Origin of the sequence: Legionella resiliens, from assembly GCF_021344005.1 — a bacterium.
Lineage (GTDB): Bacteria > Pseudomonadota > Gammaproteobacteria > Legionellales > Legionellaceae > Legionella > Legionella resiliens.
This window is the reverse complement of sequence record NZ_JAJTND010000004.1, coordinates 1,383,281-1,440,951: the sequence shown is the minus strand read 5'-3', so window position 1 is coordinate 1,440,951 and position 57,671 is coordinate 1,383,281. Positions and strand designations below refer to the sequence as shown.

The following is a 57,671-nucleotide window of genomic DNA, read 5'->3' as shown; positions in this document are numbered from 1 at the left end:
AAGTATTAAGTTTTGATAGCGAAAGAAATCGTGTTTCTTTAGGTATGAAACAATTAGGTAACGATCCTTGGGTTGATCTAGTAGAGCGTTATCCTATAGGCAAAAAATTACAAGGCAAAGTAACGAACATTACAGATTATGGTTGCTTTGTTGAAATAGAAGAGGGCGTAGAAGGCTTAGTTCACATGTCAGAAATGGATTGGACCAATAAAAACGTACATCCAAGTAAAGTAGTATCTCTAGGGGATGTGGTTGATGTGATGGTTCTTGAAATTGACGAAGAAAGACGCCGTATTTCTTTGGGAATGAAGCAATGCGTTGGTAACCCATGGCAACAATTTGCTGCAAGCCACTCTAAAGGTCAAAAAGTAAGCGGTAAGATTCGTTCAATTACCGATTTTGGAATATTTATCGGCTTGGATGGAGATATTGATGGCTTAGTTCATTTGTCTGATATTTCCTGGACTGTTCCTGGTGAAGAGGCTGTAAAACAGTTCAAGAAAGGTCAAGAGATGGAAGCTGTTATTCTTGCTATAGATCCTGAGCGTGAGCGCATTTCTTTGGGTATTAAACAGCTTGAAGGTGATAATTTTGCAAGTTTTGTTGATGAGTACACCAAAGGCGCTATCGTAAAAGGTACTGTTGTGGCCGTAGATCCTAAAACCGTTACTGTAGCATTGGCAGATGACATTACTGGCACTATTCGTGTGAGTGAACTATCAGATGAACGTGTTGATGATGCTACTACTCTTGTCAAAGAAGGCGACGAGATTGAAGCAAAAATTATGAACGTTGATCGTAAAAATCGCTCAATTACTCTTTCAGTAAAAGCGAAAGATGCTCAAGATGAAGCAGATGCGATTAAGAAATATTCCAGAACGGAAGGTGCTTCAACAACCTTAGGTGATTTGCTGAAAGAAAAAATGGCAAGCAAAGAGAGTGATTAATCTCTTTATTGCCAATTAGTTAAGAAAGCGTAGATCCTTCTACGCTTTTTTTTGTTTGCATATTTTAATAGCCTGAGTGACGCGAAGTATAACTTAGGTTATTGTTATATGTGTCCTGGAAAAGCCCGGGACAGCTTCGCTCTACCTGGGTAACAAAAAAGGAAGAATTTATGCGCATATTAATGCTGGTTATTTATATATTTTTGATCATTATTGGCGTTAGTTTTGCAGCTTTAAATGCTACTTCGGTGGACGTTAATTTGTATTTTAAAGTAATATCAATGCCTATCTCTGTTCTTATGACAATTATGCTGGGCATCGGTATTTTAATCGGTTTTATACTTTTTATCTGGCGATATTGGCGTTTAAAAGCGGAATGTCACAAAATTAAAAATCAATTAAAATTAACAGAAAAAGAAATTAAAAACTTACGATCAATTCCATTGCAAGATCAGCATTAGTTTTTTTATTATTATAAACTTGACGTGCACAGAGGAGGGGTAATAATGATAGATTTATGGCCATTACTATTGCCTGCTGCTGCTTGGTCTGGTTGGTGGATGGCTAATCGTAGTAAACCCAAGGAAGATCCAACTTTTTATAATCGCTTATCCCGTGAGTATGTTGTCGGATTAAATTATCTCCTAAATGAACAACCAGATAAGGCTGTTGATATTTTTATTAAATTATTAGAAGTTGACAGCGATACTGTTGAAACCCATCTTGCGTTAGGGAGTTTATTCAGACGTCGTGGCGAAGTAGATAGAGCCATTCGGATACATCAGAATTTAATCGCAAGACCTCAGCTAAGCATTTTGCAAAGAAAAGAATCTTTAATGGCCCTAGGCCAGGATTATATGAGCGCTGGTTTATTTGATCGTGCAGAACGGATTTTTTTAGAGGTTGTAGAACTAGGAGGCTCTAAAGAAACGAGCAGTTTGCATGGCTTATTAGCGATTTATCAACAAGAAAAAGCGTGGGAAAAGGCTTTAGATGTAGTAAAAAAACTGGAGATTTCTACAGGGACAAGTTTTCATAATCAAGCGGCGCATTACTATTGTGAAATGGCCAATCAGGCATTAAAAACAAATGCAATTGATAAGGCGGCTTATTGTATTAAACAGGCAATATCCGTGGACAATCAATCAGTTCGAGCAAGTTTAATGAATGCAAGCCTTGAAATGAAAGAAGGGCGCTTCAAACAAGCAATCCGCTCATTAAAACGCATACCTCAACAAGATGCTGATTTTTTAACAGAAATTATCGAACCTTTAGTTATATGTCATAAAGAATTAAATACAATGGATGAATGTGTCAAGTATCTGGAAGAGACCTTGGAGAATAATCCCAGAGCTTCAGTAATTTTTGTGATCGCAGAATATTTGAGGCAACAAAAAAATATGGATGCAGCTATAGATTTCGTAGCTGATAATTTGAGTAAACATCCATCAATTCGGGGTTTAAATCAATTAATCTATTGGCATCTTGAATCTGCTCACGGAAAAGTGCGTGACAAGTTACAAATGCTTTATGATATAACAAGTAAATTTTTAGACAATAAGCCAGTCTATCGATGTATTCATTGTGGTTTTGGTGGAAAACATCTTCATTGGCATTGCCCCGGCTGTAAAAACTGGGGAAGAATGAAACCTGTCCATGGCTTGGAAGGATATTAACTAATTTTTAAGAGATTATGATGCAATTTATCGATTTAAAAAAACAATATTCAATAATAGAAAACGAAATTTTAACCGGTATTAAAAACGTTTTGAATCATGGTCAATACATTATGGGGCCTGAAATTACGCAACTTGAAAAGCAATTGGCTGATTTTATAGGGGTTAAACATGCCATTGTTAATTCAAGTGGTACTGATGCCTTATTAATGGCATTAATGGCTTTGGAAATTCAGCCTGGAGATGAGGTAATAACCACTCCTTTTAGTTTTTTTGCTACCACAGAAGTGATTAGTCTTTGTCAAGCCAAGCCTGTTTTTGTAGATATTGATCCACTTACTTATAATATGGATCCTAACCAGTTAGAAGCTGCCATTACCAGTAAAACCAAGGCAATAATGCCAGTTGGATTATATGGTCAATGTGCTGATCATGATGAAATTAATTCCATTGCCGCTCGCTATGGTATCCCTGTAATTGAAGATGCAGCACAAAGTTTTGGAGCAACTTATAAAGGTAAGTATTCTTGCGCTTTATCAACGATTGGATGCACCAGCTTTTTTCCCTCTAAACCTTTAGGTGGTTACGGGGATTCAGGAGCCTGTTTTACTAATGATGATGCGTTAGCTCAAAAACTTATTGAAATAAGAATCCATGGGCAAAATGCACGTTATTGCCATAATCGTATAGGGATAAATGGACGAATGGATACAATTCAAGCAGCTGTTTTAATTGAAAAGTTGAAACTTTTTCCAGATGAAATCATCATGCGTCAACGAGTTGCTAAGTCTTATGACCAAATGCTTTCCTCTTTAGTGAAAACACCGTTTGTTCATAGTTATAACACCAGTGTTTATGCACAATATACTATTGAGGTAAATAGTCGCGATGCGTTCCAAAAAGCGATGCAAGAATCCGGGATTCCAACAGCTGTTCATTATCCAGTACCATTACATCAGCAAATAGCAATGGCCTATTTAGGGTACAAGGTGGGTGATTTCCCACATGCAGAGCATGCCAGCAGCCGAGTGATTAGCTTACCCATGCATCCTTATCTGCAAGAAGCAGAACAAATGAGAATTGTCACTGCAGTAAAAAGTGCTCTAAAAGTTCATGAGGAAGAGGCCGTAGCATAAATGACGTCTAAATTAATTGTTGCATTGGATTTTGATAATGAGCACGACGCTTTAAATCTGGTTGAAAAACTTGATCCGAAAAGCTGTGGATTAAAAGTAGGCAGTGAGCTTTTTACGCTGCTTGGAACCAATTTTGTGAAACAACTGATCAAAAGACAATTTAATGTGTTTTTGGATTTAAAATTTCATGATATTCCTAATACAGTTGCAAAAGCGTGTAAAGCAGGAGCTGATCTAGGCGTTTGGATGATGAACGTTCACGCTTCAGGTGGCATGAGTATGATGCAGGCCGCAAGAAAAGCAATTGATTCTTATGGCGTGAATAGACCGATATTAATTGCAGTAACTGTTTTAACCAGTTTTAACCAAAATGAACTTACTGCTATTGGAGTGACTGCACCGGTAATAGACCAGGTGAAAAAATTGGCAATTTTGACCAAAGAATCAGGTTTGGACGGTGTAGTCAGTTCCGCTCAAGAAGTGAAAATAATAAAAAGTGCTTGTAACGACCAATTTATCACGGTTACTCCGGGTATTAGACTCGCGAGTAATTCAAATGATGATCAATCAAGAGTTATGAGTCCCAGACAAGCTATTGAAGAAGGCAGCGATTTTCTGGTAGTAGGGCGTCCAATCACTCAAGCGATTAACCCAGAACTCGTTGTAGATGAAATTTTAAGTAGTATACAGAATATTTAATTTCCTCATAAGTCAGCACTGAGTCTTCAAAAAATTAGAAAATATAGATGAGATGAATGCTGGCTTAACAGCCTGAAGCGAGTGGGTTGGGACGTTCGACCCAATAAATTCAACTCACATAACTCATTGCATTGATGATTTTAAAATCTCATTCTTACGTCCAATTTATCGACATCTCAACTTAATATAGTGAGCATATTTAAATTGTTGGGTCAAAATGACCCAACCTACTACGTCCCGCGGCTTGTCCGAATGATGCAGTAGGAAGTGCATTATTCATTGAATAATGGCTTATATATCAAAGTTTCCAATCAAAAGTCGAATAAAAGAGTCAAAGTCAATGAAGAGCTGGATTGTTTTGGCTCTATTTAATTTCTGATAAATTTGTGTTAATTATATTTGTGATGGTTAAAAATAATAAAACAAAGAGCATCGTCATCGTGTAATTGGAACAAGTGGCATGGAGGGAAGTAAGAATCGAGTGAAGTAAAGCAAGATCAATTGAGCAATATATCAACTGGGAGTGATTAAATTATTGCTGAATGTTAATGGATTATCATAACTTAAGGATAAGTCATGACACCACAACACGTAATAAGTCAGTTGCTTGCATCTGACGCACACCAATATCCTCAAAATCTGGAATTATTAAAAAAGATCATTATTACGGCCTATTTAGGACGCTTGCAAATTAATGGTTTACCACCTGATAATAAAATTGCTTTTGGCAACTATCTATTTGATAACGAACAAATAATGTTCGATTTTACCCGTGTAAGTGATGAAAAAAGAGCACTGTTTAAGCAATGGTTTTTGGATCCACATCAAAAAGATAAAACCAAGGCATTTTTAAGTGGCGTTACTGTAAACGAATATCGAGGTTTTACAGCCGAGGTCGCCTTAACCTGGTGGGGGAGAATAGTCAGTTGGTTTCAGGGGCTATATCAAGAACATTGGAGAATAACTGATTTAGATTTATCTCTTAAAAATATATCTCATTATCAATTGACTGGTATTCAAATGTGTCATGGTAATCATGGTACATTAATTGGTTTTAATCAGTTTCTAGTTCCGGGAATAGGAACAAAATATAATGATCCTAATGATTCACAGCAAGAGCCTTTAGGGAATACCAAACGAGTTTTTATTACTGATAAATTGGTCGATAAGCTCATTGCGCTTAATATAAAAAATATCAAATTTGAATCGGTATGCAAAAGTCCTCATCCACAATCTATAGAGGTATCTGATCCTCAGGAACGTCTGGATAAAATGCATGATTATCGAAAAATGCAGCGTTTTATGTCACTGAAACCATGGTATGTTCGAATTTGGAGTTGGTTTTTCCCTTGGATAAATGATGAAAAAGTCAAAAGTAAATCAATTAAAGAAAAACAAGTAGTATCGCTCTATGAATCAAAAAAAATTGAGATTTTCCGATTTTTAAAATCACATGAGATTCTGGTTAGGGAAAGAAAACCCAATATTGAAAATATAGTGTTTTGTGGTGGTGGTGCAAAAATTTTTGCACATGTTGGGGTCTGGAAAGCGTTAAATGAAGCCAAAATTTACCCTGATAAATTTGCTGGAAGTTCAGCAGGTGCGATTATGGCTTTATTGTGTTACCTGGGTTACTCTGCATCTGAAATTGAAGAACTATTCAAACATTTCAAGAATGAACATTTGGTTCATTTTGATATCAATATCAATGGATTTTCTGAAGCAGACTCATTAAAGACCGCCCTTGATTATGCAATTGCTTATAAATTGAACCAAATTGTTACCGAATATCAAATTCCGTACCCACAAGGGAAAATTACTTTTGCTACATTGGAAGCAATTCGTCAAAAATGTCCCGGTTGTGGAATTGGCAAAGAGTTAGTGGTTACAGCGACAAATAAACGTCAAGGTACAACTCGATATTTTTCCCTTTTACACTCACCAAATTTTGAAGTAAGTGAAGCAGTTAAAACATCTGCAAGCTTCCCAATAGTCTATAGATCAACGCTTATTGACGGGGAGGAACATAATGATGGTGGTATATTAAATAATTTTCCTACTGAGCCTTTTTCTGATGATCATTCAACCCTACTTGAATCAGAATATGGTAATAACTTAAAAGTGTTAGCAGTCAAGTTTGATGACGGGCCAGAACGAAAGGCCATAGATCGGGTCATGGATAGGGTTTATAGAGAGAATGTTGTATTAAATTGGATTTATAGATTGCTGACTGGGGTTAGTGATCCAGCGAGCGGCTGGGAGAAAGATCGCTTGAAATTGAGGAAATATGCCTGTCAATCCATCGTGATCAATGTCGACAATGTACCAAGCTCATCATTCACAGTAGGAGAAGAAACAAGAAAACAAATGATCGATGCAGGTTTTGAGGAGACAAATAATTATTTGAACATGCGTTATCGAAAAAATGATTCCGAAGAATATGAAAATGAAGAATTTATGTATACGACTTTTAGTTCTTTGGGTGAATTGCTCTCTTATTGTTGCTATCGAGGTGATAAACACTGGTTTGAAATAGTATATCGACTTATTGAGGAATCTACTGCACCTAATCGAACGGAGTTAATGCAACAAGCTGAAGAGCTGCGGAGCCTTTATTTCAGTACAACTGCTACCTCACAAAAAAGTCCTAAACAAGATGAGAGTCCTTTAACTTTTTTTGGCAATGAAATAATGTCAAATACTTCATCTTCATCCATCGGAAGTGATAATCATAAGATTTTACTTGCTGTTTACCCTGTATTTTTAAAATTATCACAAGACTTTCTCAAAGACGCCACAGATAAAAAAATCTTTGACTTTGCACGTCATTCCTTTTCGTTGAAAGCACCTTTTGCATGTTTGAATCATTTTGCAAAAATTCACAATGAAACGCATGTAATTTTTCATATTGCAATTAATTTATTAAAAGAACTGAAACTAAACCCCACTGAGCAAGTTTATGAAGCATTTACTCAATTGCTTGAGTTGCTTAATAGCGGTAATAAAAACATATATAAAGACGAGTATTTTGCACGTTGGAATTTATCTTTTGCACAAAGTTTACGCGTATTAGGTTTCTTGCATAAGGACTCTAAAGTTCATTCTCGATTGCTTCGTTCTTTGAGCCGTGGAAGTGAACCTATGCAAATAGTTATTGATGGAGTTTTTTCTGAAGACAATTATGATAATTTAGAGTCCGATGAGTCATTTTCTTTTAGCATTTAAGTCCATGGTTTTTTCATAAAATTATGATATTGTATTTCGTAACTCGCAAACAGGCAGTAATAGGAAATCAGTTTTTTATATGAAAGTAAAAGGGTTTACGCTGCTTGAACTAATGATAACTATGTTCTTATTTTTAAGTTTATCAATAGTAGGAATTGGTTCATACACTTATTTTATGAAAAAAAATGAACAGAAAACATTCATTGATGAACTGCGAACTGCAATACAGTATGCCAAGATGCAGGCCATTATCCTTGGCAATTCTGTATATCTTGCTCCTCTAGATGTTTCATCCAGTTGGTCAAATGGTATGGTTTTGAATTTTTTAAATAAAAAAACAAATAAAATTGAACTGATTTATCAATGGCAATGGAGTCATCCTCATTGGGATTTGAATTGGGTAGGAGTAAGCACAACAAATAAGATTGTATTCTCAACTCATCCAGGTCAGGCAATTAGTAATGGGCATTTTATTTTAATTAATAAAGATACCCGTGAGCAGGTAGTTATCATATTAAATCGACTTGGTAGAATAAGAATTAGCAATAACTTGTCCCTGATGCGTTAATTTTGTAAGATCCTGCTGAAATATATTTTGTAATAGTACTAAAATCTATGCCTATTAATACCCATTCTATTTTTACAATAAGTGCGCAAAGCTCTGAACAACTTTCAAAATGGCTCAATTATCAAGATTCATTAACTGATAAACTGCAGCAAATTAAAGGTGATGCGCAAGTTGAACTGATTTCTCAATATTGGAGGAATACAGACTGGTGGGATAATAACTTTCTGCAAATTCAAGATAAGCTGGTCTTTCAACGTGAAATCATTATGAAAAGCCACAATGTGGCTTATTGGTATGCTCGAAGCATTATTCCTAAAAAATGTTATGATCTCGATCCAACTTTTTTTGGACGTTTGGAAAATGAATCAATAAAAAATTTAATCTTTAAAGAAGATAGGGTGCATCGTGTTCAGTCAATCAATTACCCAATTGATCAGCAATGCTTGGAATATTATTGGGTAAAAAGGAACTTGGATTCTATCGATGACGTACTTTGGGTGCGGCTTGCAGAATTTTTATTTCAGCAAAAGGAGGCATTTTATTTAGCTGAAATTATGTTACCTGAACTTGAGAGTATTAACTCATGAAATGGAATGCATATTGGCGGTTAATGCGTTTTGATAAGCCTGTGGGAATTTTATTGCTTTGGTTTCCAACAGCATGGGCTTTATGGTTAGCGAATAAAGGAGTACCACCACTTAGACTTTTTATCCTTTTTTTATGTGGTACTGTATTCATGCGAGCTGCAGGCTGTGTAATCAATGATATTGCAGATCGAAATATCGATAAACATGTCGCACGTACTAAATTAAGGCCATTAACCTCTGGCGAAGTGAGTTTGCCCGAAGCCTTCTTTTTATTAATAGTTTTGCTTTTCGCTGCATTATTTATACTACTTCAGTTACCGCGAAATTGTTTTTATTTCGGATTGATCGCATTATTCATTTCTTTTTTATATCCTTTTTGCAAACGTTTTCTAGATGCTCCCCAACTGATTTTGGGTTTAGCATTCTCCATGGGAATTCCCATGGCTTATGTTGCCTCAGATCTTCCCTTGAATGGTGAGTTTTTCTTATTATTTTTAATCAATTTTTCCTGGATTCTTGTTTATGATACGATGTATGCTATGGCTGATAAAGCAGACGACTTGCGAATTGGCGTGAAATCTACTGCAATTTATTTTGCCAGTTACGATCGAATGATTATTGGTTTATTGCAAGGATTATTTCATGGTTTGTGGCTGTGCTTGGCATTAGAAAATCAAATAAATTTATGGTTTTATATTTTTTGGTTTGCAGCAGGTATGGTTTTGATGTACCAACAAAAGTTGATTAGTAAAAGAATCCCGCAAGAATGTTTTAAAGCCTTTATTGTTAGTGTGTATTACGGCGCCTTAATGTGGCTAGCTGTTGTCGGTAAATAACGAGTTATTTATGAAGATACATTTTACTTTAGTATTTTAAAAAAATAGAATGGTATATTGTTAAACGATAGGGATGTTTTTTTAAATGGAGTTGTTCAATTTATTTCTAATGGCTTCCTTTGTTACCCTATTTTTTTTGTCTAACAACTCTCATGCTTCAAATCCTAATTCTTCAATAATAGCTAAGGAAGCTCCCAATAAAATATGCCATCTTCCCCAATATAAAAAATCATCCTCTGCCATTTGTCAGGCCAAAAATCAACAAGTAAATACTTTTTGTAAAAGAAAAAATAATTACACGATTCAGGAAACTGCTTTTCAGGTAATGTTCACAAAAAACCATACAACAACTCAAAAAAATTATCTGCTTGCTGCAGGTGAAACCGTTGCATTTTTGATTGGATATACTATTAGATATTATAATAATCACGAATTTAATGCGGTTGATTGGGATTTTACTCTTCATTCTTCAATAAAAAATCGTTTGAACGGTAGCGCTGTTCGATTTGATGACAATCTATTTGCCACTAATAGGGGACATTTTTTTGCTGGAGCAGGATATTATTCAATTGCCCGATTAAATGGACTGAATCGATTTTATTCAATACTTTATACCGCTGCAGCTTCAAGTATTTGGGAGTATGTAACTGAATTTAGGGAAGTAGTCAGTATTAATGATCAAATTAATACAATTTGGGGCGGCTTTGTTATTGGAGAGACATATAATGAAGTCATTAAGATCTTTCAGTACTTACCTTCTACTCCTCTTAATAATGCTTTAGGATGTGTTTTCAAAGCACCCAAATATTTCCTGGATTTGTTTTCAGTAAAGATTTATAAAGAAGCTCCGCGCAACTATTTTGATAGTAATTACTCCCCATGGAGCATGTTTGATATTTATTCCGGATACTTCACTACCCAATACGAATTACCTAAATTATTCTCCCATTCCCCAGCTAACGGTAAAAGTAATTTATCAGGAGTTTATTTTGGTTTAAATACACAATTAATTGATATTCCAATGTTTGAACAAGTAGGTGAAGTCAATGATTTCTTAACTGACAATGTCTTTGGCCAATTGCTTTTTGAAGATTACTATAATTCAAAATTTAATACGTTAAATTTTTTCGCTAAAACGACATTAGGTGCTTATTATTCGAAAAAGCTTTCTTACGATAAGAGAGGTTATCTTAAAGGGCATAATTTATTTATCGGGCCAAGCGTTGCTGTTCAAATTAAAATGGATGATGTATTGAATGATTTTTATTCGGCACTTCACTTATTGGGATTAACGATTGACATGACCACTTATCTAAATAATTTCAAAATTAGAAGCGTTCTTGATATTTATGGTGACTTTACAATGATGAACGCTTACGCTTTTCAGCGATACAAAATAGATCATGATGTCCAAAATGAATTTTCTGTTTTAAGAAATTTTGGATATTATTATGGAATGGGCTACACAACAGATGCACTATTCACAGTAGATTATAAAAGAGGGCAGATTGGTGGAGGCATTATTAATATTAATGCGAATATGATTCCTAATCGATCTCGATTTTTTCGTCCTCATACAGGTTGTGGGGGATGGTGCAAAAAAGAGACAACAAAGTTGAATCTTAGTGATTTCAGGCTAAATATATATGCATGGGCTTCTTTTAAGTTAATCAATCACGTTAAAATTCAATTAAGCGTTCAAAAAAATGAAATCACGGGAAAAATACGGGGTTGGGGGAAGGAGCAGCGTTCAGAAACGAGCAAAGCGATCGCATTGGTTTACTCCTTGCAAAACTAGTCAATGTGCACCCAGCTTGTGAGTTTGATGTGGTTGAATGCCTTATCTATGAGCAAAAAAAACTTAATGTTTAAAAAATATAACTAATACCTCCTAAACCACGGACACCAAATTGGTCAAATCTATAGATAAGTGTTCTGATAATGCTGGGATAATCGGTTCTATTATGTTGGGATTAAGAGACTAATATATAAAAATTAAGTTCAGGATGGAGTTATTTTATGAAGAAATCCTCTAGATGACTAGGATTCCTGGATACCGCGAACACGTCGCGGTACGGAGGAGTAGTAGAGGAATTATTAGCACACTCTATAGAGCTCAGGTTTTAATAAGCTTCGCTACCATTATCTGCAACAACACGTGTGTTTTTTCCATAGATTACAAGAATTTTTTGTTTCGTTTTTAGCTTGAGATCTTCAGCCTGAACTACAGAAATAATTCCGCCTGAATTTAATCGAATCACATACTCAACGCCACGCGATTGACTGTAACCATTATCTTCAAAACTATTGCTTGTTTTTTTAGTAATATTGCTCATATTTCGACGTAAATTTACAGGTCGCTTTGAAATAATCGTGCCTGGAATTACTTTTTTAACTTTACCTACCTCAGCTGAATCATACTCACCAGGAGGTAATGTTTTGTTACAACTAAGTAAAATGAAACCAAAAAGTAATACTAAAACGGACTTAAATAAGTTTTTTCGAATCATAGGACTTAAACTCCAGTTAGGAACATGACCGAAATAATATACCCATTAAATAGGACTATCTTCAGTAAATGGGAATTATCCAGGTCACATTAACATTAATTTTGCGGTCACGCGCAGTATAACCGAGAATTAATTTATTTTTAACAATTCTTCCAATAAACTGCTGGTTCCAATTCGAAACCAACTCTTATTAATTTGCTTGTCAAGCATTAGCTCTGCGAGTCTTGCATAATTGTAAGCGTGCTGCGGTTTTCTAATGCCTCCAGAAATCTTAATCCCACAACCTGTATTTGTATCTCGAATAGCGCTTAAAATTGCAAATACTGCCGATAAAGATGCTCCTGTTTGATTTTTACCTGTTGAGGTTTTAATAAAATCACATTCTAATTCAATTAACTCTTTACTTGCGTTATAAATGGTTTCTCTATCAGGGAAAGAACCCGTTTCTAAAATAATTTTTAAAACAAGTTTTTGTTCTTTGCATAATTGCGCAATAGCTTGACATTGATTTAAAGCCTTTTGCTTTTGACCCTGTAGATAAATACGATAAGGAAAAACATAGTCAATTTCTGCAGCACCTAATTGAAACCCTTTTTCTATAGTTGCAATTGAATCAGACAACTCTTCAATTCCTTGTGGGAAATTAACTACTGTAGCTAAGTCAATGGTATTATGCGAAGAGAATTGACCTAGATGCTGTATATAAACACATAGTGCAGCAACATGGTTTTGATTTGCACTGTATTTTAATTGATTTAGTGATTCAATAGTCGCATTTTCATCCAATAAGGTAAGATCAATGGACTGGATCAATTGCTTGGTAGTCACGGCACTCTGAGTGTAACCGCCAAGCAATGTGTGCATAACCTCATTAAAATGGGCTTCTAAACTCATTTTAAACTCGCAATATACTGTTTTAGAATGAAATTAAGCTTTTGTGCGGCACTTTCTGCCATCGCAATTACCGATTCATGGCTGTGGGCTGTTTTCGAAAGACCTGTTGCAAAGTTGGTAATCATTGCAATAACTGCTACATGCATACCACAATGATTTGCTACCAATACTTCTGGAACCGTCGACATTCCTACAGCATCTGCTCCCCAAAGTTTAAATGCTCTGATTTCAGCAGCAGTTTCGTAGTGTGGGCCTAGTACAGAAATGTAAACTCCTTCTGTAAGCTGGATTGAGTTTTTTGCCGCGATGGATAATAAATTAAAACGCATTTCTTTATCATAAGCATTATCTAAAGGATAAAATCTTGGGCCAAACTCATCATCATTTGGACCAATTAAGGGATTACTAGGCTGTAAATTGATATGATCGGAAATAAGCATTAATTCACCTGGGCCAACATCCTCTCTTAATGAGCCAGAGGCGTTAGTGGCTATGAAATAATTACACCCTAAGAGCTTTAAGGTACGAATATAGGTTTTAACTGTTTCATAGTTTTCCAAACCTTCATACGTATGAGCTCGACCTTGTAAGCATATAACACCCACATTATTCCAATATCCAAAAATTAAATTACCACCATGGCCTTGTACAGTAATCTTGGGGAATCCAGGTAATTCTTCGTAACTGATACAAATTGAATCGTGCAATTCCTCAGCAAATTTACCTAAACCCGATCCCAATACCACACCTATAGTTGGTTTAAATGAAGGATATAATTTTTTAATATAATTTGCCGCTAAATGGGCATAGCTCTGCTTTGGTTCTGAATCTGTCATAAAAATCTTCCTATTAATTAGAGTCTGTTTTCATTTCTACTATCTTGCAAAATGTAAGCAGAGCCTAAGGGTTAAAATCAAATTTAAAAGCCAATGGCAGGAGTTCATCAATCTTTAAGCTATGTAATATTGAATTTTTATCACATAGATGGATCAGGGTATCAGGCGTTGAAAATTCATAAATTCTTTGCCTACACGCCCCACAAGGTGAACATAATAAATTTGTTCCTGCCAAAACAACCATACTTTTGATACATTGCTCGCCTGCAGAAACCATAGCAGAAATTGCTGAGGTTTCTGCACACACAGCCAAACCATAAGAGCTATTTTCTACATTAACACCTGTATATAAATTATCTTTATCAGTACAAATACAGCAGGCCACGCTAAATTTGGAGTAGGGTGAGTAAGAGTGAGCAAGCGCCTTATGTGCATTTGAAATCATTTTCGCAATTGTTTGATCCATAATAAAACTTAAGTAGAACTGAAAGAAGTCAATTATAGAAGAGTCTTACCCTGAAGACTATGCTCCACATGATTTTCTTTAATATCAAGCAATTCAACAGTATTAGAACTAGAAGATTTTTTGGGCTTAGGAAATAAACAATTGAAGAAACCTGGTTCTGGTGAGTTAGAAAGTTCTTCAGAAATTGAAGGACCTAAGCTATCGCCTATGTCTGTGTAACTTTCTGGAATTTGGTCTGGTTTATGATTTCCAAAAGTGCAATTTAACCAGAATTCAAATGCCAATGCACCGAGTCCTGCACAAATAATCAGAGAAAAAATAGTAATGGGTATTGCCATGGGTGGAAAGAAAAATATAAGGGTAGCAGCAATCGCTGCAACCAGACTTATAGCGGTTGATGTTGCCGCATAAGACACATAATTTTTTTGTCGGTCCGAAGAGTAGTTGGCATCATTTTTCGGTGGATTTTTAAATCTATGATATTCTCCAATTGCCCATATTGCATTACCAATAAGGAAAAGCCATGCCGCTGGAGGAAATAGGACAGGTACGAAAACGGCAGCGACACTGATTACCGTTGCGGTTAACCCTACAAATGAGGACAAAAGAAATTGTTCTTTAATTTGCGCAAAACCGTACCATTTTCGGTAATTCACTGGATGATCTGGGTGGAGAAGAGATGCTGTAAGCCAAGCGAGATAAGCAAGTGAATAGATTCCCAATGAAACAAATCTGAAAATAGCTGATGCGAGCGGGAAAGGAATATACTGGAGCTTTGAAAGCAAAAAGCCAGTGAAGAAAAAGATGCCACTTGCTTTGTCTAATTTCTGGGCTACGGTCATATAAAAGTAATCCTAATGCTCCTATTACCCGGCATATTGTACCTTAATTAGACAGAGAAAAACAGTTCTAGTTCATATGAGATATTATATGATTTACGTATCCATAACTGAATTCAATTCAGATGTTTCATTTTTGATTTTGGGTGTTGAATGAAGAATAATTCGTACGAGTAATCCCCCATCAGGATTATTTAAAGCCATAATTTCACCCTGGTGTAATTGAATTGCGCGAAAAGCGATGGCTAATCCTAAGCCATATCCACCTGTTTTTTTTGTTCTTGACGTGTCCACACGATAAAATGGATTAAATATTCTCTCTAGCTGGTCTTCAGGTACGCCCGGACCTTTATCACTAATATCAATATATACATGTTCTTTAGTTTTATCGTATTTTAATGAAACAATAACTTGTTCGCTGGCAGGCGAGTAATGTAGTGCATTGCGAACTACATTTTCTATTGCTCTGTGAATCAGACGTTCATCGATTAATATACAACAGGGCTCAATTATTCCTGCTTTGACGCGATGTGTTTCTTCTCCAACTTCATAATTGGCATCGTTAATGACATTAAATAAAAGAGTAGAAAGATCAATTTCGTTTAAATTGAGATCAGTTGTTGATTTTTCCAAGCGAGCAAATTCCAGTATTTCTGTAATTAAAGCATTTAATCTGGAACATTCAAGTTCCATGCGCTTAAATTCAGTATCTGCCAAATGGAGTGTTTTATTTCGTCCTAATTCAATAGCAATTTGTAGGCGAGCAAGAGGGGAGCGCAATTCATGTGAAATATCTTGTAACAATCTTTCTTTTGAGCTAACTAGTGTTTCCAGTTGCTCTGCCATACGATCAAATTCATGGCTTAATTGAGCTATTTCATCATTATGATGCCCTCTTAAATGACCAACACGTGTATTTAACTTTCCAGTAGCAATTGATTTAGCTGCCAGCCCCAAAGATCGTAACGGTTGAGTTAAATATCGTGATAATAAATAACAAATAAGACCGCTAATAAACGTTGCTAAGGTGAGGCGAATAGCAAGGCCAGCCCAAGGAACACTGACAAAATGATAGATGGGTTTTTCACTTACTGCAGCAAGCCGGTAAAATTTTCCTGAAGTTGATAAGATTTCATGACTAACAATAAGTTTCTCTGATTTTAAAATACCTTCACTCAGCTGATCCTGGAGTAGATTTTCTGCAACTTTTTTTACATTTTCTGGTGCAGCTTGTGTGCCAATAATTTCACCAGTACTGGTTAACAAATAAATTGACATATGGCGTGAAATACCAATTTTATTCAACCATTTTAATAATGCAGTTTGTCTTCCTGATTCATAGGTTGCAACCGCCGCATTTGCATAGCTATCCATAAATAATTGTTCTTGGGCGGGTAATGATGATTTGTGTACAATGTAACTGATTATCCAGGCGGTAGTGAAAATAATAAGTATTGTGGCTAGCCAAAATGAAATAAAAATTTTCCAATACAAACTACGCATTAAACATATATCCAAATCCACGAACGGTCTTAACTATAGGCTCACCTTGTGGGTTATCACCTAATTTATTTCTTAAGTTACTGATGTGAACATCGATGCTACGATCATAGGCAGTGTATTTTCTGCCAAGAGCATATTCAGTAAGTTCTTCTTTTGAAAATGCTTGTCCTGGTGATTTAATAAGCATCTCTAAAATATTAAACTCAGCGTTTGTGAGTTCAAGATAATTTCCAGCCATAGTTACATGACGCTTGGAACAGTCAACTACAATATTATGTTGTTCGATGATAGGTCTTGAAGTAGGAATTTTTTGTGTACGTCTTAAAATTGCTCGTAAACGCGCTACCAGTTCCCGTGGATTACATGGTTTGGGTAAATAATCATCTGCGCCTATTTCCAGACCTACAATACGATCTATATCATCACCCCGAGCGGTTAACATGAGGACAGGAGTTTCCAAATGTTCACGAATAGCCTTTAATACCTCAAAGCCGTTTAGCTTAGGTAACATAACATCAAGAATTATTGCATCAAAAGACTGATTTAAGGCTTTTTTTACCCCGCTTTCACCATCATGAACACAAACAGCATGGAAACCCTCAGGTTCCAGATATTGGGTTAATAAATCGGTCAACTCTATATCGTCATCAATTATGAGAATATTACCATTCATGATTCATTATGCCTTGCGTTTATCAATACATTCCATCAACTTGATTCTTCTGGCATCTGCATTGATAATCCTAAACTCAAAAGAATCAATTGTAATGGTTTCCCCTCGTGAAGGTAAACGACCAAAACTATTCATTACAATGCCACCTATTGTATCATAAAATTCATCACTAAAATCTGCTTGAAGTTGCTCATTAAATTCATCAATAGGCATATGGGCTTTAACAATATAGTGTCCGTCTTCATGTACTTTAATGTAGGCATCTTCATCGATATCAAATTCATCTTCGATATCGCCAATTATCTGTTCGATAATGTCTTCAATGGTTACAAAGCCTGAAACTTCGCCATATTCGTCTACAACAATAGCCATGTGATTTTTATTACTGCGGAACTCACTGAGTAAGCTGTCTAAGCGCCTACTTTCAGGAACAAAAGTAACCTGACGACAAATATCCAGCAAATCAAAGGTGCCAAGGTTAGTAGATTGATAGCGTAATAAATCTTTTGCATGCAATATCCCAATGATTTCATCTGAATCTCCAGCGATCACGGGGAATCTTGAATGACCAGTTTGGGTCACTGTTTTGATAATATCGCCGAATTCATCATCTTGTTTAATGCAAACCATTTGATTTTTTGGCAGCATGATGTCTCGGACACGCATTTTGGAGAAAGAAATAGCCCCTTCGATCATTGCTAAAGTCTCAGCACTAATAAGCGAACGAATTTGAGCATCTCTTAATAAACTTACAAGCTCCTCTTGATTTTGTGGTTCTCCTTGCAAAAACTGCTTAAACCGAGCGAACCACGTATTACTATCTTCCTCTTTATTCAAGTTCATTACCCTCTGCGTCATAAGGATTAGAAAATCCAAGTTCAGCTAATAATTTAATTTCAATAGCTTGCATTATGACTGATTCATCATCCTTAATATGATCATAGCCCAATAAATGCAAGATTCCATGAATCAAAATCAATGCCCAATGTGATTCCAGCGTTTTTTTAAGTTGCTTGCTTTCTTCTAACAAGACTTGCGGACAAATAATAACATCACCTAATAAAGGGCATTCCAATTGAATTTCAGGTGGTAAAGCACTCGGAAATGCCAACACATTGGTCGTTTTATTTTGCTTTCTGTATGTACCGTTTAAGTGGATCATTTCGTCTGGTGTAACCAAACGAACAGTGAGTTCAGCTTCTTTTTGATAATCCCGTAAAGCCAGTGATGCCAAACGTGTTAATTCTTCTTCACTGAAAGGTAGGGGTTCATCAGTGGCATTTTGAATATCGATATAATAACTCATTATTTTTTTCCTGTTGATGCGTTATCATAGCAATCAACAATTTTAGATACTAACGGATGTCTTACTACTTCACGGCTTGTGAAAGTATGAATACTAATTTCCGGTATTTTTTTGAATAATCCTACTGCATGGGCGAGTCCCGAATCAATACCTTTTGGCAAATCAACCTGGGTCATATCCCCGGTTATTACAGCTTTTGAGCCAAAACCTATACGAGTTAAAAACATTTTCATTTGCATAATGGTTGTATTTTGTGCTTCATCAAGAATAATAAATGACTCATTTAAAGTTCTACCACGCATGAACGCCAATGGTAAAACTTCGATAATATCTGTTTGAATCAGTTTTTGTGTTTCTTTAAAACCTATCATTTCATATAATGCATCATAAATGGGTCTCAAATAGGGAAGTACTTTTTCTACTAAATCTCCTGGAAGAAACCCTAGTTTTTCTCCAGCTTCAACTGCTGGTCTTACAAAAATCAATCTTTGAACTTCACCCTTTTCAAAACATTGTATGGCTTTAGAAACAGCCAAATAAGTTTTTCCAGTTCCAGCAGGACCAACAGCAAAGGTTATGTCAGATCGGTCAATTGCATCGAGAAAATCAGCTTGTTTGTTATTTCGCGCCGCAATTGATTTTCGACATAATTTAACATGATGAACATTATGAATCATTATTTTTTGGTTTTCCTCAACAAAGTAATATATATTATGAGTATAGTATTTATTATACTTTTGACCGTGCAATGATGTATAGGCACACAAGAATAGTGCAGAAAGCTCATCTTCTGCAAGATTTATGCTACAATCAATTTTTTTGATATAACACTAATTCATGATCGATCTTCACTGCCATAGCAATTTTTCTGACGGAGCTTTAAGTCCTGCAGAATTAATACAAAAAGCCCAAAATCAAAAAATCAGATGTCTGTCGCTTACAGACCATGACACTGTCGCAGGCTATTCTGAATTATTGCAGGCTGCCTCTTCAACATCAATAAAAATAATTAATGGTATCGAGCTTAGTGTCCGATGGAAAAAGCATGAATTACACATTTTAGGTTATCACATTGATCATACTGTAGATCTTCTTGAACTAATCGAACGACAAAATCAAAGCAGGGTAGTACGGGCCCAACAAATTGGAGCAGTATTAGCGTCACTCGGTATTTCAGATGCTTATTTAAAAGCATGCGAATTAGCGGGCCATGATCGAGTGGGAAGGCCTCATTTTGCGAGGCTTCTTGTTAATGAAGGTAAAGCTCCTGATCTTAGTACTGCATTTAAACGGTTTCTAGGTAGAGGTAAATTAGCCTATGTTCCTACTCCCTGGATTAGCATTCAGGAAGCAATAGAGGGTATTATTGCTGCAAATGGCCAGGCAGTTATCGCTCATCCGCTTAAATACGGATTGACGCGTTCCAAATTGCATGAGTTAATTAACGAATTTAAAGCAACTGGTGGAGTAGGAATAGAAGTGGTTTCAGGTGAAATGACAGTAACTGAAGTGAATGAATTGGCCGCTACATGCCTAAGATTCCATTTGTTGGCTTCTTCTGGTTCAGATTATCATGGTGATACGTCTTCGCGCGTGAACCTTGGAAGTCAAAAACAGCTACCGGTTAACTGTACACCTATTTGGCATGAATGGAACATCTAACAGGGGACTTTATGAGTCAGTTTTTTGCATTACATCCCGATAATCCGCAAGCTCGTTTGTTGAGGAAGGCGGTGAATATTATTGAGGACGGCGGGTTAATTGTTTATCCTACAGACTCAGGTTATGCCTTGGGTTGTGGATTAGGTAATAAAGCAGCACTTGAACGTATTAGAAGATTGCGCCAATTGGATAAAAATCATAATATGACTCTTGTTTGCCGTGATTTATCTCAGCTTGGTACTTATGCCAGAGTATCTAATCCAATATTCCGATTATTGAAAGCATTCACCCCAGGTTCTTATACTTTTATTCTTAATGCAACCCATGAAGTGCCTCGTTTAATGTTGCATCCAAAAAGAAAAACTCTAGGATTACGTATTCCAGATAATACGATTACCCTTGCATTGTTGGAGTGTCTTGAGGCTCCTTTAATGAGTACTACTTTAATTCTTCCTGGTGCTAAGGCCCCACTGAGTGAACCTGAAGCGATCCGCGATATTTTGGGAGAGCAAATCGATTTGGTTATTGATGGGGGGCATTGTGGTCAAGAGCCCACAACAGTAGTTGATTTGACTGGTGATTATCCAGTGATAGTAAGAGAAGGTAAAGGTGATCCTGAACCCTTCAGGTAAGTTAATTTATTTATAAGAGGATATTGATGTCAGCATTATTTAGTTCCAATAAACGAGTTGTTTCTGGAATGAGAGTCAGTGGCAGATTACATCTTGGACACTACCATGGTGTAATAAAAAATTGGATTAAATTACAACATCAATATGATTGCTTTTTTTTTGCAGCGGATTGGCATGGTTTAACAACACAATATGATGAGCCTGGTTTTATAGAGGAACATCTATGGGATATGATTGTGGATTGGCTGGCTTGTGGAGTGAATCCCGGCTTATCACGAATATTTATTCAGTCCTGGGTCCCTGAACATGCTGAACTGCATTTACTTTTATCTATGATTACTCCTTTGGGATGGTTAGAGAGGGTGCCTAGTTTCAAAGATCAGCAAGAAAAACTAAAAGAAAAGGACTTATCAACGTATGGTTTTTTAGGCTATCCCTTGTTACAAAGCGCTGATGTTCTGATTTACCATGCCGATTACGTTCCTGTTGGTGAAGATCAGGTATCTCATATTGAACTTACCAGAGAAATTGCGCGAAGGTTTAATCATATCTATGGCAAGGAACCTAATTTTGAAGAATTAGCATCTGAAGCAATTAAAAAAATGGGAAAAAAGAACAGTAAATATTATAGTGAGTTACGTCGACAGTTTCAGGAGCATGGAAATCATGAAGCGATTAAAACAGCACAAGCTCTTTTAGAAGATCAATCTAACTTGTCTATTGGTGATAAAGAGCGTCTATTAGGTTATTTAGAGGGTAGTGGTAAAATTATTCTACCCGAACCTTATCCATTACTTACAGAAACTGCAAAAATGCCTGGTCTTGACGGACAAAAAATGTCTAAGTCCTACCACAATACAATTATGCTCAGAGAGCCGCCTGCTCAGGTTGAGAAAAAGGTATTGACTATGCCAACTGATCCTGCTCGAGTCAAACGAACTGATCCTGGTGAGCCTGAAAAATGTCCAGTTTGGCAATTCCATAAAATTTACTCAAATAATGAAGTGAAAGATTGGGTACAAAAAGGATGTCGCACTGCTGGAATTGGTTGCATCGAATGTAAAAGACCGGTTGTGGACGCGATCAACAAAGAATTACAACCCATTCAGGAATCAATTGCTGAATATGAATCTGATTTAAGTTCAGTAAAACGAATTGTTTCTGAAGGCAGCGAGTCGGCGCGAGAAGTGGCTTGTAAAAATTTGAGTACAGTTCGGGAAGTTATGGGACTCGATTATTAATGCTCGATTGTTCTATGATTATTTTTAAAAGCAAGCCTGGACTAAATATTGTATCGTCCGGGTTTTGGTTTATTTCCCATTAGGTTTATAAATGCGTGTTCGATCTTTAAAGGTATATCTATGAAGAATCTAATAAGAATGAGTTATTAGCATGGATATTGAATTATCAAGTCAATCGGAAGTAAAAGCAGTAGTTGATGGTAAGGAGCTTACAGAGTTTCCGGATGATTTATTCATTCCCCCCGATGCACTTGAGGTATTGCTAGACTCCTTTAGCGGTCCACTCGATTTGCTTTTATATCTCATTCGCAAACAGAATATTGATATATTGGATATTCCGATTGTAAGCATTACTAAGCAATATTTGCACTACATTCAATTAATGGAATGTAGGCGCTTGGAGTTAGCTGCTGATTATTTATTGATGGCGGCAATGCTTGCAGAAATCAAATCGCGTCTGTTATTACCGTCCCCTGCTGTAAATGAGGAAGATGAGGAAGAGGATCCTCGTATGAGCCTCGTACGGAAACTTCAAGCGTATGAACAAATTAAAATTGCAGCGGAATTGCTTGATGCTCTTCCGCGACAAGAACGAGATCATTTTATTATTCAAGTAAATCCCTCTGAATTTGAGCAAATAATAATTCATCCTGAAGTGACTCTTGAGGATTTAGTTGAAGCCATGAAATCATTATTACAACGAGAAGAGCACACAAGCCATCATCAGGTCTCGAGGGAGGCGCTCTCTGTGCGTGAGCGCATGAGTAACATTTTGTTACTACTCCAGGAACACAATGTTTTAGAATTTAATCAATTATTTTCTATTAAAGAGGGACGCGTTGGGTTAGTTGTTTCCCTATTAGCTATTTTAGAATTAGCAAGACAATCGCTCATTGTAATTACCCAAAATGAAGCATTTTCGCCAATACATTTACGAGCAGCATAAGATGGACGAAAAAGAACTAAAAAACATAGTTGAGGCAATACTATTAAGTGCTAATGAACCGATCTCTTTGGATGGGCTATTAGAGGTTTTTGATGAATGGCAAAGACCTACTAAAGAACATTTGGGTATTATTATTAATGACTTAAAAGAGGACTTTCTATCTCGATCATTTGAAGTTGTTCAAGTAGCGACTGGGTTTATCATACAGACCAAAAAAGAATATAGTAACTGGATTGCACGCATGCAAATTGAAAAACCAGCTAAATATTCTCGGGCTTTACTTGAAACTTTAGCTATTATTGCTTATAAGCAACCAGTTACTCGAGCAGATATAGAAGAGATACGTGGTGTTGCAGTAAGCAGTCAAATAATAAAGACATTGTTGGAAAGAGAATGGATTCGTGTTTCTGGTTATAAAAATGTTGCGGGTAAGCCCGCTGTATATACAACTACACGAGAATTTTTAAATTATTTTAATTTAAAATACTTAAATGAACTTCCAACCTTACCCCAGGTTATGGAAACATTGAACTTACATAATCCTAATGAAGAGTATATTACTGAATGAGCAGCGAAAGGTTACAAAAAATATTAAGCCAGGCTGGCCTTGGTTCCCGACGTGAAATGGAGCGTTGGATAGAAAATGGTTGGGTTCAAGTTAATGGAAAACCAGCAAAAATAGGTGATTCGGCAGGGGCTGAGGATAAAATTACGGTAAAAGGAAAACTAATCCCTAATCCACTTAAAATAAGACAAAATATTCGTATTCTGCTTTATCATAAACCTGTAGGTGAAATCTCAAGCCGCCATGATCCTAAATTTGAAAAAACAGTTTTTGATCATCTGCCTCATTTACGACAGGGGCGTTGGGTTCAGGTAGGGCGTCTGGATTTGAATACATCAGGGTTACTTATCTTTACCAATAATGGTGATTTAGCCAATCAATTAATGCATCCAAAATATGGATTAGAAAGAGAGTATGCGGTTAGAGTTCACGGCCAAATTAGTCCTGATGCTTTAAATAATCTTCAAAAGGGTGTTGAGTTAGAAGATGGAGTGGCTAAGTTTACTCGTGTGGAGTTTCGTGGTGGAGAGGGAGCGAACTCTTGGTATCATGTAACTTTAAATGAGGGCCGTAATAGAGAAGTACGACGCTTATGGGAATCACAAGGTTTAGAGGTTAGTCGATTAATTCGAATTCGCTATGGCGTATTAGCAATGCCAAGATATTTATCACGTGGACAGTGTTACGAATTAACTCCTAAAGAAGTAACTGAGTTTTTAGCTTCGTTGCCTAAAGAATAATTGATATTAAAAAAACCGTAGCCAAGGTGCAGCGAAATAAACCCGGTGGTCTTGGAATGATTAAAAACCTGGCTCTAATGCGCTGCGTTCAGGCTACAATACTGATTATTAGGCTGTATATTTTTTCTTGCCGAATGGTTTCAGTGATTCTGCAATCTGCTTATACAATTCAGGAAGCCATCTAGGTTGAGCAAAAGTAGAGGTAGACGGTTTGCTCTTACGCAGATCATTGGGTGCGATAATTACCTGAATATGACTCAGACCAACACGGCGCGCTAAAATAAAAAGTTGATCTATAGCAAGATCGCCTACAGCTAAACAGCCTACGGATAAGTCCTTTCCATGAATAAAAATATTATTACCTAGATTGGTTCTCCCATCCTGATAACCTTTTTGTCTATCGAAGTTGTTGGGATAATTAATCATCATTGATAAATGCATGCTGCTAAAAGGATTAAAGTTAACCAGTCTATAAACACCCTCAGGAATTTGCTTGTCATTTTCACGCAACTTAGGCCCTAACCGGCCACTAAATCCAGTTAAAGGATAATCGTGGATATGTTTCCAGATTTGATTAGAATTTTTAGCCCAGAGTTCCACCTTTCTTTCTGATTTAAATGCGAGCAACGCGATATCACGTGGAGGATAACTTACTCCTGCTTTGGAGAAATATGATTTAAGTCGGGGCTCAACGCGTAAGCCATAACGTTTTATTGCTTTATCAACTGCTTGATCCCAATCCAGTTTAGGAGCCATAGCATAGCAATTGAAACTGAAAATCATTATGACAAAAGCAAATAACTGTTTCATATAAATAGTAAAGTGGTGGGTTGTTGAAATCTTATCAAATATTAATTCAAAGAACAATTTAACCTAAGAGTAAAAATAAACCCGGATTATGCGCTTACATATCCTTATACATTCCGTCTTAAGGACCGTATCAATGATTTAACTTTTATTTTTTTGTTTCAATAGAATTTGTTTTTTTACAGGTAAGGATAATTGTGTTGTAATGAAATCTGGGCTTGCAGCTAAATGTCCTACAGACGGTACTAGACCATAATGATTAGGACAGAGATAGTTTACTGAACTGTCTTGATCAATTTTATAAAAAATATACTTACTCTCACAATACTCAGGTTTGTCAAAGAGAGCTACTTGTATTATGGGTGTCCCTTCCATCTTATTCTCTATAAAAAAGGCATTAATCCAAAGATTGCTAATAACCACACATGCACCTACGACTAAAAGTGAGTTAATAAATGTGCTGGTGTATTTGAAAGCTGGACCGTTAATACTCAAATGTGACATGACATGTATCAAGGATAGGACCAATATGAGTAAATTAAATGAATATACTCCTGCATTAAGATAGCCAAAATACGTTCCAAAAATTTGATTTCCCGAGAATTGGAAATGAATGAGCGCAGCAATAAGGCTAAGCCAAAGCGCTGAAATGATGTGCTCAATAGCCTTTTTTTTAGTTCCAATAATAAAGAGTACTAGAGCAATTAATGGAAAAAGACATTGGATTAATTTTCCCAGTGCATACATTGGAGTCATACTCTCAAAATTAAATGGTCTTTAGTTTAAAGCTAAGTAGTTATAACAGTATTTTTATATATGTATATATAATGGTTAACCTGAATATGGTTTGATAAAGGCCAGAATCAAAGTCTTATTTCTAACAGCGCTACTCCTCAGATAATTCCGGTCAGAATACCAATTTTACGAAGACATAATAATTTATTAATTTTTATTAGCTAATATTAAAACAGGCGTGCTTGTTATTTAAACACATGTGCTCATGAATGTAACGTTTTAAGTTGGTTGTAGTCCAAGAGGTAAATCATGATAGAGCGTAGAGAAGGTTTATATAATCGAATTGCGGACGCATTTGACCCTAAAAGCCAAATGAATAGAGATAAACGCATGGATCTTTTACTGTCCGCACTCTATGAACTCAATGAAGCCACAAAAAAAGAATCGAACGAAACCTATCAAAAAGAGTTGAGCACAGCAATCCAATCAGAAGTAGATAAAGCAGTTACAACGGCTACAGCGGATGCAATTGCCAGGAAACAGGCATCGGGTGACACATCTGAATTAACAGAAGAAGAGAAGGCCTCAATTGAGTCCAAAGAAAGGACAAAAATAATACGTAATAAAGAGAAGCAAATAGCTGAAAACTTAATGTCTATGATAAAAAGCACCGCTAATTCAGAAAATGAAGATATTCAAGCAGCACGAGGTGTCTTGACGGAAGTTATGAGAGAACCAGAAGCCTATGGGCTCAGTTCCAAAATGAGACCTTTGCTCGCCAAATTATATGGAACGGATACCGTTTCTATTATCCCAAAGCACAATCCAACTGCAGTAGAAACAGAATCGGCACATTGGTATGCAGGAAAATATATAGAAAAAAAATTTGCTCAGACGCCCGAAAATTTACTCTCAGCAGAGTTTACGTATCTTGTTATGTCAAGGATTCGGAATATTTATAAGAAATTTGAAGAGAGAGTTGAACAAAGTGTGCTAACTAGATTATCAAAAGAGGCAGGGGTCACGCAAGATGATATTCCACCGGACATTATCGATAAGACTGTAAAAAAGGATTTAAATGAATATTTGAGATGTTCCAAAGCCTTATTGGAAAAAAATCCAGGAATTAGTGAAGAGTATAAAAAATGTAAACAGGAAGAGTCTCAAAATCACGCATCTATTGCATTAGGAGAAATCAAATCATTAATAGAAACTGTTCCATGGGAGCTGGGCATATGGGGAAGCAAAGCAAAGATTAAGGTTGATGGAGTGGACAAACAAATACCTAGTCATATGAAGCAAATATACGATAAAGTCGTGTATGCAGAAAATCATCCAGAAGCAGCCCTGAGGATGTTAGATGAAATACATACGATTTCCCAAGAAGCGCTTCAGGATAAACCTAAATTATTTAGTAGCTTTAGGGAGCGTTATCAGTCAACGACAAAAGCATATGAGGAAATTGAAAAGCAAAGTGATTTTAAATTGCATTAAAAATATCTGTAGATAATTGATTTAATATATACAGGCTCAATAAAAGGCGGGTTATTACTGGGTAAAAGTTGCAAGGGACGCTTATTTTTCTTTGATAAGGGTCAGGTAAGGCTGTGTTGGATATATTGTTGTCTTAATCATAGTGTCTGGAAGTTTGATCTGTTTGATTTCAAAAGGATGTATCCCTTTAAACATATAATCCAATGGATTAATTAAATTGGGAAAATAGCCCAAATTATTCTTTAGCTTGTTCGCGCGACTCGATGGATGAATGCTGCCTATCCATAATGGCTTGTTTACGTTTGACAAATTATAATTTGACTCCCAGACTCTTAATTCAAGTCCTAACTTAGTCTGTTGATCTTTATACGTCATAATCAGCATGGGCGCTTTATTTTCATATAATTGGGTAAATAATGGAAGCTTAACACTGTTTGGTTGTTGACTCATTCGCATAAGCAAGTTGGTAAAAAATGAATCTTCGTGGGAATGCCATCCACTTTCTTCCAGGATATTTTGTAATATATCCAAATCTCCTGCGAATTGAAGATTTAAAAAACTGATTCTTTTTCCTATTCTGCTAAATTGATAAATTGGAAGAATAGGTTTTTCCTGTTCCCACCATATTCTTTCGGTCAAAGTAAATTTTTTATAATAGGGGGTATGATTATAAGATAAAGTTTTAAAATTAATAAATGTGGCTATTAATGAAGATAAAAAGATACTGATAAAAAGTGGAAGAATCATTAATGATGAATGTGCCATTTTTTTCAAAGAAATATTTGATTTTCTATAACTTAAGCAATGAATTAAACAAATTGTTGTACCTAGAAGGTAGGATGCTAAAATATCTGTGAACCAATGATCCCCTAAATAAAGAGTTCCTAAACCACTAAAGCTAAGAATTGTAAATACAATGGACTTAAGCATACCCGTAAATAAGGTATAGGTTTTATTTATATAAAACAAAATAAATCCGTACAACGCAGTAGCAATCAGTAGGTTAATCGCAGGAAAAGAAGAGCCTGGCATAACAACTAACAGGCCCGGGGGCCTGGGACTATTAACAAGGTAAGTAAGTGCTAGAGCTATAAAGCTACTAAAAAAAATCAAACTGCATAAATGAATAACTGCCACTCTATTTTTATTATAAATAAACCAGCAACAACATATAATAAAAAGAGTGAGTAGCGTTAGTGTAGATGTTAATTGAGTGCAACAAATAAAAAATATTCTTAGTATTGGGGTATTAAAACTTTGTAAAAGCAAATGAGTCGGAAGATTAATAAAAGCAAGGAACTGTGTCGTAACGGTTAATCCTAAAAGAATAAGGAACAAAAGCAGGCACAACAGAGTTATTAGTACAATAGAAGCAGTATGATAATGATTCGCTTCATCTTGTGGCGTAAACGCATCATATACATAAACCAAAAGTGAATTATTTTTTAGTTTTAGCCAGAAATTATGTAAATAGACTTTTAAAAAAGAGCTTACTAACCTAATCAACCATTTTATAAATATGCTAAATAACCAAATTCCAGCGAGCAAAATAAGGATTAATAAAAATAAACGCGTCGCACTTTCTGTGGATAACTCGTGACTGGCTGCTCCTATTACAACCCCCGGCATTATATACAAAATAGACCAACCAATTGCAGATATAACATTTGCTACAAAAAAACGCCATTGCTTCATATGCATTATTCCAGCAATAACTGGAATAATTGAGCGTAAGGGGCCAACAAAACGACCAATTAATACGCTTTTTCCACCATGGGTTTCAAAAAAATCTTTGCCATATTGTATCCATTTGGGGTACTTACTAAACGGCCAAATTTCAAGCAATCGATCACTATAATAATAACCCAGTAGGTAACTTAGACTATCGCCGGCAACCGCACCTAAAATCGCTGCTAATAATGTAAGATCAATACGCATAATTCCTGAGCCAGCAAGTATTCCTATGGCAGTCATTGTGACACTACCAGGTACAATACTGCCCACAATTGCCAAAGACTCAGTTAAGGAAATAAGAAATGTGATGAATAAAGACCAGTGAGGGTTTTGTTGCAACCAGTTAGTCAGTGGCTGTACATAGTCTACGAACAAGTTCATATTTTTTCAGGGATAAAATTGTTGCAGAAAATATTGCACAAAATGCTGATTGACTGTATCCATTTGTACCGCAGGAACAAAATGGCTTATTTGAGTCATTTCCATTTTTTCAAATCCACAAGGATTTATTCCTGAGAAAGGTTTTAAGTCCATATCGACATTGAGAGCAATTCCATGATAAGTACAGCCGTTTTTTACTCTTAAGCCTATTGAAGCTATTTTTTGCTCATTTACGTAGACCCCAGGTGCGCCGCAACGAATAGAAGCTTCTATTTGATAAAGTGCAAGAACGGATAATAATACCTGTTCCAATTTACCAACCAAGGATCTTATTCCTAAATTTTTTCTTCTAATATCCATTAAAACATAGGCAACGAGCTGGCCTGGTCCATGATAGGTTACTTGCCCTCCGCGATCAGATTGTACCACAGGTATGGACGCAGGATTTAGTATATGTTCGGGCTTTCCCGCCTGTCCTTGAGTATAAACTGGAAAATGTTCTAAAAGCCAAAGCTCATCTTGAGTAGTTTCTTCGCGCTTTTGTGTAAATTCCTTCATTAGCAGCCAAACATCATTGTAGTTTTGAATACCTAGCTGTCGTATTTTCATTATAGAACCATTTTTACTTCTGGATGCTGAGTAATGGCTCTATAAAATACGTCAAGCATGTCTTGATTTTCAGCAAAAACGGTGACTGTGATTGCTAAATAATTAGAGTCTTTACTCATTTTATGAGTCAGTGCATCTTCCTTAATATGAGGAAAGTGAGTGACGGCAATTTGTCTGATTTCTTCAAGAAAAACGGGCGAATTATTCCCTATTATTTTTATAGGAAAGTAACAGGGAAATTCGATTAAAGTCGTTTTTGTCATCCTTAAATCCTATCAAGTCTTAGGAGCCAAACCAGCGCTTAAAGGCCAAACGTATAGAGTCTTTGCTTCGTGTATAAAAACCACCTGACTCGACACCTTGCAGGGCATATAATGGTCGAGTTGATACGATATTATTATCAAATTGAACCACTAAATCACCTATCTTATCACCTTTCTTAATGGGTGCTTCAAGGAAGGACGGAATTTTAGTGGAAATATTAAGGCGTTGATATTGACCAGTGGGAATAGTGATGTATTGGTCTTCATTTAAGCCCACACTTACTTTATCAACTTGTCCTTTATAAAGAGGAAGCTCTGAGATTGACTGGCCTGACTTGTAGAGTTGGTGCGTTTCAAAAAATCTGAAGCCATAATTTAGTAATTTTTCACTATCATCTGCACGGGAAGAATCACTTGGTTCGCCAAGGACTACCGCCAGTAAGCGCATATTGTCACGTTTTGCAGAAGATACCAGACAGAATCCTGCTTCGTTTGTATGACCAGTTTTTATGCCATCTACTTGATTATCACGCCACAACAAGCGATTTCTGTTAGGTTGACGGATACCATTGTAGGTAAACCATTTTTGTTTATACCACTCATAGTATTGTGGGAAGTCAATAATTAATGCTCTACCAAGAATCGCTAAGTCTTTCGCTGTAGTATATAAATTAGGGTCGGGTAAACCAGTGCTATCAGTAAAATGGCTGTTTTTCATTCCAAGGTTTTGAGCTTGTTGATTCATAAGATCAGTGAATGAGTTTTCAGTTCCCCCAACATGTTCTGCCATGGCAACACAGGCATCATTCCCTGAGTCAACAATGATCCCCTTAAGCAAGTCTTCTACAAGAACTTGTTGGCCTTCTTTGATGAACATGCGTGAACCACCTATTTTCCATGCATCACGGCTCACTCGTACATTATCGGTAAGATGGATTTGCTCATGATGAAGTGCATTCGATATAACATATAAAGTCATCATTTTAGTTAAACTGGCAGGAGGAAGACGCTCTTCACTGTTCTTTTCTGCAATGATTTTGCCGCTGTTCACATCAATCAATATGTACGCTTTTGCATTAAGAATTGGAGGTGAAGGAGTAACTAAAGGCTTATTTGTAACTGTTGGGGAAGGTCTTCCTAGGTCTGCAATAGGTTTATTAGGTAACGAACCTTCATCTGCCATAGAATTAGTTGACTGTACAAATAAAGTAATGAGAAACAGCGTAGTTAATAAAATAGACGTTATTCTTGTCATGTTGTTACCTAGTCCAATTGCAAAAAATGTGAATATAGTATCACAGCCTTTTGCCAGCAACAAAATAGCAGATGAAAAATAATGAAATTTTTTTCAAGTTAAAATAAATCTTCGAAATTATGTGATATTTCTGTATATTAGCCAGAAAACAATTATTCAAAATTGGAAAATATGCGAAAGATACTTATTGCTGTGACAATTTTATTGGCAGGATGCCAAACTACAAATCAACCCGTTGATTCTTCAACATCGGGAACAAAAAAGTCTACACGACAAGTAACTCAAAGTACGAATAATTCAATATATAATCGTTACAAAAATAAAACAAATAGATATACCCAACGTCAAGATGGGGCACCCGCTAAATTGAAAAACATTAGTTTTAAAGAGCCTGTTCCTTCCAAAGAACCTTTAAGTCGATATGGTAATATATCTGAATATTCTGTTGATGGACGCTCCTATCAAGTGATGAAAAGCTCAACAGGATATAAAGCAAGAGGTATTGCTTCCTGGTATGGAACAAAATTTCACAAACAAAGAACTTCCAGTGGCGAACCTTATAACATGTATGTAATGTCTGCCGCACATAAAACGTTACCTTTACCAACTTATGTAAAAGTTAAAAATTTGAATAATGGAAAGGTTGCAATCGTTAAAGTAAACGATCGTGGCCCATTTCATTCTAATAGGATTATCGATTTGTCCTATGCCGCAGCTTTAAAACTTGGAGTATTTCCCAAAGGAACAGCTCCTGTTGAAATTGAAACGTTAATGGGACCCGCTGGAAAAGCACATTATTATCTTCAGGCCGGTGCTTTTACAACGGAAGCCCTGGCAACACGTTTAAAAGAAAAATTAACTCATATTACTCCATCCCCGGTGTATATCGAGCACTATAAGCAACATTATATTGTGCGAGTAGGACCATTTGGTTCAAAAAATATGGCTGATAGTTTGAAACACAAATTAGCGCTTAATGGAGTGAGAGGCTCTTTTTCCGTTTTAATTTAGGTTGTTATGGAATTATTAATAGCTTATTCGTGGATTAATGGATAAAATTATCGAGGCAAATTTCCAAAACATTAGAATTATTAGGGCCTGTCTACAATTCGCTATTTTTGGCTAGGAAAATAGTTGTAACTGGATCCTATAAAAATATAGCTTTATGAAGCACAATATGCCTATTTTTTGAATTCAATTTTCTTATTTTATTGCGCTTTATCAGAGCTACAATTTTCAAAATAAGGTTGGTTATATTTAATTTTGAGGTACTTAATCAATGCATGAAAGCTCTGTATTTTATACAATATTCTTAATCTTCGCAGGCGCTGCATTTCTTTCAACCTTGGTTCTTTATACCAAACAATCATTGTTGGTTGCTTATATTCTTCTTGGAGCAGTTTTTGGACCATGGGGATTAAAGCTTGTATCTGATGTGACTATTGTCAAACAAATTGGTGATATTGGAATAGTCTTCTTATTATTTCTACTCGGACTGCACTTACAACCCCAAAATCTCGTCCACATGTTAAAGAAGGTTACATGGATTGCTTTGGTTAGTTCAGTTCTTTTTGCTGTAACTTCATATTGGATTAGCAGGCTTTTTGGTTTAAGTGTGACTGAATCATGGATTGTGGGTTGTGCAATGATGTTTTCAAGCACAATTATTGGCTTGAAATTATTACCCACGACTATCTTGCACCATCAGCATACTGGTGAAGTAATGATTAGCGTGTTATTAATGCAGGACGTTATTGCAATTATCGTGCTGATCTTAATTCATGGAGCGCAACAAACAGGTGGCTTCTCGATAGATGATATCATTTTAGTGGGTATAGATTTACCAGCATTAATTCTTTTTGCTTTTACCGTTGAAAAATATGTTTTGATCCGATTACTGGCACGTTTTGATAGAACTCAGGAATATGTATTTCTTTTATCAATTGGTTGGTGTTTGGGGATGTCTGTTCTTGCACAAAAAATAGGTCTTTCTGAAGATATTGGTGCTTTCCTAGCTGGGGTAGCTCTGGCAGCAAGTCCTATTTCTCTTTTTATTGCTGAGAGCCTAAAACCCCTAAGAGATTTTTTTCTGGTGATGTTTTTCTTTTCAATCGGAGCGACTTTTAATTTTGGTCTAGCGCAGCAAGTGATTATTCCTGCGCTTATTTTGTCTCTTTTAGTTTTACTATTTAAACCGGTTCTATTTTATTTGCTTCTTGGTAAATCCGGTGAAAAAAAACATGTGGCAAAAGAGGTGGGCATTCGTTTGGGACAAGCGAGTGAATTTTCCTTACTTGTTGCCAGCATTGCTTTGAGTACTGGGCTTATTTCGGATAAAGCGTCTAATTTAATTCAAGCAACTACCATTTTAACATTTATTGTTTCATCATATTTTGTTGTACTGAAATACCCAACCCCGATAGCACTCTCTGATAAAATGCGTAAGGATTAAATAATGAAATTATTAGTTATATTATTGTGTTTATTGAGTGAACGCTTTTTGATTCACTCTGTTTCGTACCAACGTTTTTATTGGTTTCCTGATTACTGCCAAAAAATAAAAATGATCACCAATAAACACGGTTCTAACCCCTGGGTCCTGTTGACTTTAATAATAGTTCCTATTGTATTGCTTGTATCGATAATTTACCTATTGTTGGATCACCTCGTATTTGGCTTGATAGGGTTTCTTCTAAGCCTCATAATTTTCTTTTATTGCCTAGGCCCTCAAAATGTCTTTTATCCTATCGTACAATCAGATATTAAGACGAATCAGGAACTTGTGGGAGACTATTTTATTTTAGTCAATAGACAATTATTTTCTCTTGTATTTTGGTATATCATTGCTGGCCCCATTGGAGCCTTAGCTTATCGTTTAATCACTTTATGCCGTGATTTTAATTACACTAGTGTTCAGGCAAATGAAATAGCCGATTTGCTTGAATGGATACCTGCTCGATTGACCGTGTTACTTTTTTTACTTGTAGGAAATTTTCAACGCGGTTTTTCCTCGTTTACCAGTTACTTTTTTGCAAAACCTGATATGAATAATGATATGTTACGCATAGGTGGCTTGTTAGCAGTTAGAACAAATGAAACGGAAGAAATTCCTATGCCTGAAGCAGAAAGTTTGGTTGAACATGCAATTGTTGTTATGCTGGTTTTTATTGCTTTATTTACATTAATTACTTGGCTGTAGTTTTGATTTATGAGTTAGGGCCTTTTTGTCAATTCGCTAGATTATCCAAAATGGTGTGATTTTAGAGCGCCGAAACGCATCTAACATTAAGTATGTGTGTATCGGAGCACATAAAATCGTACCATTCCAAGATACTGGAATTGTCTCTAGACCTTGGTGTTTGAACTGAAGCACTTAATCTACACAATCATTTATTGCGGATACGACCTATATGAATTCTTTTTTGCGGCTGATTTGTTGCACTATAATACTAGGACTTTGTGGTTGTCAGGGATTACAACAAAATGCGTTTAGAGAGCATTCATTGGCGCAATGCAATATGACGTGTGTGCAGCATTTTGATTTTTGTAGACAAAATTGCGTTAATAATTGCCCCAATTGTTCTTATATATCACAAAGGGTTGCAGAAAAAAACTTTGCAAAATATGTGCATGGAAAAAGAGTTGAGGGTAAAAAGGTGATGCGTGAGTTGAATTCTTACCGCGATCCACTACAATGCCGCAAAGTAACATGCGATTGCTTATCAGATTTCGCAATTTGTAAGAAAGGTTGCACGGGTGTAATTCCAAAAAAATTACAGGCTGTACCTTACTGTGTTTAATAGATTTCGGGGAACACTTTCATGGCAAATGAAACTAATTTAGATTTGGATCCTATAGAAACGCGTGAATGGCTGGATGCCCTGCAAGCTGTATTAATCAATGATGGTCCGAACCGAGGCGCTTTTCTTTTAAAGCAGCTTCTTAATAAAGCAAATGCAGAGGGAGTTAATTTAACCAGTTCAATTAATACGCCATATAGAAATACAATTAAGCTTCACGAAGAAAAGCAAATGCCACCTGATGAAGGCATTGGTAAGCGTATTAGTGCCTTGATTCGCTGGAATGCGGTGGCAATGGTGTTGCGGGCAGGTAAATATGCTCCTGAACTTGGTGGTCATATCGCATCTTATGCCTCTTCATCTACTTTATACGAAACAGGATTTAATTACTTTTTTAAAGGGCCCAATGGTGAACATGGTGGGGATTTAATCTACATTCAAGGCCATTCTTCTCCAGGTATTTATGCACGAGCTTTTCTTGAGGGACGACTTACTGAAGAGCAATTAAATAAATTTCGGCAAGAAGTAGAGGTGGATGGTCTATCTTCATACCCCCATCCTTGGTTAATGAGTGAGTTTTGGCAATTTCCTACAGTATCTATGGGATTGGGACCCTTACAAGCTATTTATCAAGCACGGTTTTTAAAATATTTGGAAAACAGGGAACTCATCAAAGTAGATGATAGAAAAGTATGGGCTTTTCTTGGCGATGGTGAGATGGATGAGGTTGAGTCAGTCGGTGCTTTAAGCATTGCTGCGCGAGAGAAGCTTGATAATCTTATTTTTGTTGTGAATTGTAATTTACAGAGACTCGATGGTCCTGTTCGTGGTAATGGTAAAATTATTCAAGAACTCGAAGGCTTATTCCGTGGTGCCGGTTGGAATGTCATAAAAGTTATTTGGGGTGGTCGTTGGGATCCATTGCTTGCGCGTGATAAGGATGGTTGGTTACAAAAGCGGATGGAAGAGTGTGTTGACGGCGACTATCAAGCTTATAAAGCAAACGATGGCGCCTATGTGAGACAACATTTCTTTAACCAATATCCAGAGTTAAAGAAAATGGTTGAAAACTATACAGACGAAGAAATCTGGAGATTGAATAGAGGCGGTCATGACCCTCAAAAAGTGTATGCAGCTTATGCTAAGGCCGTAGAGCATAAGGGTTCTCCAACTGTTATTTTGGCAAAAACAATTAAAGGCTATGGAATGGGGGCTGCGGGTGAGGGGCAAAATATTACACACCAGCAAAAGAAAATGACTGTGGAGCAATTAAAGGCATTCAGAGACCGGTTCAGTATCCCTATCAGTGACGAGCAAATTGCAGAGGTCCCGTTTTATAAACCTGCAGATGATAGTCCTGAGATAAACTACATTAAAAAGCAAAGGGAAATGTTGGGTGGCTATTTACCTGCGCGTTCAACTGAAACAGAACCTCTTAATGTTCCTGCCTTGGCCGATTTCTCATCTGTCACTAAAGGACTAGGCGATCGCGAAATTTCAACTACAATGGCTTTCGTCCGTATCCTTTCAGTGTTACTGAAAAATAAGGAGATCAGTTCACGTATCGTTCCAATTGTTCCTGATGAGTGCAGGACGTTTGGAATGGAAGGCTTATTTAGACAAATCGGTATATATTCTCCAGTAGGACAGCTTTATACACCTGTAGATCACGAGCAAATTATGTTTTATCGCGAAGCTAAAGATGGGCAAATCCTTGAGGAAGGAATTAATGAAGCAGGGGCTTTTTGTTCGTGGATTGCAGCAGCGACCTCATACAGTTCAAATAAATTGGCCATGATCCCATTTTACATTTACTATTCGATGTTTGGATTTCAGCGTATTGGTGATTTGGCATGGGCTGCAGGGGATATGCAGGCCAGAGGTTTTCTGTTAGGCGGAACTGCTGGGCGCACAACCCTTGCTGGAGAAGGATTACAACATCAAGATGGACATAGCCATTTATATGCTTCAACAATTCCAAATTGCATCTCTTATGATCCTACCTATGCTTATGAGCTTGCTGTGATCATTCAAAATGGTTTGTACCGTATGTATGAGAAACAGGAAAATGTTTTTTATTACATTACCGTAATGAATGAAAACTACATGCATCCGGATATGCCAAAAGGAGTTGAAGAAGGCATCATAAAAGGAATGTATTTATTGCAAGAAAGTAAGAAAAAATCCAAGCAGCATATCCAGTTAATGGGAAGTGGAACCATACTGCGTGAAGTAATCAAAGCAGCTCAAATGCTAAAAGATGATTATTCTGTGACCTCAGATATTTGGAGTGTAACAAGCTTTAATGAATTAAGAAGGGATGGATTGGCTGTAGAACGTTATAATGCAATGCATCCTCAAGAAAAAGAACAAAAAAGCTATGTCGCTACCCAACTAGAAGGCAGACCTGGTCCTGTAGTTGCTGCAACAGATTATTTACGAATATACGCAGATCAAATTAGACCTTTCGTGCCTAATCATTTTGTAACTTTGGGTACTGATGGTTATGGACGAAGTGACACCCGTGAACGGTTACGCCATTTCTTTGAAGTAGATGCTAAATTTATAGTTTTGGCGGCATTAAATGCTTTAGTTGCAGAAGGCAGTATTGATAAGTCCAAAGTCGTGGATGCAATAAAGCGATATAACATTGATCCCGATAAACTGAATCCAGTTAATCATTAGAAAGTATATAGTAGGCTGAGTAATTCCTGCTGTGATTGTAGTGGAGCAAGCAACACGGATTTAAATGTGTTTCCATTACAGTCATAACTTGAATATACTGAGTAATCTTTTGAGGAAAGACATGTCAAACGAAATAGAAGTTAAGATTCCTGATATTGGTGGAGCGACTCAGGTTGATGTGATTGAAATAATGGTCAAGGTAGGAGACCAGATCGAAATCGATACACCACTTATTACTTTGGAGTCAGATAAAGCCAGTATGGAGATTCCCTCGCCAGTTGCAGGGAAGGTCACAAAACTGAATATTAAAGTAGGGGATAAAGTATCCGAAGGCGATGTGATTCTTTTTGCCACGGTTGAAAAAAAGTCAGACACCGAAAAAGAAAATAAATCTCAAGCAGCTAAAAAAGAATCTGAAAATAAACAGGAAAATAAGACTAAAGTTGCGCAAGAAAATAAATCAGAAAGTATCAAAGAGGTTAAGATTCCTGATATTGGCGGTGCAGCGCAAGTTGACGTGATTGAAGTTATGGTTCAGGTAGGCGACCAAATCGAAATTGATACACCGCTTATTACTTTGGAATCAGACAAGGCCAGCATGGAGATTCCTTCTCCCATTGCAGGTAAAATCACTCAGTTGAGTCTTAAAGTAGGTGATAAGGTATCTGAAGGAGATTTGATCCTTCTCGCAGCTGCAGAAAGTGGGGCAAAAGCTGAAAAAAGCGCAACAACTCCTGCAGAGCAAGAGCCTGTAAGCGCTCCTGAAATATCAAGTTCAGAAGCACCAACAAAAAAAGACGAAGAGATTTCACCGAAACCTGATTTTGCTGAGTCCTCAACGGTTATTGCTGCAGGTCCTGCTGTAAGACGCATGGCTCGAGAGTTTGGTGTAAATTTGACAGAAGTGAAAGGTACAGGTCGCAAAGATCGTATTACTAAAGAAGACGTACAAGCTTATGTGAAAGCTCGTTTAAGTGAGCAACCTCGTCAAGGATCTTTCGGTATTCCACCTAATCCAACAATTGATTTTACTCAGTTTGGTGAGATTGAAACCAAGCCTCTTAATAAAATTAAAAAGCTTACTGGTGTTAATGTCCATCGTTCATGGATAACAATCCCCCATGTAACGCAATTTGATGCAGCAGATATTACTGATGTCGAAGAATTTAGAAAGTCTGAAGCAGAGCATGCTAAAGAAAAAGGATATAAGCTCACATTGCTTGCATTTGTTTGTGCCGTAGTGAGTAAAGCGTTAAAAGTGTTTCCTCAATTTAATGCGTCTTTAGATGCTACGAGTACCAATCTTATTTATAAAAAATATTGCAATATAGGTATTGCAGTAGAAACACCTAACGGTTTGGTAGTTCCAGTAATTAGAAATGTTGACACGTTAAGTGTTGCTGAAATTGCAACTGAAATGACACGATTAAGTACTAAGGCTCGAGACAAAGGTCTAATGCCCGGAGATATGGCAGGAGGATGTTTTACAATTTCCAGCTTAGGCGGAATTGGTGGGACTGCATTTACGCCCATAGTGAATAGTCCTGAAGTGGCCATCCTTGGGTTATCTCGTTCGGAAATAAAACCTGTTTATGAAAATGGTACATTTCAACCAAGACTTATGTTGCCTTTGTCTTTATCCTATGATCACCGAGTTATAGATGGTGCAGAGGCGGCACGTTTTACTCGTTTTATTTGCGAGTGTTTAAGTGATATAAGACGAATTTTACTATAATATCTAAAATGAAAGAGGCTTGTAATGGCTAATAAAATAAAGACAGATGTCGTTGTATTGGGAAGTGGCCCTGGTGGATATACAGCGGCATTTAGAGCGGCGGATTTGGGAAAAAAGGTTGTATTGGTAGAGCGTTTTGATTCACTGGGAGGTGTTTGCTTAAATGTAGGCTGCATTCCTTCTAAAGCATTATTGCACATTGCTAAAGTGGTTGAGGAAGCTCATGAAATGTCTGAGCAGGGTGTTAGTTTTGGTAAACCTAAGCTGGATAATAAAAAAATCGTTGCATGGAAAAACTCTGTGGTTTCCAAACTAACAGGCGGTTTGAAAGCTTTATCAAAACAACGCAAAGTTGAAGTACTTACAGGAAATGGGAAGTTTTCAGGAACGCATCAAGTGACTGTGACTACGAAAGATGGTTCTATGGAAGTGGAATTTGAAAATGCAATTATTGCCGTAGGCTCTGAATCGATTAATTTACCTTTTATTCCTGAAGATAAACGTATTTTTAGCTCAACAGGTGCTTTAGAGCTTGCTGACATCAAAGGCAGTTTATTGGTTCTAGGTGGTGGAATTATTGGTTTAGAAATGGCTACTGTCTATTCATCTTTAGGCGTTGATGTAACTGTTGTTGAATTTATGGATCAGCTGATTCCTGGTGCCGATTTTGATTTGGTAAATGTTTTGCAAAAACGCATGCAGAAAAAGGGCGTCAAATTCCTGTTAAAAACTAAAGTTACTGCCGTGGAAGCAAAAAAAGAGGGTATCTATGTTTCCATGGAAGGTGAGCATGCAACAGACAAGCCTCTTTGTTTTCAACAAGTTCTTGTTTCAGTTGGAAGAAAGCCTAATGGTGGTGAAATTGATGCAGAAAAAGCTGGGATAAAAGTTGATGATCGTGGCTTCATTAAAGTAGATAATCAACAAAGAACAAATGTATCACATATTTTTGCCATTGGTGACGTAGTTGGACAGCCAATGCTTGCACACAAAGCAATTCCAGAGGGAAAAGTTGCTGCAGAAGTTATTGCGGGCAAAAAGCATTACTTTGATCCTAAATGTATTGCCAGTGTTGCCTATACTGATCCAGAAATCGCATGGACAGGTTTAACTGAAAAAGAAGCTAAAGAAAAAAGTATTCGCTATGAAAAAGCTACTTTCCCTTGGGCAGCTAGTGGTCGCGCGCTCAGCATGGGAAGAGAAGAGGGAATGACTAAATTATTGTTCTGCCCAGATACTAATCGGATATTGGGTGCAGGCATTGTAGGAATTAATGCAGGTGATTTAATTGCTGAAACATCATTAGCTATTGAAATGTGTTGTGATGTTGAAGATATTGCCTTGACAATACATCCTCATCCAACACTTTCTGAAACTATTGCTCAAGCAGCAGAGGCATTTGAAGGAACAATTACTGATCTTTATTTACCAAAAAAGAAAAAAAATACTGAATGATATGTAATATATAGCCTGGGTACGACGAAGCCAACTTTGGAATTTGAATCTCGACCCAGGATTTGCTTCGTTGCCAGGTTAAACTTATTTATTTGGGAGCAGCAAGGATGACTTTTAATATTCGACGCATGGCTGAATCAGATATTGATGCCGTTTATGCAATTGAGAAAGAAGTACATATTGCCCCCTGGGATAGAGACATCTTAAGGGATTGTGTGCGGGTAGGATATGATTGTCGAGTATTTGAAGTAATTTTAGAAAGTAGTCTAATGATTTGTGGTTATATTATTTCTAGACACAGTAATAATTGCTGTCATATTCTAAATTTCTGTATTGCTAAACCGTACCAATCACAAGGGTACGGACGGCAATTTTTGCACCAAGTACTTTCCTCATTAACCGAGTCTCAGTATATTGATCATGTGATTCTTGAAGTAAGACCCAGTAATAAAGCCGCCTTACATCTGTATCAGAGTATGGGCTTTGAACAAATTGAAATTAAGCCAGCGTACTACATAGAAGAAAACAATATTGAAGATGCGATTGTGTTGAAAAAAAAATTGTCTATCTAAAATAAAAATCAATTAAAAATTTTTATAAAAAAATGCTGTCAAGACTGTTTTTTTAATTTTTCTTTGTTATTATATACGACCAATTCTGTAATATCCCCTAATTCTAATTCCTGTGGATAACTTTTTCCTATAAATCCTATCATTACTTTTATTTTTACATCAAAAATTAATATAGCCCTTATATAGAGTGAAATTATTATTTTCACCTTAATGATGTAATGATAGTCTTTATCCACAAAATCTGTGGATAACATTGTGAATAGGACTATGAATTACTTGATAAATAAGCTCATTTTATAGATGCCACAAAATTAACCAAAATAACGATTGTTATTTTTTTGAGCTGGGCTTGCAAAGCCATCAGCTTTTGATTAGCAACTTTGTTGCATTGAGCCATTACTCCATAAGCAGTACCCTGACTTTCTACCTACTGAGTACAAGCCGCAGGAGGTAGGAATATCAAGATAGTAAAAATACATGGGATTTTGTACTTACTTTGCTCAGCATGGATATTGTCACGACAAATTACCATGACAAATATAAATCGCCTGTGGTACTCTCTAACATCTTGAAAAATGCAATCTTTCTCACAACGATTGCTACACTAATTTAAGTTAATTAATGATTTATTTGTTGAGAACATTTCATGAGAAGAGCAAAATCAAAACCAAATCCTACGACCCAAACTGCTCAAATTGATAATTTAAGCCATGATGGAAAGGGTATTGCACGGATTCAGGGTAAAGCAACGTTTATTCAGGGTGCTTTACCTGGGGAAATAGTGGAATTTCAATATACCAGAATAAAAAAAGATTTTGATGAAGGTCTTTTGCTTAATGTTCTTGAACCATCTTCGTTACGGGTTGAGCCTAAATGCCCTCATTATTCAATGTGTGGTGGTTGCTCATTACAACATATAAGCGAAGAAGAGCAAATTCATTTTAAACAAGATCAATTATTGGATTTATTATCACGATATGGCCATACTAAACCGCAATTCGTGTTGTCACCTTTAATTGCAGGGCACTGGAATTACAGGAATAAAGCTCGATTAAGCGTACGCTATGTGGAAAAAAAACAAAGTGCTATGGTTGGGTTTAGAGAACGCAGTAATCCCCGCTTCATTACTGAGATTACCCAATGTCCGGTTTTAAATGCAAAACTTGATAAGGATATTATTCCGTTAAGGCAACTAATTGATTCAATGGAAGACAAACAGTGTATTGCGCAAATTGAAGTTGCCGCGGGAGATGATGAGATTGCTCTTATTTTCAGAAACTTAACCCCCTTGAATCGTGACGATGAATTAAAAATCAAAGAATTTGCTGAAAAATATCAATATAAAATTTTTCTACAGCCAGGTTCTCCTGAAACGGTATTTTGTTTTTATCCACCCAAATCAAGTGAATATCTCACTTATAAATTGCCAGATTATCAAATTTCTTTTTTGTTTCATCCAACAGATTTTACCCAGGTCAATTCTGCGTTGAATCGTTCTATGGTATCGCAAGCTATGCAGCTAATGGACTTAAAAAGTACGGATATAGTGCTAGACTTATTTTGTGGACTTGGTAATTTTTCACTTCCAATGGCAAGTTTTTGCGCAAAAGTACTTGGAGTGGAAGGTAGTAAAACTATGGTTGAAAGAGCATATATGAATGCAAAACTGAATCATATTCATAATGTAGATTTTTATGCTGCAAACTTGGATGATGTGAATGAAGTAAAGAAGTTGGTTCAGCAATCTTGCAACAAAATATTAATTGACCCTCCTCGATCTGGTGCACTGGAAATTGTGAAACAGATTGATGCACTAAACCCAGAACGTATTGTTTATGTATCATGTAATCCCATAACATTAGCTCGTGATACAGATATTTTGGTCAATCAAAAAGGCTATACATTAATAAAGGCGGGAGTAATGGATATGTTTCCCCACACTGCCCATGTTGAGTCGATTGCGTTGTTTGAAAAAGGATAATACTCATGGTTCGAGTAAAAGATACTATTCCATTGTGTGAAGATGGAAGCATTGATGTTGATTTGTGGCTCCATCAGCTAGGCGCAAAGGGTTATTTAGATAATCTTGAACTCATTCGTGGGGCCTGCACTTTAAGCCAACTTGCAGGGCAAGAACATGCTACAGAAACAGGTCAATCTTGTTTGCAACAAGGCTTGTCTATGGCTGATTTGCTTGCAGATCTTGAGGTAGATCAGGAAACACTTGCGGCTGCAATTATTTTTGAAAACGTACACTATGCTGATTTATCCATTGATGATGTTGCGGAGCAATTAGGCAGTAATATTGCAAAATTAGTCAAAGGCATAGAGCGCATGAGCGCGATGCACAGTTTTCAGGGATTAAATAAATACCCACAAAATAAACAACAAATTGATAATCTTCGTAAAATGTTGTTGGCTATGGTGGATGATGTTCGTGTTGTATTGATTAAACTTGCTGAACGATTATGTGTTTTAAGAACTGCAGGGCATTTACCTGAAGAATTGCGCAAGCAATTGGCCACAGAAGCGATGGAAATTTATGCTCCTTTAGCTAACAGATTGGGAATAGGGGCCATTAAATGGGAAATGGAGGACTTGGCTTTTCGGCATTTACATCCTGAAGACTATAAAGAGATTGCCAAAGGCCTGAAAGCAAAGCGTTTAGAACGAGATAATTTTGTTAATGGGATTGTTGCTCAGTTGAATGAACAGATTAAAGCAAGTGGAATAGATCACTTTGCTGTTTATGGACGTTCAAAGCATATCCATAGTATCTATAAAAAAATGACCCGCAAGAATGTGTCACTTGATGAAATATATGATGCCACTGCGGTACGTGTTCTTGTTGATACCCAGCCTCAATGCTATGAAGTCTTAGGTATGGTGCATACACTTTGGAAACAAATTCCTGCGGAATTTGATGATTATATTATTAATCCCAAACCTAATGGGTATCAATCATTGCATACTGCAGTCAAAGGACAGGAAGGTAGGGTTTTTGAGGTGCAAATTAGAACATTTCATATGCATGATTTGGCTGAAATGGGGGTTGCTGCCCATTGGAAATATAAGGAAGGCGGCTTCAAACAGAAACAAAGTCATGAGCGTAAAATCGAATGGCTCCGGGATGTATTGGCTTGGCATCGTGAAATGGCAAGTAATAAAGGTGTGCCTGAAAGCACTACCACTGAATTTCTCGAAGACAGAGTTTATGTTTTTACTCCAGATGGAGATGTCCTCGATTTACCTCATGGTGTAACTCCTTTGGATTTTGCTTATCACGTCCATAGTGATCTAGGGCATCGATGTCGCGGTGCACGTATAAATGGTCATATCGTACCACTAACCTATCAACTAAAAACTGGGGATCGAGTAGAGGTTTTAGCTGGAAAGGAAAGTAAACCCTCCCGTGACTGGATTAACCCCCATTTAAATTATCTCAAAACGTCTCGTGCTAAGGCCAAAGTTTTGCACTGGTTTAAAATGCAAGATTATGATCGGAACATTCAGGATGGCCGAGAGTTATTAGACAAAGAATTAAAATCTTTGGGGATAAAATCCGATAAACTACATGAAGCTGCAATCGCTCTACATTTTAAAAAACTTGATGACCTTTATGCAAATCTTGGCCGTGGTGATATTAAAATAGGTCAAATTATTAGCAAGCTCACTCCGCCAGCAACCTCGGAACTCAATCTTGAGCGATTTGTCAGACCTCATGCAAAACCAGAAGTTACTGGGAGTGATTTACGTATTGAGGGAGTGGGTAATTTACTAACTTTTATGGCAAGATGCTGTCAGCCTGTCCCTGGTGATCCTGTTATTGGTTATATTACTTTAGGCCGTGGTGTATCCGTACATCGCCAAGATTGTCCTAATATCATTCATGCGAACGAAAGACAAAAACAACGTTTTCTGCAGGTCACTTGGGGAAGTGCAACACGTGAAAATTATGTTGTGGATATTTTAATTAAAGCTTTTGACCGATCTGAACTTCTAAAGGACGTAACCTCATTACTTGCTAATGAAAAAGCACACGTGTATGCGTTGCAAACCCAGAGTAATAAACAGGAAAATATGGCTTATATTACTTTAACAGTAGATGTGGATGGCCTAAGTAGTCTTTCCAGATTACTGACGAAATTAGAGCAAATCCCTAATGTGCTTGAAGCGAGAAGACAGCTTTAATTTTCCAGTTGGAGCCTGGATGTTGCCTCTGTCCTTTGATCACATCCTTGTCAACGCCCCGCGGCTTGTGGGCGGGATCCAGTGTTTTAGGGAAGAGCTTCTGGGTCCCCGGGCGTCGCAATAGAGTTGGGCTGATTTTTTCAAAGATGTGTAGAAGATCCAAGTGCAGCTAACGGGACATGGGGTTCAATGTGTCTCACACAGACTACACTATTATTTAAAAATAAATCCAGCAACAACAACACGATGTTCGTTTAATAAAACATTGTAAGTTCGACATGCCGCCCCTATAGACATGCATTCCATACCAATTCGTTGCTCTGTAAGCTGTTTCATAATTGACAGGGGTAGGAGTTTTCCGGTATGTTCATGGCCAATGATGATAATTTCCGGTTTAAATTGCGTTAATAAGCCTATGTAGTGTTCGTCAATTTCCTGAGGGTCTTTAATTGACAGATCGCTAATGATTTCTGTTTTAGAAACAATTAAACTGCTTTCATAAACAATGGAATTAATCTGAATTTTGTTATCACTATAAGCTTGCACTACATGTGGTTCTGCTGATTCTAAATTGATATTCATGGTTTAGAGTGTTTCAATGAATGATACGTGGCTGTAAGTATACTACAGAGGTCAATATTATGAGTCAATTTCCGCGTATAAACCGGTTGCCCCCTTATGTTTTTAATACTTTAACCCAATTAAAAACCGAAGCGCGAGCGCGTGGAGAAGATATTATTGATTTCGGTATGGGAAATCCAGATCAACCCACACCGCCGCATATTGTCACTAAGTTGATTGAAGCAGTTCAACGACCTGGCACTCATCGATATTCCATGTCCAAAGGAATTCCAAGGCTACGAAGAGCTATGGCTTCCTGGTATCAGCGTAACTATGATGTACAGTTAAATAGTGAAACACAAATATTGGCTACCATAGGGTCGAAAGAGGGGCTGGCGCATCTGGCATTAGCTATAAGTGGACCTGGGGATACAATTTTAGTTCCTGATCCTGCATATCCGATTCATACATATGGATTTATTATTGCTGGTGCGAATGTAAAGCAAATTCCCCTTATTAATGAAACTCAATTTTTAGCATCTGTAGAAGATGCAATTAATCGCAGCTGGCCAAAACCGAAAGCATTGGTAATTAATTTTCCTGCAAATCCAAGTACTCATTGTGTAGATTATTCTTTTTTTGAACAAGTTATCGACTTAGCAAAAAAGCATGAAATTTGGGTTATTCACGACTTAGCATACGCTGATATTGTATTCGATGGATATAAGGCTCCTTCAATACTTCAAGTACCGGGAGCCACAGATGTAGCAATTGAAACTTATTCAATGTCTAAATCTTACAATATGCCAGGTTGGCGTGTTGGTTTTGCTTGTGGAAATGAAGAGTTAGTTGCGGCGCTTACCCGGATTAAATCTTATTTAGATTACGGTACATTCACACCAATCCAAGTTGCTGCAATTGCTGCCTTAGATGGTCCTGATGAGTGTGTACAAGAGATTAGGACGCTTTATGAAAAAAGACGTAATATCCTTTGTGATGGTTTAAATGAGATTGGCTGGGAGGTTACTCGACCCAAAGCTACCATGTTTGTTTGGGCGCCTATTCCTTCTCATTATCAACATATGGGCTCGCTTGAGTTCAGTAAATATTTATTAAAAGAAGCGCATATTGCTGTATCGCCAGGAATAGGTTTTGGCCAACAAGGTGATGGTTATGTTCGTTTCGGTTTAATTGAAAACAAAGATCGCATACGTCAGGCATTAAGAAATTTAAAATCATTATTTCGCAGAGATGGATTGATTAAGGCCGAACAAACATGCGTGTTGTGATTGACTCAGAGTGTAGTTCTATTCCTGAAAGGGCTAAGTCACTCAATTCAGAAGGGAATGTATTGCTCAATTTTTTGCTGAGCCTAGGCTGCTATAATCCCGAAAATCCCCCCGTTGCTGATTTATTAAAGAAGTATCACAATTTAACAGGGGAATGGCTTGTGTTGACCCCGGTTCATTGGGAAGCAACACATAATGACGCAATGATCGTAGCTTTAGGCAAAGCTCTGCAACTTGAACAACAGGAGTCTAAATTATGGTTCGATTTATTCTCCCAGTATCTGGCAGAAGAGGGTACAGTCCTTTACTATCATGATGCGGAAACATGGTTGCTAAGTAATCATGAAAATTTATCCATAAATGCAAAGCCTCCTTATCGCTTGCTACATCAATCATTAATGCCCCAATTGACTCAACTCGATAAGACAATGCATTGGCAAAAATTTATTACCGAAAGCCAAATGCTTTTTGCATCCAAATCAAATCAATCCTTTGCTAATGGATTATGGGTGTGGGGTGACGCGAAACTTAGGGATAAAATACCAATCAATATTTGTGTTGATGAACATTTTTATTCATTAGCACAAATATGTAGTACTCAAGTTACCTTATATAGCTCAGCAATAACGCTTAAGGATTATCAGATTTTATTGCTCACTGAATTTTCTATTATCAGTGAACAGCATCAAGAAGAACTAAAAAAAATGACTGTTCATTGGTATTGGAATAATCTGGCTTACTCTACGAGTGCTAACAGCTGGTATGCTCGTTTGTGGAGAAAACTAATACATGCTTATTAAACAACGCCCTCAGCCAATACACACGCTCAACGTACCTAATATGCCTGATGTACTAAAGCGAATATTCGCAAACAGAGGAATTACTGAACCCTCCCAATTGGATAAACAACTCCAAACTTTATTACCTTTTGATAGTTTAAAAGGAATAGATAAAGCATGTATTCGTTTAGAGACAGCATTACGTGAGCAACATAGGATTTTGGTTGTTGGAGATTTTGATGCAGACGGGGCAACATCAACAGCACTTGCTATAACTGCTTTACGCGCTATGGGGGCTCAATTTGTCGACTATTTAGTCCCTAACCGTTTTGAATTTGGTTATGGATTAACACCACAAATAGTTGAAGTAGCCAGCAAATGGAAACCAGGGTTGATAATTACTGTAGATAACGGGATTGCAAGTATTGAAGGTGTGGAAAGGGCGAACCAATTAAATATCGACGTTTTAATCACTGATCATCACCTACCCGCCGAAACCCTTCCTAACGCGTGTGCTATCGTGAATCCGAACCAACCGGATTGTAAATTTCCCAGTAAATCGATTGCTGGTGTTGGCGTGATTTTTTACGTCATGCTTGCTCTACGTAGACATTTGGTAAACACGAATTGGTTTTCCGGAATGAATATTGCTGAGCCTAATATGGCGAGTTTTTTGGATTTAGTTGCTTTGGGAACCGTCGCTGATGTTGTAGGACTGGATCAGAATAACCGCATTATGGTGAATCAAGGTTTAGCACGAATACGACAAGGTCTTTGCCGCGTAGGTATTAAAGCTTTGATTGAAGTATCCGGACGTGAGTATACACGACTCAGAGAAGCAGATTTGGGATTTGCTATTGCGCCAAGACTCAATGCCGCGGGACGATTGGATGATATGGCTTTAGGTATAGAATGTTTAATTACTTCAGATCAGGTACACGCTAGGAATTATTGTCAGCAATTAGATGAACTCAACGAAGAAAGAAAGCAAATTGAAACGGAAATGAAAGAGCAGGCTATGCTTGCATTGGAAAAACTTGCGCTTAGTGCTGATTACAAGAACAAACATTTACCTATTGCACTATGTCTTTTTGATAAAACATGGCACCAAGGAGTCATTGGAATTTTAGCGGGGCGAATGAAAGAACGTTATCATCGACCTGTTATTGCTTTTGCTGAAGTGAGTGATGATGAATTGAAGGGTTCGGCCCGTTCGGTTCCAGATTTAAATATTCGAGATGTATTGGCAGCAATAGATAAGGATCATCCTGGACTTATCTGCAAATTTGGTGGTCATGCTATGGCAGCGGGCCTGAGTATTCATCCAAATGCTCTTGACGCGTTTCGTGAAGCATTGGTTTTGGAAGTGAATAAGCATATTGATTTTTCTCAATGTGAAGGCGAATTACTTACCGATGGCCCATTACAGCCTGAAGAGTTTAGTCTTGAAATTGCTCAGTTAATACAACAGGCGGGGCCCTGGGGACAGCAATTCGTTGAACCCGTTTTTGATAATGTTTTTGAAGTCTTGGATCAACGCATAGTAGGAAAGAGTCATTTAAAAATGACTTTGATGACAACACAAGGTAACCAACAAGTGGATGCGATAGCTTTTAATGTCGATTTAAAATCTTGGCCAAACTATAGAGTTAAATACGTGCATGCAGCATATAAGTTGGATATCAACTTTTATCAAGGTCGAACGCGGCTGCAATTACTTATCCAAGCAATGAATGCGGTAAACCAGGAATAATTTGAATACAATATTGTGATGTACTCAGTGGAATTCGTTAAATTAATGATTTTCTGCGTTTCCGGATAAGCCCAGATGGATCCTTCGATTTCTTACGTACCGGGCAACCCCCCACCTACCGCGCTTTATGCGCGGTATCTAGTAGATCTTTTCTTTGAAATTGAATTCAATACTACTTCAAGGCATCGGTCTGGATACCACGCATAAACCGCGGTATGTAGGAAATGGAGGGGTTGTACGTAGGATGCGGAAAATTTTATTAAAGAAAGATCTTTCAGGGACAAGCCGCGTGACTCAGAAGAATTTTAAATCCTCGTGAATCTTTAGTCATATTATTGTACACAATTTTTTAGTTCGGGTTATAATTGTCTCTTTTTTAATTGAAACAACAATAGTGTCAAATATCCTGCTTGCCCCTTTATCCATTGCTCCTATGATTGATTGGACTTACAGTCATTTTCGAGTTTTTATGCGAATTTTGGCTCCCAATGCCCTCGTATATACAGAAATGCAAACCACTGGAGCGATACAAAATAATCCGTTGCGTTCTTTGCAATTTAATGTAAAAGAACATCCGATAGCACTCCAGCTGGGAGGGGCAGATCCCTATGCATTAGCACATTGTGTTGAACGTGCAGAACAAGAAGGATATGACGAGGTAAATATTAATCTTGGTTGCCCTAGTAATAAAGTCCAGGCAGGACGTTTTGGTGCCTGTTTAATGAAAGAACCAAAACACGTTGCAGTTTGTATTCGAGCCATGCGAGAAGTAGCGACCCTACCCATTACCGCAAAAATCCGAATAGGAATAGATCATCAGGACAGTTATAAGTTTTTTAGTGATTTTGTACATCAGCTGCTTGAAGCCGGAGCTCAAAAAATTATTGTACATGCACGTAAAGCGTGGCTAAATGGTTTAAACCCCAAACAAAATCGAACAATTCCACCTGTTAACTACGAATATGTTTATCGCCTCAAGGAAGAAATTCCTGATATTCCGGTAGTGATGAATGGTAATATATTGAATATAAAGGAAATTGAAGAGCATCTGCGCTATGTTGAAGGTGTGATGCTTGGTCGTTTGGCATGTGATAATCCATTTCAAATTGCAGTAATACATCAAGCACTTTATCCCGAAACTAAAATGAAAACGCGGGGGCACGTATTTGATGTCTATTTGAATTATTTATTCGAAGAATACAATAAAGGGGTTTCCCTGAGTTTATTGATTAAACCTGTATTTAATTTGGCTTTTGGATTGCCTGGCGCAAGTCAATGGAAAAAAAAATTGATGGGTGTTTTACAGACTAAAAATATTTCTTTATTGCAGGAATTAAGTGAGTATTTGCGGGAGGTGGAATTATATGCAGAGGGTTTATGAATTCCAGATGAAATGATCTTTTGTCGCTCGTTTGCAATTTTGATATCAATATTTCGAAATCTAGTGCTCTATTCATCAACTCACCTCCAAACTATTGTATAATATGAGAGGAAATTGCGGAAAATAATATTTGAGCTGTCTGATTTGTCAGAAACCTCTCTCTTCGCTAAGTTATACCATGAAGATTCACTTAAATTAAAAGGTATTCATAGTATTTTCCCCCAAATTTTAGTACATTAACCAATTTGTTATTTGAAATCTCCAGAGGATTATGTAGGCCATGCTGAATACGTTGATTAAGAAAATGTTTGGAAGCCGAAATGAGCGCACTTTGCGGCGTATGGAAAAGGCAGTAGTGGCAATTAATGCATTTGAGTCTCAAATGCAAGCATTAACTGATGCCGAGTTAGCTGCAAAAACCCAGCATTTTAAAGCACGTTTTGCAGAAGGAGAAAGCCTTGATGAACTGTTAGCAGAGGCCTTTGCTACAGTTAGAGAAGTATCCGTACGTACTTTAGGTATGCGTCATTTCGATGTGCAATTAATTGGTGGAATGGTTTTGCATGAAGGTAATATCGCTGAAATGCGCACAGGGGAAGGTAAAACATTGGTAGCAACTTTACCCGCTTATTTGAATGCAATTACTGGGCGTGGTGTACATGTTGTTACGGTAAATGATTATCTTGCCAAACGCGATAGCCAATGGATGAGTCCTATATTTGAGTTTCTGGGATTGACTGTGGGTGTAATTTTTCCTGATATGTCGCACACTGCAAAACAGGAAGCCTATCGTTGTGATATCGTTTATGGAACAAACAACGAATATGGTTTTGACTACTTGCGCGATAATATGGCATTTAGTCTTGAAGATAAGGTGCAAAGAGAGTTGAACTTTGCCATCGTGGACGAGGTGGATTCAATTCTCATTGATGAAGCACGTACTCCTCTGATTATTTCCGGTGCAGCAGAAGATAGTTCCGAACTTTACATTAAAATTAACTCATTGATTCCCCATTTGAAGAAACAAGAAGAAGAGGGTGGTGAAGGGGATTATACTGTTGATGAAAAGCAAAAGCAGGCGCATCTTACTGATGCAGGCCATCAACATATAGAAGAATTATTGGTTAAAGCAAAACTTCTGGATCATGGGGATAGTTTATATCATGCCAGCAATATCATGCTCATGCACCACGTCAATGCAGCATTAAAAGCTCATGCTATGTTTCATCGTGATGTGGATTATATTGTTAAGGATGGACAAGTTATTATAGTCGATGAGCATACCGGGCGGACAATGCCTGGTCGAAGATGGTCTGAAGGATTGCATCAGGCCGTTGAAGCTAAAGAAGGCGCTTCCATTCAAAATGAAAACCAAACCCTTGCTTCGATTACATTCCAAAACTTCTTCCGAATGTATAATAAATTATCAGGAATGACTGGGACAGCGGATACAGAAGCTTATGAATTGCAGCAAATTTATAATCTTGATGTTGTAGTAATTCCTACAAATAAACCTATGGTACGAAAAGATGAGGCGGATTTGGTTTATTTAACTCAAAAAGATAAATTTCAAGCAGTTATAGCCGACATTCGTGAATGTACTGCTCGTAAGCAACCTGTTCTTGTGGGTACTGTTTCGATTGAGGCATCTGAGTTTTTAAGTCAACTTCTTAAAAAGGAAAACATTAAACATCAAGTACTTAATGCTAAATTTCATGAAAAAGAAGCACAAATTATTGCTGAAGCAGGTCGTCCTGGTGCGGTAACTATTGCTACAAATATGGCGGGACGAGGAACTGATATCGTTTTGGGTGGAAGTTTATCTGCAGATTTGGCGCAACTCGGTGAAGATGCGCGTCCTGAAGAGATAGAAGCTGCAAAACAGTTATGGCAAAAGCGCCATGATGAAGTCATTGCAGCCGGTGGATTGAGAATTATTGGTTCGGAGCGTCATGAATCCCGTCGAATCGATAATCAGTTGCGAGGACGTTCAGGTCGTCAGGGTGATGTAGGAAGCAGTCGCTTCTACTTATCTCTTGAAGATAATTTAATGCGCATATTTGCATCTGAGCGCGTTGCATCGATGATGCGCCGTTTGGGAATGAAACCTGGAGAGCCTATTGAGCATAGTTTGGTAACTAAGGCAATTGAGAATGCTCAACGTAAGCTTGAAGGACACCATTTTGATGTGAGAAAGCAGCTTTTGGATTATGACAACGTAGCGAATGATCAAAGACAAGTCATTTATACTCAACGCGCTTCGATCATGGAAATGACTGATACTGAAGAAATGATAAATATGATGCGGGAGGAAGTGATATCAAATCTTGTTGATTCTTATATCCCTCCCCAAAGTTTGGAAGATCAATGGGATCCTAAATCCTTAAGTGATATTTTGGCTGATGAATTCAAACTTAAAGCTCCTGTACTGGAGTGGATTGAAGAAGATCATCATATTCAGCCAGAACAAATTAAAGAAAAAATTCTTGATCTTGCTGCACGGAAATATGATGAAAAAGTAAAGCAGGCGGGTAGAACTACGATGTCACAATTTGAAAAATCCGTAGTTTTGCAAACTTTAGATAATCAATGGCGTGAACACTTGGCGGTAATGGATCAGTTGCGTCAAGGAATCCATTTACGTGGTTATGCGCAAAAAGATCCAAAGCAAGAGTATAAAAAAGAAGCGTTTACTTTGTTTACCACAATGCTGGATAATTTAAAGTATGATGTTGTTCGTTTAGTTTCTTCAGTAGAAATACAAACTGAAGAAGACGTTAATGCAGTTGAAGAACAACGACGTGCTGATCAGGTAAGTAAAATGAGCTTGCAACACGGCAATTATGCTGATGAAAATGATGAGGAAGCTTCGACTCAAACATATAGACGACAAGAGAAAAAAATTGGTCGAAATGATCCTTGTCCCTGTGGCTCAGGTAAAAAGTATAAAGCCTGCCATGGAAGTTTGGCGTGAACATCTCAGTTGCCGTAGCAGTTATTATTGATGAGCAACAACGTATCTTAATTACCCAACGTCCTTTTCATCTCCCTCATGGAGGATGTTGGGAATTTCCCGGTGGTAAATTGGAAGTAAATGAACCTTCAGAATCTGCGTTGATTCGAGAGCTCAAAGAAGAAATTGGCATAGAAGTTAAACATTACAAATTACTCGGCGAAGTACAACATCAATACTCTGATAAATCGGTAAAATTAATTATTTTTCTTGTCAGTCAATATGTCGGCGAACCTTTATGTTTGGAAGGGCAATTGGCTATGAAATGGGTTTATCAGCATGAATTAATTTCTGAGCATTTCCCAGAAGCAAATCGTGAAGTCATTGCAATGGTGCAAGATCATTTATTGTGTAATGAACCTGCGAAGCAGTGAGCGCCCATGGCTGCCTTGCGTATGCATAACCCTCATGTAGTGTAGGTTGGTTCTGAGCTTGCGAAGCCCCATGCTTAATTAAGCCTTAACCCAAACTATGCTAATTCACTAATTAAAATCAAGATATAATGGAGCATGGTCTGAGACCTCGTCACTCAGAACAGAAAATTCATTAACAACAATATCTTGCGAAGTTAAGATATAATCCGCAAATTTTTCTTCTTTTTGATAGTAACGAGTTCGTGTTGAGCTGATGTGATTAATTTTTATTAAATTCTTCATTCCTTGTTCAATGATGTGCATGCTTTGGGTATCAGGTCTTAAGTTAAAATCACCGCATAATATTTTAGGGGTATTAATCGTATCCATAAAATTACGGATACGTTGTGACTGATTGATTCGTTCCGGAGAGTCTTTTTTACCTTGCCCATTCCAGAGTCCATGAACATTAAGAATGGAGTAAATTTTTTTATTAATCTCACATTCTACCCATTGTAAATCCCTAGGATGATTTAATCCTATTCCTGGATAATGCTGTTTTTGGTGAATATTTATATCTCCTTCGCCTAAGATGTCGATATTATTTTTCAATAACATCGCAATTCCATAAATATTTTCAACAGCAGGTTTAAAAATAGGAAAATGATTAGGGAGAAGTTGTTGTAGATCAGAAAAAATATTCAGACTAAGCGCTTTGTCTTCTTCAGTTACAGTGCGATGCGCATTGAAATATACCTCTTGCAAGCAAAATATATCAATATCCCGATTGTGTTCGATAAATTTTAATAAAGGGTCTCTTAAGCGGCCTCCCCATATATTTAAGGTAATCAATTTCATTAATCGCTAAATTCCTTGTAGAAAAGCCAAAGTGTTTCGCTCAACTGTTAAATATCTATTACAAATTCTTTTTAGATGCACAAAGATATTTATAATGTAAATCATTTACTCTTTTAGTCAATTCAACAATATCCATATTATTAACAATTATATCATCTGCATTTTCTAAGCGCAGATGAGTCTTAGGCTGAATGGATAAAATAGCCTGGGCTTGTTCTTTACTGCATTGATCTCGCTGCATTAATCGTGATATCTGTAGCTCCAGTGGCGCACGAACAAGCAAAATATGATTAATATAAGGGTAGTATTGTTTTGTAATCAGCAAAGGTATTTCTACCATACAATAAGGAGTTGTACTTGCATCAACTCGTTTTTTAATCTCTTTACGGATAGATGGATGTAAGAGGCGTTCAAGCCAGTCTCGCTCTTCATGGTTTGAAAAAATTATTTCTCTTAGTTTGTTACGATCCAGTTCTCCATCTTCTTTAAGAACTGTAAAACCATAATGCGCAACAATTTCTCTGTATGGGGCTTTATTTTTTTGAGTCATTTCTCTTGATATTTTATCGGCATGAATTACTTCAATCCCGAGCTCTGAAAAAAGTTCAGCTACTGTCGTTTTCCCACTCGCAATGTCACCTGTTAATCCAACGCAATAAACCATGTTTAAATCTCATTTTTATTAATGCAGGTGACTATATTAATGGAGCACGTCAAAGGAACAGGACTTTTATGTTTGCAAAATGCTAAGGCAGCCAACGCGGCATCTTCACGATTTGGGTAAAGATTACTTCTCCAGGCTAATGCCTCCCTATCAAAAGCGGTACATCGCCACGTGGGCATAACATTGATGCCATTAACAAATTTAATGCAACTTGCTTTGGAAACTTTGCAGGTGGCTGGCGCCTTGCTGCCTTTTTTACATTCAGCATAAGAAAGATTTAAAGCTAGTTTTTGATAAGCGCTTTGTGCAGTCCATTTTGTATGGGTTATGTCACGTGTTGAACATTGCCAATAATTACCTTCTATATTTATTGGCTGAGCAAAACTTGAAGACGAAATACCAAAAACAAGCAAAAAACTATATCCTATGTACTTATTCATTTTTTTCCCCCTTAAGCAATTCAATTAATTGTTCGATATGTAGGGCTTTCGAAAAATACCAGCCTTGAAGAAATTGAACTTCGTTTTGTAATAAATAATTTACTTGCTCTTTTGTTTCTACACCTTCTGCAATAATAGTTAAATTAATTTTTTTTGCTAAATGAATGATTGCGTCGTTTAATGTTTCTGTGATGGCTTTTGTGCCTATGGCATGAATGAATATTTTGTCAATTTTAAGATAATTAAAAGGATAGTATTGCAAGTAGCTGATACTCGAATGTCCTGTTCCATAATCGTCTATAGCTAATGAATATCCCGCATTCCTGAGTTCTTGCATCCTGTTTATATAAATTTCATCATTCATATCGAGTAGATAG

The 57,671-nt window shown here is 37.0% G+C and carries 53 protein-coding genes (2 of these 53 running past the window's edge); 32 read left to right on the top strand and 21 right to left on the bottom strand.

Translation table 11 applies throughout. From position 1 onward, the window contains the following. The 10 genes from rpsA to LXO92_RS11745 all read left to right on the top strand — a co-directional run. Positions 1-947 carry the 3' portion of a 30S ribosomal protein S1 gene (gene rpsA / locus LXO92_RS11790; RefSeq protein WP_182349784.1) on the top strand. The gene continues 730 nt to the left of window position 1, outside the view, so 947 of the gene's 1,677 nt are visible here — the last part of the coding sequence; the start codon falls outside the window, past its left edge; it ends in the stop codon at positions 945-947. 170 nt (positions 948-1,117) lie between these two features. Further along, entirely contained in the window at positions 1,118-1,408 is a 291-nt protein-coding gene (locus tag LXO92_RS11785) for a LapA family protein (RefSeq protein WP_182349783.1), read from the top strand. Between the two features lie 45 nt (positions 1,409-1,453). After that, positions 1,454-2,623 carry a lipopolysaccharide assembly protein LapB gene (gene lapB, locus LXO92_RS11780; protein ID WP_182349782.1) on the top strand — a complete coding sequence of 390 codons (1,170 nt, stop codon included), beginning with the start codon at positions 1,454-1,456 and terminating at the stop codon, positions 2,621-2,623. Between the two features lie 20 nt (positions 2,624-2,643). Next, positions 2,644-3,759: a DegT/DnrJ/EryC1/StrS family aminotransferase gene (locus tag LXO92_RS11775; protein ID WP_182352824.1), complete on the top strand. Its 1,116-nt coding sequence runs from the start codon at positions 2,644-2,646 to the stop codon at positions 3,757-3,759. Next, on the top strand, positions 3,760-4,458 hold the full coding sequence (gene pyrF / locus LXO92_RS11770) for an orotidine-5'-phosphate decarboxylase (protein ID WP_182349781.1): 699 nt from the start codon (positions 3,760-3,762) through the stop codon (positions 4,456-4,458). It begins immediately after the preceding gene. 576 nt (positions 4,459-5,034) lie between these two features. Continuing rightward, positions 5,035-7,683, top strand: coding sequence for a Dot/Icm T4SS effector VpdC (vpdC, locus tag LXO92_RS11765; protein WP_182349780.1), 2,649 nt, complete (start codon positions 5,035-5,037; stop codon positions 7,681-7,683). A 79-nt stretch (positions 7,684-7,762) separates the two neighbouring features. Continuing rightward, complete coding sequence (locus tag LXO92_RS11760) at positions 7,763-8,251, top strand: GspH/FimT family pseudopilin (RefSeq protein WP_182349779.1); 489 nt, start codon at positions 7,763-7,765, stop codon at positions 8,249-8,251. A 47-nt stretch (positions 8,252-8,298) separates the two neighbouring features. Next, positions 8,299-8,838: a chorismate--pyruvate lyase family protein gene (locus LXO92_RS11755; protein WP_232891025.1), complete on the top strand. Its 540-nt coding sequence runs from the start codon at positions 8,299-8,301 to the stop codon at positions 8,836-8,838. Next, positions 8,835-9,674, top strand: coding sequence for a 4-hydroxybenzoate octaprenyltransferase (gene ubiA / locus LXO92_RS11750; protein ID WP_182349777.1), 840 nt, complete (start codon positions 8,835-8,837; stop codon positions 9,672-9,674). Before LXO92_RS11755 ends, ubiA begins: the two co-directional genes overlap by 4 nt. 85 nt (positions 9,675-9,759) lie before the next feature. Further along, entirely contained in the window at positions 9,760-11,472 is a 1,713-nt protein-coding gene (locus tag LXO92_RS11745) for a DUF3943 domain-containing protein (RefSeq protein ID WP_182349776.1), read from the top strand. 325 nt (positions 11,473-11,797) lie between these two features. On the opposite strand, the gene LXO92_RS11740 is transcribed toward LXO92_RS11745, so the two are convergent. From LXO92_RS11740 to LXO92_RS11695, 10 genes are all read right to left on the bottom strand, one after another. After that, complete coding sequence (locus LXO92_RS11740) at positions 11,798-12,184, bottom strand: hypothetical protein (RefSeq protein ID WP_182349775.1); 387 nt, start codon at positions 12,182-12,184, stop codon at positions 11,798-11,800. A gap of 129 nt (positions 12,185-12,313) precedes the next feature. Next, a complete protein-coding gene (locus tag LXO92_RS11735; protein ID WP_232891024.1) occupies positions 12,314-13,078 on the bottom strand; it encodes a deoxyribose-phosphate aldolase in 765 nt (254 codons plus the stop codon). Further along, entirely contained in the window at positions 13,075-13,914 is an 840-nt protein-coding gene (locus tag LXO92_RS11730; protein ID WP_182349773.1) for a purine-nucleoside phosphorylase, read from the bottom strand. Before LXO92_RS11730 ends, LXO92_RS11735 begins: the two co-directional genes overlap by 4 nt. Positions 13,915-13,978: 64 nt before the next feature. Further along, entirely contained in the window at positions 13,979-14,380 is a 402-nt protein-coding gene (gene cdd, locus LXO92_RS11725) for a cytidine deaminase (RefSeq protein ID WP_182349772.1), read from the bottom strand. A 32-nt stretch (positions 14,381-14,412) separates the two neighbouring features. Further along, a complete protein-coding gene (locus LXO92_RS11720; protein WP_182349771.1) occupies positions 14,413-15,222 on the bottom strand; it encodes a hypothetical protein in 810 nt (269 codons plus the stop codon). Between the two features lie 93 nt (positions 15,223-15,315). Further along, positions 15,316-16,722 carry a two-component system sensor histidine kinase CpxA gene (gene cpxA, locus LXO92_RS11715; RefSeq protein WP_182349770.1) on the bottom strand — a complete coding sequence of 469 codons (1,407 nt, stop codon included), beginning with the start codon at positions 16,720-16,722 and terminating at the stop codon, positions 15,316-15,318. Further along, complete coding sequence (gene cpxR, locus LXO92_RS11710) at positions 16,715-17,395, bottom strand: two-component system response regulator CpxR (protein ID WP_182349769.1); 681 nt, start codon at positions 17,393-17,395, stop codon at positions 16,715-16,717. The genes cpxA and cpxR overlap by 8 nt, the downstream gene beginning before the upstream one ends. A gap of 6 nt (positions 17,396-17,401) precedes the next feature. Next, the gene (locus LXO92_RS11705) at positions 17,402-18,238 is read right to left on the bottom strand and encodes a CorC family transporter (RefSeq protein WP_232891023.1); all 837 of its coding nucleotides are present in this window, start codon (positions 18,236-18,238) and stop codon (positions 17,402-17,404) included. Then, a complete protein-coding gene (ybeY, locus tag LXO92_RS11700) occupies positions 18,225-18,701 on the bottom strand; it encodes an rRNA maturation RNase YbeY (protein WP_182349767.1) in 477 nt (158 codons plus the stop codon). Before ybeY ends, LXO92_RS11705 begins: the two co-directional genes overlap by 14 nt. Next, the gene (locus tag LXO92_RS11695) at positions 18,701-19,378 is read right to left on the bottom strand and encodes a PhoH family protein (protein ID WP_182349766.1); all 678 of its coding nucleotides are present in this window, start codon (positions 19,376-19,378) and stop codon (positions 18,701-18,703) included. The genes ybeY and LXO92_RS11695 overlap by 1 nt, the downstream gene beginning before the upstream one ends. Positions 19,379-19,538: 160 nt before the next feature. Here LXO92_RS11695 and LXO92_RS11690 point away from each other — a divergent pair, with 160 nt between their 5' ends. The 6 genes from LXO92_RS11690 to rluB all read left to right on the top strand — a co-directional run bounded on the left by LXO92_RS11690 (position 19,539) and on the right by rluB (position 24,487). Next, positions 19,539-20,363: a PHP domain-containing protein gene (locus tag LXO92_RS11690; protein ID WP_182349765.1), complete on the top strand. Its 825-nt coding sequence runs from the start codon at positions 19,539-19,541 to the stop codon at positions 20,361-20,363. A gap of 11 nt (positions 20,364-20,374) precedes the next feature. Then, positions 20,375-20,995, top strand: a complete 621-nt coding sequence (locus LXO92_RS11685) for an L-threonylcarbamoyladenylate synthase (protein WP_182349764.1) — start codon at positions 20,375-20,377, stop codon at positions 20,993-20,995. Between the two features lie 26 nt (positions 20,996-21,021). After that, a complete protein-coding gene (locus LXO92_RS11680) occupies positions 21,022-22,236 on the top strand; it encodes a tryptophan--tRNA ligase (RefSeq protein WP_182349763.1) in 1,215 nt (404 codons plus the stop codon). A 151-nt stretch (positions 22,237-22,387) separates the two neighbouring features. Then, positions 22,388-23,182: a segregation and condensation protein A gene (locus LXO92_RS11675; RefSeq protein WP_182349762.1), complete on the top strand. Its 795-nt coding sequence runs from the start codon at positions 22,388-22,390 to the stop codon at positions 23,180-23,182. A gap of 1 nt (position 23,183) precedes the next feature. Continuing rightward, positions 23,184-23,750, top strand: a complete 567-nt coding sequence (gene scpB / locus LXO92_RS11670; protein ID WP_182349761.1) for an SMC-Scp complex subunit ScpB — start codon at positions 23,184-23,186, stop codon at positions 23,748-23,750. Then, on the top strand, positions 23,747-24,487 hold the full coding sequence (rluB, locus tag LXO92_RS11665; protein ID WP_182349760.1) for a 23S rRNA pseudouridine(2605) synthase RluB: 741 nt from the start codon (positions 23,747-23,749) through the stop codon (positions 24,485-24,487). The genes scpB and rluB overlap by 4 nt, the downstream gene beginning before the upstream one ends. Positions 24,488-24,595: 108 nt before the next feature. Here rluB and LXO92_RS11660 read toward each other — a convergent pair whose 3' ends face one another. Further along, entirely contained in the window at positions 24,596-25,243 is a 648-nt protein-coding gene (locus LXO92_RS11660) for a L,D-transpeptidase family protein (RefSeq protein ID WP_370529161.1), read from the bottom strand. 192 nt (positions 25,244-25,435) lie between these two features. Beyond that, positions 25,436-26,041 (bottom strand): type I secretion system protein LssZ, encoded by a 606-nt coding sequence (locus LXO92_RS11655; protein WP_182349758.1) that lies wholly within the window; start codon positions 26,039-26,041, stop codon positions 25,436-25,438. Positions 26,042-26,338: 297 nt separating this feature from the next. Here LXO92_RS11655 and LXO92_RS11650 point away from each other — a divergent pair, with 297 nt between their 5' ends. Beyond that, positions 26,339-27,523 carry a hypothetical protein gene (locus LXO92_RS11650; protein ID WP_182349757.1) on the top strand — a complete coding sequence of 395 codons (1,185 nt, stop codon included), beginning with the start codon at positions 26,339-26,341 and terminating at the stop codon, positions 27,521-27,523. An 81-nt stretch (positions 27,524-27,604) separates the two neighbouring features. On the opposite strand, the gene LXO92_RS11645 is transcribed toward LXO92_RS11650, so the two are convergent. The 4 genes from LXO92_RS11645 to LXO92_RS11630 are packed head-to-tail and all read right to left on the bottom strand — an operon-like array spanning position 27,605 to position 31,765. After that, a complete protein-coding gene (locus tag LXO92_RS11645) occupies positions 27,605-29,638 on the bottom strand; it encodes a VTT domain-containing protein (RefSeq protein WP_182349756.1) in 2,034 nt (677 codons plus the stop codon). Between the two features lie 6 nt (positions 29,639-29,644). Then, positions 29,645-30,247: a lipoyl(octanoyl) transferase LipB gene (gene lipB, locus LXO92_RS11640; protein ID WP_232891022.1), complete on the bottom strand. Its 603-nt coding sequence runs from the start codon at positions 30,245-30,247 to the stop codon at positions 29,645-29,647. Continuing rightward, positions 30,247-30,510, bottom strand: a complete 264-nt coding sequence (locus LXO92_RS11635) for a YbeD family protein (protein ID WP_182349754.1) — start codon at positions 30,508-30,510, stop codon at positions 30,247-30,249. Before LXO92_RS11635 ends, lipB begins: the two co-directional genes overlap by 1 nt. 19 nt (positions 30,511-30,529) lie before the next feature. Next, positions 30,530-31,765 (bottom strand): D-alanyl-D-alanine carboxypeptidase family protein, encoded by a 1,236-nt coding sequence (locus LXO92_RS11630; RefSeq protein WP_182349753.1) that lies wholly within the window; start codon positions 31,763-31,765, stop codon positions 30,530-30,532. A gap of 171 nt (positions 31,766-31,936) precedes the next feature. Between LXO92_RS11630 and LXO92_RS11625 the strand changes: the two genes are divergently transcribed. From LXO92_RS11625 to relA, 9 genes are all read left to right on the top strand, one after another. Next, positions 31,937-32,776 carry a septal ring lytic transglycosylase RlpA family protein gene (locus LXO92_RS11625; protein WP_182349752.1) on the top strand — a complete coding sequence of 280 codons (840 nt, stop codon included), beginning with the start codon at positions 31,937-31,939 and terminating at the stop codon, positions 32,774-32,776. A 268-nt stretch (positions 32,777-33,044) separates the two neighbouring features. Further along, a complete protein-coding gene (locus LXO92_RS11620) occupies positions 33,045-34,217 on the top strand; it encodes a cation:proton antiporter (protein WP_182349751.1) in 1,173 nt (390 codons plus the stop codon). Between the two features lie 3 nt (positions 34,218-34,220). Further along, entirely contained in the window at positions 34,221-34,964 is a 744-nt protein-coding gene (gene ampE, locus LXO92_RS11615) for a regulatory signaling modulator protein AmpE (RefSeq protein ID WP_182349750.1), read from the top strand. A gap of 622 nt (positions 34,965-35,586) precedes the next feature. Beyond that, entirely contained in the window at positions 35,587-38,250 is a 2,664-nt protein-coding gene (gene aceE, locus LXO92_RS11610) for a pyruvate dehydrogenase (acetyl-transferring), homodimeric type (RefSeq protein ID WP_182349749.1), read from the top strand. Positions 38,251-38,371: 121 nt separating this feature from the next. After that, positions 38,372-39,985, top strand: a complete 1,614-nt coding sequence (gene aceF, locus LXO92_RS11605) for a dihydrolipoyllysine-residue acetyltransferase (RefSeq protein ID WP_182349748.1) — start codon at positions 38,372-38,374, stop codon at positions 39,983-39,985. Positions 39,986-40,009: 24 nt separating this feature from the next. Beyond that, complete coding sequence (lpdA, locus tag LXO92_RS11600; RefSeq protein ID WP_182349747.1) at positions 40,010-41,440, top strand: dihydrolipoyl dehydrogenase; 1,431 nt, start codon at positions 40,010-40,012, stop codon at positions 41,438-41,440. Between the two features lie 107 nt (positions 41,441-41,547). Next, a complete protein-coding gene (gene rimI, locus LXO92_RS11595; protein ID WP_182349746.1) occupies positions 41,548-42,012 on the top strand; it encodes a ribosomal protein S18-alanine N-acetyltransferase in 465 nt (154 codons plus the stop codon). A gap of 646 nt (positions 42,013-42,658) precedes the next feature. Beyond that, positions 42,659-43,993, top strand: a complete 1,335-nt coding sequence (gene rlmD, locus LXO92_RS11590; protein ID WP_182349745.1) for a 23S rRNA (uracil(1939)-C(5))-methyltransferase RlmD — start codon at positions 42,659-42,661, stop codon at positions 43,991-43,993. 5 nt (positions 43,994-43,998) lie between these two features. Continuing rightward, positions 43,999-46,203, top strand: a complete 2,205-nt coding sequence (gene relA / locus LXO92_RS11585) for a GTP diphosphokinase (protein ID WP_182349744.1) — start codon at positions 43,999-44,001, stop codon at positions 46,201-46,203. Between the two features lie 213 nt (positions 46,204-46,416). Here the strand turns inward: relA and LXO92_RS11580 are convergent, their stop codons facing one another. Continuing rightward, on the bottom strand, positions 46,417-46,785 hold the full coding sequence (locus LXO92_RS11580) for an Mth938-like domain-containing protein (protein WP_232891021.1): 369 nt from the start codon (positions 46,783-46,785) through the stop codon (positions 46,417-46,419). Between the two features lie 59 nt (positions 46,786-46,844). On the opposite strand from LXO92_RS11580, the gene alaC reads away from it, so the two are divergent. From alaC to mutT, 6 genes are all read left to right on the top strand, one after another. Beyond that, entirely contained in the window at positions 46,845-48,053 is a 1,209-nt protein-coding gene (alaC, locus tag LXO92_RS11575; protein WP_182349742.1) for an alanine transaminase, read from the top strand. Beyond that, positions 48,041-48,853, top strand: a complete 813-nt coding sequence (locus LXO92_RS11570) for a hypothetical protein (protein ID WP_182349741.1) — start codon at positions 48,041-48,043, stop codon at positions 48,851-48,853. Before alaC ends, LXO92_RS11570 begins: the two co-directional genes overlap by 13 nt. Then, positions 48,843-50,585, top strand: coding sequence for a single-stranded-DNA-specific exonuclease RecJ (gene recJ / locus LXO92_RS11565; protein WP_182349740.1), 1,743 nt, complete (start codon positions 48,843-48,845; stop codon positions 50,583-50,585). The genes LXO92_RS11570 and recJ overlap by 11 nt, the downstream gene beginning before the upstream one ends. A gap of 394 nt (positions 50,586-50,979) precedes the next feature. Further along, a complete protein-coding gene (dusA, locus tag LXO92_RS11560; RefSeq protein ID WP_182349739.1) occupies positions 50,980-51,966 on the top strand; it encodes a tRNA dihydrouridine(20/20a) synthase DusA in 987 nt (328 codons plus the stop codon). Between the two features lie 280 nt (positions 51,967-52,246). Continuing rightward, positions 52,247-54,940: a preprotein translocase subunit SecA gene (secA, locus tag LXO92_RS11555; protein WP_182349738.1), complete on the top strand. Its 2,694-nt coding sequence runs from the start codon at positions 52,247-52,249 to the stop codon at positions 54,938-54,940. Then, positions 54,937-55,353 (top strand): 8-oxo-dGTP diphosphatase MutT, encoded by a 417-nt coding sequence (gene mutT, locus LXO92_RS11550; RefSeq protein WP_182349737.1) that lies wholly within the window; start codon positions 54,937-54,939, stop codon positions 55,351-55,353. Before secA ends, mutT begins: the two co-directional genes overlap by 4 nt. A gap of 108 nt (positions 55,354-55,461) precedes the next feature. Here mutT and LXO92_RS11545 read toward each other — a convergent pair whose 3' ends face one another. The 4 genes in view from LXO92_RS11545 to LXO92_RS11530 are tightly spaced (at most 58 nt apart) and all read right to left on the bottom strand, a layout consistent with a single transcriptional unit that may run on beyond the window. After that, a complete protein-coding gene (locus LXO92_RS11545; protein WP_232891020.1) occupies positions 55,462-56,190 on the bottom strand; it encodes an endonuclease/exonuclease/phosphatase family protein in 729 nt (242 codons plus the stop codon). A 58-nt stretch (positions 56,191-56,248) separates the two neighbouring features. Then, on the bottom strand, positions 56,249-56,854 hold the full coding sequence (gene coaE, locus LXO92_RS11540) for a dephospho-CoA kinase (protein WP_182349735.1): 606 nt from the start codon (positions 56,852-56,854) through the stop codon (positions 56,249-56,251). 2 nt (positions 56,855-56,856) lie between these two features. Further along, the gene (locus LXO92_RS11535; RefSeq protein WP_232891019.1) at positions 56,857-57,294 is read right to left on the bottom strand and encodes a hypothetical protein; all 438 of its coding nucleotides are present in this window, start codon (positions 57,292-57,294) and stop codon (positions 56,857-56,859) included. Beyond that, positions 57,287-57,671: the 3' end of an EAL domain-containing protein gene (locus LXO92_RS11530; RefSeq protein ID WP_232891018.1), read on the bottom strand. It continues 1,187 nt past the right edge of the window; the window shows 385 of its 1,572 coding nt (coding positions 1,188-1,572); its start codon lies beyond the right edge, outside the window; its stop codon occupies positions 57,287-57,289. The genes LXO92_RS11535 and LXO92_RS11530 overlap by 8 nt, the downstream gene beginning before the upstream one ends.

Excerpts from the sequence above, each read along its gene's own strand:
- LXO92_RS11785 (WP_182349783.1), top strand. The coding sequence starts at position 1,118 with ATGCGCATATTAATGCTGGTTATTTATATATTTTTGATCATTATTGGC.
- lapB (WP_182349782.1), top strand. The coding sequence starts at position 1,454 with ATGATAGATTTATGGCCATTACTATTGCCTGCTGCTGCTTGGTCTGGT.
- LXO92_RS11775 (WP_182352824.1), top strand. The coding sequence starts at position 2,644 with ATGCAATTTATCGATTTAAAAAAACAATATTCAATAATAGAAAACGAA.
- pyrF (WP_182349781.1), top strand. The coding sequence starts at position 3,760 with ATGACGTCTAAATTAATTGTTGCATTGGATTTTGATAATGAGCACGAC.
- vpdC (WP_182349780.1), top strand. The coding sequence starts at position 5,035 with ATGACACCACAACACGTAATAAGTCAGTTGCTTGCATCTGACGCACAC.
- LXO92_RS11760 (WP_182349779.1), top strand. The coding sequence starts at position 7,763 with ATGAAAGTAAAAGGGTTTACGCTGCTTGAACTAATGATAACTATGTTC.
- LXO92_RS11755 (WP_232891025.1), top strand. The coding sequence starts at position 8,299 with ATGCCTATTAATACCCATTCTATTTTTACAATAAGTGCGCAAAGCTCT.
- ubiA (WP_182349777.1), top strand. The coding sequence starts at position 8,835 with ATGAAATGGAATGCATATTGGCGGTTAATGCGTTTTGATAAGCCTGTG.
- LXO92_RS11745 (WP_182349776.1), top strand. The coding sequence starts at position 9,760 with ATGGAGTTGTTCAATTTATTTCTAATGGCTTCCTTTGTTACCCTATTT.
- LXO92_RS11740 (WP_182349775.1), bottom strand. The coding sequence starts at position 12,184 with ATGATTCGAAAAAACTTATTTAAGTCCGTTTTAGTATTACTTTTTGGT.
- LXO92_RS11735 (WP_232891024.1), bottom strand. The coding sequence starts at position 13,078 with ATGAGTTTAGAAGCCCATTTTAATGAGGTTATGCACACATTGCTTGGC.
- LXO92_RS11730 (WP_182349773.1), bottom strand. The coding sequence starts at position 13,914 with ATGACAGATTCAGAACCAAAGCAGAGCTATGCCCATTTAGCGGCAAAT.
- cdd (WP_182349772.1), bottom strand. The coding sequence starts at position 14,380 with ATGGATCAAACAATTGCGAAAATGATTTCAAATGCACATAAGGCGCTT.
- LXO92_RS11720 (WP_182349771.1), bottom strand. The coding sequence starts at position 15,222 with ATGACCGTAGCCCAGAAATTAGACAAAGCAAGTGGCATCTTTTTCTTC.
- cpxA (WP_182349770.1), bottom strand. The coding sequence starts at position 16,722 with ATGCGTAGTTTGTATTGGAAAATTTTTATTTCATTTTGGCTAGCCACA.
- cpxR (WP_182349769.1), bottom strand. The coding sequence starts at position 17,395 with ATGAATGGTAATATTCTCATAATTGATGACGATATAGAGTTGACCGAT.
- LXO92_RS11705 (WP_232891023.1), bottom strand. The coding sequence starts at position 18,238 with ATGAACTTGAATAAAGAGGAAGATAGTAATACGTGGTTCGCTCGGTTT.
- ybeY (WP_182349767.1), bottom strand. The coding sequence starts at position 18,701 with ATGAGTTATTATATCGATATTCAAAATGCCACTGATGAACCCCTACCT.
- LXO92_RS11695 (WP_182349766.1), bottom strand. The coding sequence starts at position 19,378 with ATGATTCATAATGTTCATCATGTTAAATTATGTCGAAAATCAATTGCG.
- LXO92_RS11690 (WP_182349765.1), top strand. The coding sequence starts at position 19,539 with ATGATCGATCTTCACTGCCATAGCAATTTTTCTGACGGAGCTTTAAGT.
- LXO92_RS11685 (WP_182349764.1), top strand. The coding sequence starts at position 20,375 with ATGAGTCAGTTTTTTGCATTACATCCCGATAATCCGCAAGCTCGTTTG.
- LXO92_RS11680 (WP_182349763.1), top strand. The coding sequence starts at position 21,022 with ATGTCAGCATTATTTAGTTCCAATAAACGAGTTGTTTCTGGAATGAGA.
- LXO92_RS11675 (WP_182349762.1), top strand. The coding sequence starts at position 22,388 with ATGGATATTGAATTATCAAGTCAATCGGAAGTAAAAGCAGTAGTTGAT.
- scpB (WP_182349761.1), top strand. The coding sequence starts at position 23,184 with ATGGACGAAAAAGAACTAAAAAACATAGTTGAGGCAATACTATTAAGT.
- rluB (WP_182349760.1), top strand. The coding sequence starts at position 23,747 with ATGAGCAGCGAAAGGTTACAAAAAATATTAAGCCAGGCTGGCCTTGGT.
- LXO92_RS11660 (WP_370529161.1), bottom strand. The coding sequence starts at position 25,243 with ATGGCTCCTAAACTGGATTGGGATCAAGCAGTTGATAAAGCAATAAAA.
- LXO92_RS11655 (WP_182349758.1), bottom strand. The coding sequence starts at position 26,041 with ATGTATGCACTGGGAAAATTAATCCAATGTCTTTTTCCATTAATTGCT.
- LXO92_RS11650 (WP_182349757.1), top strand. The coding sequence starts at position 26,339 with ATGATAGAGCGTAGAGAAGGTTTATATAATCGAATTGCGGACGCATTT.
- LXO92_RS11645 (WP_182349756.1), bottom strand. The coding sequence starts at position 29,638 with ATGAACTTGTTCGTAGACTATGTACAGCCACTGACTAACTGGTTGCAA.
- lipB (WP_232891022.1), bottom strand. The coding sequence starts at position 30,247 with ATGAAAATACGACAGCTAGGTATTCAAAACTACAATGATGTTTGGCTG.
- LXO92_RS11635 (WP_182349754.1), bottom strand. The coding sequence starts at position 30,510 with ATGACAAAAACGACTTTAATCGAATTTCCCTGTTACTTTCCTATAAAA.
- LXO92_RS11630 (WP_182349753.1), bottom strand. The coding sequence starts at position 31,765 with ATGACAAGAATAACGTCTATTTTATTAACTACGCTGTTTCTCATTACT.
- LXO92_RS11625 (WP_182349752.1), top strand. The coding sequence starts at position 31,937 with ATGCGAAAGATACTTATTGCTGTGACAATTTTATTGGCAGGATGCCAA.
- LXO92_RS11620 (WP_182349751.1), top strand. The coding sequence starts at position 33,045 with ATGCATGAAAGCTCTGTATTTTATACAATATTCTTAATCTTCGCAGGC.
- ampE (WP_182349750.1), top strand. The coding sequence starts at position 34,221 with ATGAAATTATTAGTTATATTATTGTGTTTATTGAGTGAACGCTTTTTG.
- aceE (WP_182349749.1), top strand. The coding sequence starts at position 35,587 with ATGGCAAATGAAACTAATTTAGATTTGGATCCTATAGAAACGCGTGAA.
- aceF (WP_182349748.1), top strand. The coding sequence starts at position 38,372 with ATGTCAAACGAAATAGAAGTTAAGATTCCTGATATTGGTGGAGCGACT.
- lpdA (WP_182349747.1), top strand. The coding sequence starts at position 40,010 with ATGGCTAATAAAATAAAGACAGATGTCGTTGTATTGGGAAGTGGCCCT.
- rimI (WP_182349746.1), top strand. The coding sequence starts at position 41,548 with ATGACTTTTAATATTCGACGCATGGCTGAATCAGATATTGATGCCGTT.
- rlmD (WP_182349745.1), top strand. The coding sequence starts at position 42,659 with ATGAGAAGAGCAAAATCAAAACCAAATCCTACGACCCAAACTGCTCAA.
- relA (WP_182349744.1), top strand. The coding sequence starts at position 43,999 with ATGGTTCGAGTAAAAGATACTATTCCATTGTGTGAAGATGGAAGCATT.
- LXO92_RS11580 (WP_232891021.1), bottom strand. The coding sequence starts at position 46,785 with ATGAATATCAATTTAGAATCAGCAGAACCACATGTAGTGCAAGCTTAT.
- alaC (WP_182349742.1), top strand. The coding sequence starts at position 46,845 with ATGAGTCAATTTCCGCGTATAAACCGGTTGCCCCCTTATGTTTTTAAT.
- LXO92_RS11570 (WP_182349741.1), top strand. The coding sequence starts at position 48,041 with ATGCGTGTTGTGATTGACTCAGAGTGTAGTTCTATTCCTGAAAGGGCT.
- recJ (WP_182349740.1), top strand. The coding sequence starts at position 48,843 with ATGCTTATTAAACAACGCCCTCAGCCAATACACACGCTCAACGTACCT.
- secA (WP_182349738.1), top strand. The coding sequence starts at position 52,247 with ATGCTGAATACGTTGATTAAGAAAATGTTTGGAAGCCGAAATGAGCGC.
- LXO92_RS11545 (WP_232891020.1), bottom strand. The coding sequence starts at position 56,190 with ATGAAATTGATTACCTTAAATATATGGGGAGGCCGCTTAAGAGACCCT.
- coaE (WP_182349735.1), bottom strand. The coding sequence starts at position 56,854 with ATGGTTTATTGCGTTGGATTAACAGGTGACATTGCGAGTGGGAAAACG.
- LXO92_RS11535 (WP_232891019.1), bottom strand. The coding sequence starts at position 57,294 with ATGAATAAGTACATAGGATATAGTTTTTTGCTTGTTTTTGGTATTTCG.